Source organism: Isoptericola sp. NPDC056618 (assembly GCF_042792715.1).
Lineage (GTDB): Bacteria > Actinomycetota > Actinomycetes > Actinomycetales > Cellulomonadaceae > Isoptericola > Isoptericola nanjingensis.
Genome location: NZ_JBHTVZ010000005.1, coordinates 141285 through 198955, shown reverse-complemented (window position 1 = coordinate 198955; position 57671 = coordinate 141285). Strand labels below are relative to the sequence as shown.

Genomic DNA, 57671 nt, shown 5'->3' with positions numbered 1-57671 from the left:
CCGGTGCACGACGTTCCCCGAGTCGCGCGAGACCACGGTCTCGGGGCGTGCCTGCAGGACGTACAGCCTCCCGTCCACCCCGTCCTTGCCCCACTCGATGTCCATGGGGCGCCCGTAGTGCTCCTCGATGACGAGCGCGATGCGGCCGAGCTCCGTGACCTCGGCGTCGGTGAGCGAGAAGCGGGCGCGCTCGGCGGGGTCGACGTCGGCGAACACCGTGCTGCCGCCGACGTGCCGGCCGGCGGCGTAGCGCATGGCGACCGCCTTCTCGCCGACGGAGCGCTTGAGGACGGCAGGCCGGCCGGCGCGCAGCGCGGGCTTGTAGACGTAGAACTCGTCCGGGTTGACCGCGCCCTGGACCACGGCCTCCCCGAGCCCGTAGGAGCTGGTGACGAAGACGGCCTGGTCGAACCCGGACTCCGTGTCGACCGTGAACATGACGCCGGAGGCGCCGACGTCGGAGCGCACCATCCGCTGCACCCCGGCCGAGAGCGCGACGTCGTGCTGGTCGAACCCGTGGTGCGCCCGGTAGGCGATCGCGCGGTCGTTGTACAGGGACGCGAAGACGGAGCGCACAGCGTGCAGCACGTTGTCGATGCCCCCGATGTTGAGGAAGGTCTCCTGCTGCCCCGCGAACGACGCGTCGGGCAGGTCCTCGGCGGTGGCGCTGGAGCGCACGGCCCACGTCACCTGCTCCGGCTCGGGGTCCTCGGCCACGAGCGTCGCGAACGCCGCGCGGACGTCCGCCTCGACGTCGGCCGGGAACGGCTGCTCCTCGACCCAGCCGCGCACGGTCGACCCCACCCGCGCGAGGGCGGCGACGTCGTCCGTGTCCAGGCCCTCGACGGCGGCGCGGATCCGGCCCGCGAGGTCGTCGTGCTCGAGGAACCGGCGGTAGGCCTCGGCGGTGGTGGCGAACCCGCGCGGCACGCGGACGTCGGCCGCCCGGAGCCGGGACACCATCTCCCCGAGGGAGGCGTTCTTGCCGCCGACCCGGGCCAGGTCGTCCATGCCGATCTCGTCGAACCAGAGGATGTGGGCCATCGTCGGTCCCTTCGTGGGTGCGGATCGTGGGGTACGGATCGTGGGGTGTCAGCCGCGCAGCTTCATGGTCTGGAGGATGACGGCGGACATCTCCTCGACGCTCTTGGTGGAGGAGTTGAGGAACGGGACGCGCGTGCGCCGGTAGAGGTCCTCGGCCTGGCGCAGCTCGAGCCGGCACTGGGCGAGGCTCGCGTACCGCGAGTTCGGGCGCCGCTCGTGCCGTACCTGGCTCAGGCGCAGGGGCGTCGTGGTGAGGCCGAAGCACCGCGCGGCGTAGGGCGCCACCACGGGCGGCAGGTCGTCGGTCGGGAAGTCGTCCTCGGTCAGGGGGTAGTTCGCGACGAGGAGGCCGTGCTGCAGCGCGAGGTACATGGTGGTGGGGGTCTTGCCGCAGCGCGACGGCGCGATGATGACGACGTCGGCGAGGTCGAGCGCGCGGCGGCTCTGCCCGTCGTCGTGCTCGATGGCGTACTCGACCGCGCGCATGCGGGCGAAGTAGCGCTCCAGGTCGCCGACGCCGTGCGACGGGACGAGGTGCTCGCTGGACGTCGTGCCCAGCGCGCGCTCGAGCTCGACGAGGTGCCCGCCGAGGAGGTCGATGAGGACGCCGCGCGACCGCTCGAGCTCCTCGCGGACGGCCGGCGCCCGCACCGTGGTGAAGACGATCGGGCCGAGGCCGTCCGCCGCGGACCGGTCGATCTGGCCGACGAGGGCGCGCGCGGCGCGGTCGGTGTCGACGAACGGCACGGTGTGGCGCCGGAACGCGACGCCCGGGAAGTTCACGAGGAGCGCGCCGCCCAGCGTCTCGGCGGTGATGCCGGTGCCGTCGGAGACGAAGTACACGGCGCGCTCGCCCGTCGCCGGCGTGCCGGCCTTCTCGCCGGCCGTCGCCCGGTGTGCTGTCATCCGCCGTCACCTCCGGGTCCAGGATCGCCTCGCCCGGGCGTCGTGGCCCGCCGAGCGCGACGTGCGTCGTCCTGCCGCACCCTACGCCACCCATGTGAATCACGGTTAACTTTCGACGAGGCGAGCGTCGTCCGCGGCCGTGGGTTACCCCGGGCGCACCGGCCCCGTCGACTCCCGCACCACCAGGCGCGGGCTGATCGCCACGCGGTGCACGGGGCGCTCGGGGTCGGCGAGGCGCTTGAGCAGCAGGTCGACGGCGGCGTGGCCGACGGCGGCGCGCGGCGGCCGCACGGCGGTGAGGGCGGGGCTGAAGAGCCCGGCGACCTCGTCGTCGTACGACAGCACCGAGAGATCGCCCGGCACGCCGAGACCCCGGTCCATCGCCTCCTGCACGACGGCGGACGCCTCGGGGTCGGAGTGCACCAGCAGCGCCGTCGTGCCGGAGGCGACCGCGGTGTCGACGACCTCCGTCACGGCCCCCGGGAACTCGGGGTTGCGGCGGTCGGGCGCGAGCCGCTCGAAGTGCTCCTCGGTCGACAGCCCGAGCCCGGCGCAGGCGGCGCGCCAGCCCGCGGCGATCTTGCGCGACGTCGGCGACTCGCGCGACAGCACGAGTCCCACCCTGCGGTGGCCGAGGTCGGCGAGGTGGTGCACGGCCATGAGCGCGCCGAGCGCGTGGTCCGAGACCACGGACTCGAGCGCCTCGCGGTGGGGAGCGAGCGCGGCCTCGCGCTCGACGAGCACGTGGGGCAGGCCGGAGTCCCGCAGCCACCGGGCGACGTCGGCCCCCCGCGTGCCGTCGGTGCGCGGGGCGAGGATCAGCCCGCTGACCCCGTCGGCCTCGGCCAGTCGCTGCAGGGCGGGCCGTTCGTCCGGCGTCTCGTACGAGGAGCCGCGGAGCACGACGCGCAGCCCGTGCTCCCGTGCCTCGGCCTCCATCCCGCGCACCACCCCGGGCCAGTAGTAGTCCAGGGAGGGGACGAGCACCCCGACGGTCTGCGAGGTCGGCGACGGGGCGGGCGCGGCGCTGGCCGCCGGCGCGGCGGCGGGCACGGCGCCCCCGTGCACGCGCACGAGGCGGCCCTCCCGCTCGAGCTGCGTGATGTCGCGCCGCACGGTCACGGCCGTCACGCCGAGGGCCCGCGACACGTCGGCGACCCGCACGACGCCGTCGCGGTCGAGGGCGGCGAGCAGGGCGGTCCGGCGCTCGGCCGGGAGCGGGGCACGCAGCTGCGGATCGGTGGTCACTCTTCCTCCTCGCTGCGGCGGGCGACGGCCCGCCGCCCGGTCATCCTGATCCCTCCGCGTCGACCTCTCGCGCGATGACGACCTCCAGGTCGTCGCGGCCGGTGACGTCGAGGTCCAGGCGTGTGAGGCGGTCGCCCCACACCTCGCTCAGCACCGGGTCGTCGAGGGGGCGGTCCACGAGCGCGGCGGGGACGTCCGGCGGCCACGCGAGGTGCAGGAGAGGGGCGCCGTCGAGCGGGACGACGACGGCGCGCCCCGGCGTCAGCGAGACGTCGCCGGCGAGGAGGAAGCGGACCGTCGTCGCCTCGGGATCGTCGTGCCCGTCCCCGTGCCCGTCGCCGTGCCCGTCGTCGCGCCGGTCGTCGAGGTCCCAGGCGTCCGACACCACGACGCGGGCGTCGGGGCCGCGCTCGAGGCGTGCCGAGCGCCGCCAGGACCGCAGCCCCGCGACGGGGTACGCGGCGGCGAGGTCCAGCGTCACGCCGGACGGCGCCCCCGTGCCGCGGCCGCAGAGGGCGGGGCGGACGTCGCGCGCCCGCGCGTCGGCGCCCACCGCCTGCGGGGTCCCGGCGACCTCGGGCACGGAGTGCCACGACGACTGCATGGTCCAGATCCGGTACCGGTCGGGGCCGAACGTCCGCGCGGTGTACGTCGGACGCCCCGCGTCGACCACCACGGGCACGCCGTCGGACGCGACGACGACGGACCCGACGTCGTTGTGGTTGTGCGCCTCCGCGTTGTGGCCGCCCTTGACGGCGAGCGCGAGCCCGGCCGCGTCGCCCGTGCACTCGCGGGCCAGGAGCACCTCGGTGGAGCCGAGCCAGGTCTCGGCGGGGAGCGGCGGGAGCGCGTCGGGCGCCGCCTGCCAGTCGCGGTCGGTGAGGGCGCGCAGCAGCCGCCCGAGCCCCTGCTGCTCCTCGGCGCCCGCCCCGGGCACCCGGTGCGCGAGCGCGTGGGCCGCCGCGTCGGGGTCGCCCGTGCGGAGCGCCGCGCGGTGCAGGGCGCGCCAGGGCGGCGTCAGGTGCGGCCGGGCCTGGCCGTCGGCCAGGTTGAGGTACCACGCCCCGCCCAGGTGCATCCGGTGCGGGAAGGCGACGGTCCCGCGCAGCGCGGTGGGCGACCGCCCGGGGTCGAGGGCGTCGACGGCGCCGCCGGTGGCGTGCGCCAGCACGTCGAGAGCCTCGAGCGCGCGGCAGGCGCCGTTCCACCAGTAGGCGTACCCCTCGTCGATCGCGCCGTCGTCGGGCAGGCATGCGACGTAGCGGTCCAGGCCCTGCAGCACCAGCTCCACGACGCGGGCGCGCTGGGCGGCCTCGTGCTCGCCGTCGAGCAGGCGCAGGGCGGCGACCAGCACGTTCCCGTGGATCCACGGGTTCCAGTTGTGCACGTCGCCGTCCAGCCCCAGCCAGTGCCAGTCGCGGCGGCGCAGGAACGGCTCGACGACGCGGACGCGCGCCTCGTGGCGCACCCGCGCACGCAGGCCCGGGTAGCGCGCGTCGAGCCCCGCCCCGAGCAGGTGGTCCACCCACGCGAGCTGACCGACCACCTCGCCGGCCCCGAGGTCGAGGTACGGGTCCGTGACCGTGGGCAGCACCGACCCGTGGCGGAGCAGGGAGTCGTCGTGGGCCGGCCAGCACCAGGAGCTCTGCTCGCACAGCTGCCAGACGCCGTCCGCCACCTCGTCGAGCCACCGGTCGGCTCCCGACGTGCCGAGCGAGACCGCCGCGGCGACGGCCGCGCGGGACAGGCGCCGCTCGCGGCCGTAGACGAGCTGCTCGTGCGCGTCACGGTCGCCGTCGCGGTGCAGGCGGGCCGCGGTGCTCGCGAGCGGGAGGGGCCACGGCGCGCCGAGCTCGGCCTCGGCGCGGTCGACGACGGCGGTCGCGGTGGCGGCGTCGAGCGCCCCGCGGGCGGGGTCCCACCGCCCTCGCTCGGTCGCGGGCGGGACGGGGAGCGCCGCGTCGGGCGGGAGCAGCAGGGCGTCCAGGGCCGCCGCGCGCTCGACACCGGGCGGTGGCAGGGGGAGGGTCGCGGCGAGCGGCCCGGCGAAGGTGTCCTGCGGGGTGTCCACGACGACCTCGTCTCGGATCGGTGACCAGCAAACGACCTAAAACGATCATGAGGGTACAGCAACATGCTGGACATGGCGATAACCTGAACGCTTCACTCTGTTCCTGTTCGATCGCGGATGATCGGGCGTGATCGCCACGGCGGTCGGAACCCTCGACGAGGAAGGGCGCGATGGATCTCGCAGGTGCGACCCGAGAGGCCGACGGCGCGCGACCGTCCGGCCGGCACGCCGTGAGCGAGCTCTCCGGCTGGGACCGCGGCCGCTGGGCGGCGCTCGCGGACACGATGCTCGCCGCGGTGCGGCCGTACACCTCGCCGGACGGCGCGCTGGTGACGCTCCCCGGTGCCGAGGGCGGCTACGGCCGCGCCGTGGACGGTCTCGAGGGCTACGCGCGCACGTTCCTGCTCGCCGGGTTCCGGCTGGCGGGGGAGCGCGGCGTCGACCCGCACGGGTACGCCGAGCGGTACGCCGCGGGCCTGGCCGCCGGGACCGACCCCCGCCACCCCGAGCGCTGGGTGCGGCTGTCCCAGCACGGGCAGGCCAAGGTGGAGGCGGCGTCGATCGCGCTGGTCCTGGACCTGACGCGGCCGTGGATCTGGGACCGGCTCGACCCGGCCGTGCAGGAGCGCGTGGTCGACTACCTCGCGGAGGCCGTCGGAGACGACACCTACCCGCGGATCAACTGGGTCTGGTTCCGGCTGGTCGTGCAGACGTTCCTGCGCTCGGTCGGCGGGCCGCACTCCCTGGACGAGATGGCCGCGGACCTCGCGACGCACGACTCCTTCGAGCGCGCGGACGGCTGGATGTCCGACGGCGCCGAGCGCGCCTTCGACCACTACGCCGGCTGGGCGCTGCACCTGTACCCGACCCTGTGGGCGCGGATGGCGGGCGCGGCGGACCTCGCGGCCCCGCGCCGCGAGCGCGACGTCGCGTTGCTCGACCGCTACCTGCAGGACGCGGTGGCGCTGGTCGGCGGCGACGGGTCGCCGCTGGTGCAGGGCCGCTCCCTCACCTACCGGTTCGCGGCGGCCGCGCCGTTCTGGGTGGGCGCGATGGCGGAGGTGCCGTCGCTGCCCCCGGGCCTGCTGCGGCGCGCGGCGTCCGCCGTGGTGGGGCATTTCGTCGAGCGGGGCGCCCCCGACGACGACGGCCTGCTCACGCTCGGCTGGCACCACGCCTGGCCGCGCCTGGCGCAGTCGTACTCGGGCCCCGGCTCGCCCTACTGGGCGAGCAAGGGGCTGCTCGGCCTCGCGCTGCCCGCCGACCACCCGGCCTGGACCGCGCCGGAGGAGCCGCTGCCGGTCGAGCACGGCGACGTGCTGCGCGTCGTCCGCGCGCCCGGCTGGGTGATCAGCGGCACCCGGGCCGACGGCGTCGTCCGGGTGGTCAACCACGGCACGGACCACGCCCGCGAGGGCGACCGCACCGGCGACTCGCCCCTGTACGCGCGGCTCGGCTACTCCACCGCCACCTGCCCGTGGCTCGACGACGACAGCTGGCTCTCGCCCGTCGACCAGTCCGTCAGCCTCGTCGACGCGACCGGGCGGGCCACGCACCGCACCGGGATGACCACCCTCGAGGTGGGCGTCGTCGAGCCTTCCGCCGGAGAGGCGGAGGCGGCGGTGGCGGCGTCGCGCGTCGCGGCGCACTGGGTGCTCCCCGCGGCGGACCAGCAGGGCCACGGCTCCGGCGCGACCGGAGACGCCGCCGACGCGGGCGTCCTGACCGTCGTGTCCGTCGTCCGCGGGCCGTGGGAGGTGCGCTGCGTCCGGGCGGACGCGTTCGCCGCCGGTGCGGACGACGGTGCCGCCACGGCCGTCCGGCTGCGCGTCTCGGGCTGGCCGACCGTCGCCGGCGACGGCCTGAGCTCCGTCGTCGCCTCGCTGCTCGGCGACGGGACCGGCGGCGCCACCGTGCGCGACGACGTCAGCCCGCTCGGCGAGGGCGCGCGCGTGCCCTGGGTCGACCTGGCCGCGGCCCCCGGTGCCTGGACCGCCTGCCTCGTCACCCTGCACCGCGGCGACGGCTCCCGCGACACCCCGACCCACGGCGGCGCCGTGACGGTCGACGACGCGACCGCCGTCGTCGTCTGGCCCGACGGCGCGCGCACCACCGTGCGTCTGCCCTGACGGCCGCCCCGCCCGGGTCCTGGGCGCGGTCCTGCCGTCCGACGTCCGCCGAGGAGGGCGGCCCGGCGGCTCTCGTGGGCCGCGGCGGTGGCGTGCGACCTGTCTCGAGCCCCCGAAACGAGCAGAAGCGAAAGAGTGCAGCGATCAAATGTTGACGTAAACATTGGGACGTGCCAGCCTGCGTGGCGGGCGACCGACGGCCGTCGCCCGCCACGCACGTCTCGCTTCGACGACGAAGGAGAACGACATGCCTCACCCCCGCGACGACCGCGGTGCCGCGCCGCCTCTGGGCCGCCGGGCGGCCGCCGGCGGCGTCTGTCTCACCCTCGCGCTGGTCGGCCTGCAGGCCACGGCCGGCGTCGCGGCCGACGACCGCTCAGGCGGCTCCGCCGGGTATACGAGCTATCCCGCCGTCCTCGACCCGGGGACCGGCGCCGACGACTACTTCTCGCCGCCCTGGCTGGACGACGGCGGCGAGCACGTCCAGGCGCACGGAGGCCAGGTGGTGCAGAGCGAGGAGGACGGCCGCACCGTGTACTACTGGTACGGCGAGGACCGCAGCAACGGCTACTACGGAAGCCCCGGCGTGCACGCGTACAAGTCGTACGACACCAAGAACTGGACGGACGAGGGCGTCGTCCTGCGGTCCGTGTCCGACCCGTCGGACCTGGAGTCGGAGTACTTCGACGCGCTCTACGACACCGTGGACGACGCCGGGAAGCCGCGCGCCGAGCGGATCGCGCAGCTCGACTACCACCTCGACACGAACGAGGCGGCCGACCGCACGACGATCTTCGAACGGCCCAAGGTGCTGTACAACGCCGCGACCGACCAGTGGGTGCTGTGGTGGCACTCGGACGGCCAGACGACGTCGGGCGGCAGCATGTACGCGCGCTCCATGGCGGGCGTGGCGGTGTCGGACAGCCCGACCGGCCCGTTCCGCATGACGGGCGTGTACCGGATGCCGAACCGGACGAGCTACCAGGACTGCATCTCCGCCGCGGTGCCGGGCCAGGCGCGCGACATGACCGTGTTCCAGGACGACGACGGCACGGCGTACATCGTCTACTCCTCGGAGGAGAACCGGTCGCTCTACGTGGCCGAGCTGGACGAGACGTACACGAACGTCACGCACACCACGGGGACGGACATGGCCGACGCCGGGCAGTACTCGGAGGACGGCCGGTACCCGTACATCTTCGCGGACGGCACCGCCGAGGCGCCGGTGCGCGGGGAGGACTTCCAGATCGTCAAGGAGTGCGGGATGCTCGAGGCGCCCGCGCTGTTCGAGCACGGCGGCCGGTACTACGCCGTCGCGTCCGGCGCGACGGGATGGGACCCCAACCCGCAGACGTACTACACGGCCGACAGCATCCTCGGGCCGTGGATCCGGGGCGTCGAGCCCGACGACCAGTACGAGGACGTCCCGTACAGCACGATTCCGGAGGGCGGCGACGGGCTGCTGTCCGTCGGCGACGCGCGCCGGTCCACGTTCGGCTCGCAGTCCACGAACGTGCTCGACCTGGGCGGCGGCCGGTTCGTCTACCTGGGCGACCGCTGGAACGCCGGCGCCGCCGACTCGACGTACGTGTGGCTGCCGATCACCATCGGCGAGAACGGGCGCGCCGAGATGCGCAACCCCGCCGTGGAGGACCCGGGGCGCTGGGGCGACGGCTGGGACGAGAGCTACTGGGACTCGCGCGGCCTGGGCGACGGCGTCTGGTCGGTGGTCGACGACGGCCTGCCCGAGCAGGTCGGGCCGGGCGAGGACTTCGGTGACGACCTGCCCGCGACCGTGCCCGTCGAGGTGGACGGCGTCACCGCCGACGTGGCCGTGACGTGGGACGCGACGTCGTTCGCCACGCGCGGCCAGCACACGATCACGGGCACCCTCGCCGCCGACGACCGGTTCTCCGCGGGCCGCACGTTCGGCCGCACGATCGAGGTGTCCGAAGAGGGCGTCGTCGAGCTGTGCGGGGCCGACGGGACGACCGTCTCGGCGACCTTCCACCAGACGGACTGGGAGACGATGCCGGCCGAGAGCGCCTGCGACGGCAAGGCGTCCACGTCGTGGTCCACGTGGGCGAGCGGCTCGACGCAGGACGAGGTGACCTTCACCGTGGAGCCGGCCGCGGCGCACGTCGTCGACCAGGTCGCGTTCACGAACATCGAGGGCACGATCGCGCGGTTCGGCGTCGAGTACCGGGACGCCGACGGCGCCTGGCACGCGACGACGGCGCAGGACGTGGCCCCGGGCGCGAACGGCACCCGGACGGCCGTCGCCCTCGACCCGGTCTGGGCCTCGGCGGTGCGGATCACCTTCGCGACCCCGGGCTCGTACCTCAAGATCCCGGAGCTCACGGTGGACGCGCCGCCGACGGCGGTCGAGCCGGCCGTGGCCGCGCGCTGCGTGGGCCAGGGGCGCGTCCAGCTCGTGACGACCGTCCGCAACGCGACGGACCACGCCGGCGACGTCGAGGTCCGGACGGCGGTCGGGGACCGCACCGTGCGGGGAGTGGCGCCGGGCGCCAGCGCGTCCGCGGTGGTGAGCACGCGGGAGCGGACGCTCGACGCCGGCACCGTGACCGTCGCGATGGGCGACGGGCCGGCGGTCGCCGTCGGGTACGCGGCCCGCACCTGCGGCTGACGTGAGGCCGGGCCGGCACCGTCGCAACGGTGCCGGCCCGGCACGGCGGAGCGGCCCGGGGCGCCCGGGCACCGTGATCACTTCGTGATCACCGAACCGTCGACATCTATTTATCCAAGGGTTAGTTTTACCAACGTTGTAATCGAAGGGCCGGTCGACGACGACCGGCCCACCGCAGAGAGGCGGAGACGATGAACGCAAGGACGCGATGGAGCAGGGGCGTCGTCGGGGTGGCGCTCGCCGCGCTGGGCATGTCGGCGCTGGCGGCGTGCGGCTCGGGCGAGGACTCGGGCGGCGGCGGGGTCACGACGCTGACGATGACGGTGTGGGGCGGCGACGTCGACAAGACGTCGTACCAGGAGCGCGTCGACATGCTCGAGAAGGCGCACCCCGACATCAAGGTCAAGCTCCAGCTCATCCCGAGCGACCAGTACGAGCAGAAGGTGCAGACGATGATCGCGGGCGGCAACGGCCCGGACATCATGCAGGTCGCCGAGGGCGTCAACGTCTACTCGTCCAAGAACCAGATCCTGCCGCTGGACGAGTACGTGTCAAAGTCCGGCATGGACCTCGACGAGCGCTTCGGGCCCACCGGCTCCCTGTACTCCTACCAGGACAAGGTCTACGCGATCCCGGACCGCTCCGGCGCGATGATCGTCTACTACAACAAGGACCTCTTCGACGCCGCCGGCGTGGACTACCCCACGGCGGACTGGACGCAGGAGGACGCCCAGACGGCGATGGAGAAGCTCACAGTGCCGGGCAAGCAGTGGGGCTACGGCGGCGCCGGCTGGTGGGCGCAGTGGTGGAGCTTCGCCTACCAGAACGGCGGCCAGATCATCGACGACTCGGGCGCCCCGACGGTGAACACCCCCGAGGTCGTCGACGCGCTGCAGTGGGCGAACGACCTCACCTTCAAGGAGCACGTCGTCCCGACCGCGGCCGAGTACGCCGACATGGGACCCGACATGGGGGGCGACCCGGCGTTCGCCGCGCAGAAGGTCGCGATGAACACGACCGGGTTCTGGGCCATCGGCGGCCTCCTCGAGTCGGACTTCGACTGGGACATCGCCCCGATGTGGCAGGGCGACGAGCAGGCCGTGTCGGCCTTCGGCTCCGGCCTGGCGATCTCGCGCGACTCCGAGCACGCGGACAAGGCGTTCGAGGCGATCGACTACCTCACCGACGCCGAGGCGCAGCAGGTCATCATCGACAACGCGCAGGACGTGCCCGCCAACGTCCAGGTGCAGCAGTCGGACGCGTTCCTCGAGCCGGAGTGGGCCACCAAGGACATCAACATGGGCGCCTTCGCGGAGTCGTCCGACTTCGTCTTCACCTCGCCCCTGATCCCCGAGTGGAACGAGATGCAGGCGACGTTCGACGACAACCTGGGCACGTTCTGGAACGAGGGCGGCGACGCGAAGACGCAGCTCGACGCGATCCAGACGAAGCTCGAGTCGATCGTCGGCCAGGGCTGACGATGGCCGCCGACCTCGGCGCCGTCCTCGGTGCGGCGCGGGCCCAGGGCCCGCGCCGCACGGGGGGCCGGCGCGCCGCACGCCTGCCCCGCCCGAAGCTGTCCCGGCGGGGCCGGACGGAGGCCCGGTTCTTCTGGCTGTTCATCTCGCCCTGGCTCGTCGGCTTCGTCGGGTTCCTGCTGGGCCCGATGATCGCGTCCGTGTACATCTCGCTCACCGAGTGGGACTCGTTCACGCCGCCCGTGTTCGTCGGGCTGGACAACTACGTCCAGGCCCTCACCGGCGACCCGGTGTTCTGGAAGGCCCTGTGGAACACCTTCTTCTACGCCGCGGTCTCGGTCCCGCTCGGCCTGGCGGTCGGCCTCTGGCTGGCCAACCTGCTCAACAAGAAGGTCCGCGGCCGCAAGTTCTTCCGCACGATGATCTACCTGCCCACGCTGGTGCCGCTCGTAGCCACCGCGATGGTGTTCAAGATGGTGCTCGCGCCGTCCGGCCCGCTCAACGACCTGCTCGGGGTGTTCGGTGTCCAAGGGCCCGACTGGCTGCTCGACCCGCTGTGGGTCAAGCCCGCGCTCGTCGTGCTGTCCGCGTGGGGCGCCGGGAGCGCCACGGTGCTGCTGCTCAGCGCCATGAACGGCATCCCGCGGGAGTTCTACGAGGCCGCCGAGATCGACGGGGCGGGGCCGTTCCGGCAGTTCTGGTCGATCACGTTCCCGCAGATCACGCCGATCATCTTCTTCAACCTCATCATGGGGCTGATCGGCGCGTTCCAGATCTTCTCCCAGGTGTACATCCTCACCCAGGGCGGTCCTGACAACGCCAGCCAGATGGTGGTGCCGCTGCTGTTCGACGAGGCCTTCGGCTTCTACCACTTCGGCTACGCGTCGGCCGTCGCCTGGCTGCTGTTCGTCGTCATCATCGGCTTCACCGCGCTCGCGTTCCGCACGTCGCGGCGCTGGGTGTTCTACGAGACGGAGGTGCGGTGATGGCCGCAGCGACCCAGGCCCCACCCGCCGCCGTGGCCGAGCCGGACCTCGCGCCCGGCCGCGGCGCCACGGCCCGCACGCTCAAGGCGTTCAAGGCGACGCCCGTCACCTACGCGGTGCTGCTGATCGTCTCGGCGGTCTTCTTCGTGCCGCTGATCCTCATGGTCTCCATCGCGCTGGCGAGCGACCAGACCAGCGCGCAGAACGCGTTCACCGTGATCCCCACGGAGTTCCTCTGGTCGAACTTCAGCGACGTCTTCACCGCGACGGGACTGCCCGTGGGCCGGTTCGTCCTGAACTCGGTGATCATCGCGACCCTGTCCGCCGTCGGTCAGGTGCTCTCGTCGTCGCTGGTCGGCTACGCGTTCGCCCGCCTGCGCGCGCCCGGCAAGAACGTCATGTTCGTCGTCGTGCTCGCCACCATGATGATCCCGGCGCAGATCACGATGATCCCGCAGTTCCTGCTGTTCAAGGAGCTGGGCTGGGTGAACACCTACCTGCCGCTCATCGTGCCGAGCTTCTTCTCCAACGCGTTCAACGTGTTCCTCGTGCGGCAGTTCGTCTCCCGCATCCCGAGCGAGATGGACGAGGCCGCGCAGGTGGACGGGCTCGGCTACTTCGGCATCTACCGGCGCATCGTGCTGCCCATGATGTGGCCGATCCTCACGGCCATCGCGATCTTCACGCTGACGCACGCGTGGGGGGACTTCATGGGGCCGCTCATCTACCTCAACTCCGAGGAGACGATGCCGCTGGCGCTCGGCCTGCAGTACATGACCTCCACGAGCAACGCCATGCAGCTGCCGCCGTGGAACCTCGTCATGGTCGGCTCCATCATGCTGACGCTGCCGATGATCGTCGTGTACTACCTCGGCCAGAAGTACCTGTACGAGATGAACGTCTCCGTCGGAAGCGCGGGTGTGAAGTGACGGTCGTGACGAGCAGCAGCGTGGTCCTGGGCCCCTCGGGCCTGGTGGTGGACGGCGAGGAGAAGGCGCTGCTGTGCGCGTCCCTCTTCTCCTTCCGCCTGCCGCGCGAGGAGTGGGCGGCGCGGCTCGCCCAGGTACGGGCGACGGGGTACGACGCCGTCGACGTCTACCTGCCCTGGAACTTCCACGAGCTCGAGCCGGGCCGCTGGGACTTCACCGGGCGGCGCGATGTCGGGACGTTCCTCGACCTCGCCCACGAGGCGGGGCTGCTGGTGGTCGCCCGCCCCGGGCCGTACATCTGCTCGGAGTGGGACGGCGGCGCGCTGCCCGCCTGGCTCACGCTCGAGCCGGGGCTGCGGCTGCGCCAGGCCGAGCCGCGCTACCTGGCGCACGTGCGGGAGTGGTTCGACCAGGTGCTGCCGATCCTGGCCGCTCGCCAGCACGGCCGCGGCGGCAGCGTCGTGGCCGTGCAGCTGGAGAACGAGCTCGACTTCTTCGACTGCGACGACCGGGCGGGGTACGTCGGGGCGCTCGCAGCCATGGCGCGCGAGCACGGCATCACCGTGCCGCTCGTCGCGTGCGCCGGCCAGGGCGACCTGCTCGGCGCGACGGGCGGGGTCGACGGCGTGGCGCCGGCGTTCAACTTCTACCCGGACGACCGGTCGCCGCACGTCGAGCCGGAGGTGCGCCGCTACGCGGACCTCGTCGCCGTCCGGGGGCTGCCCCTCCTGGTGACCGAGACGAACCGGCGGCACGTCACCCTGCGCCGGCTGCTGGTCAGCGGCGCGACGCTGCTCGCGCCGTACCTGCAGGCGTCCGGCTTCGACCTCGGGTACACGCCGTCGGTCGGGAACTGGGGCGACCCGGGCAGCTTCATGACGCACGACTACGACTTCGGCGGGTTCCTCTCGCCGGTCGGCGCCCCGCGCCCGGAGACGACCCAGGCGCGCGTGCTGGCCGCCGTCGTGCGGACCCTGGGGCCGGCCCTGGCGCGCGGCGTGCCCCGGGCGGCGCCCGGCGCGTACGCGACGTCGGCGCCGACGAGCGCGTCGCCGTCCTGCCTCGGGCTCGACGGCGGCGGCTCGCTGCTCGGCGTGCCGAACCTCGGGGAGTCGTGGGCCGAGGCGCTGCTGCCGATCGACGCCGAAGGCTCGGCGACCGTGGAGGTGGCGCTGCCGCCCGAGTCGTGCCTGCTGGTGCTGCGGGACCTGCCCCTCGACCGGTTCGGGGCGCCGGGGACGCTGCGCCTGGCGACCGCCGACCTCGTCGCGGCGGGACCCTCCGGGCTCGAGCTCGCCGGCGAGGGCCCGGCGGTCGTCGTCCTCGAGGCGCGCGACGGACGCACGACGCTCGTGGAGCTGGCCGCGCCGGCCCCCGGTGCGCCGGTCCGCGCGGCCGCGCGTGCCGGTGACGACCGGTGGGACGTCGTCCTGCACCACCCGCAGCACGTGCCGGGGCCGGGGGAGAGCCCCGCCCCGCCCGTGCCCGCGTGGGACGCGGACGCCGACCCCGCGCAGGACGCGACGGTCCCCGTCACCGACGTGGCGCGGGCCGTGCGGCTCGACCTGCCCGTCCGCGACGGCCGACCCGAGGCGTACGACCTCCCGCCGGCGTCGGAGGAGGCCGGCGTCCACCGCGGCCGCACCCACTACGCGGCCGACGTCACCGGCGCCGTCGAGCTCCTGCTGGAGGGCGCGGGCGACATGGTCGACCTCGCCCTCGACGGCGTGGCCCGCCCGACCCTCGCGCGCTTCGGCGCGACGACGGTGGTGGCGACCGGCGGCGCGAGCCGGTTGACCGCGACCGTCGAGACCTGGGGTCACGCCAACTTCGACGACGCCCGTCTGCCCGGCCTGCGCGCCGGGTCGCTGCGCGGCGTCGGGCGCGTCTGGTCCGTGGCGGCCCGCGACGACGTGTCCGCGCTCTGGAGCGTCGAGGACAGGGAGCAGTGGGCGGGCGACCCGGCGCCGGTGCGCACGCTCGGCGGCTGGAGCAGCACGCGGGTCGGGCGGCCGGTCACGTACCGGCGGTCGCTGCCCGTGGACGGGGTCCGGCACCACGCCCTGCGCCTCGACGGCGTGCCCGGGGCGGTCGACGTGCGGGTGGACGGCGCGCGGCGCACGGTGGCGGCCGAGGACCCGTGGCTCCACCTGGCGCCCGGGGAGGGGGCGGACGTCGCCGTCACGCTGCCGCACACGCCGGGCGCGCTGGGCGGGGCGGAGCTGCTGCGCCTCGACCCCGTGCGCGGCTGGCAGGTCGAGGCGCAGCCGGACACGGCGCTCGTGGGGCTGGCCGCGCGGCCCGCCCCGGGCGCGGACGTGGGGCTGCCGCTGGGCCTCGAGCCCGGCGACGAGGCGTGGCTCGACGTCGCGCTGCCGCCCGGCGGCTGGTCGCTGTGGTTCGCCGGCACCCAGGTGCGCGTGAGTGCCTTCGCGCACGGCGAGCTGCTCGGCCGGGTCTGGCTCGACGACCCCGCCGCGCCGCGGTTCTCCGGGGGCCGGCCGACCCGCCTCTGGCTTCCCGCGGCCTGGAACGAGGGCGGGCTACGCTTGCTCGTGCGCGCGACCGCCGGGCCGAACCGACCGCAGCTGGCGCGTCTTCGCACCGTCGCCACCCAGGAGTGACCATGGCAGTCGAGAGGCGGACGTCGCGCGACATCCGCAGCGAGTCCCGGCTGGACGTGATGCACGCCCTGCTGACGGCCGAGGAGGCCACCCGCAACGAGCTGGCCCGCACGACCGGGCTCAGCCCGGCCACCGTGGCCACCGTCGTCGGCGACCTGCTCTCCGAGGGCATCGTCACCGAGTCGCGGCTCAGCGCCGGCCGGGTCGGGCGGCCCACCGCCAGCCTGCGCATCAACGCCGACCGCGGCCGCGTGGTGGGCATCGACGTCGCGGAGACGTACGTGCGCGCGATCGTGTTCGACGCCGCCCTCGACGAGGTGGCGGCGGCCGAGACCCCGCGCGACGAGCACGAGAGCTCGCCCGAGTACGTCGTCGAGGGCATCGGCCGGACCTTCGACGCGGCCCTCGCGAAGGCCGGTGTGGGCGCCGCCGAGGTCCTCGGCGTCGGGGTGGCCCTCCCCGGCATCGTGCAGCGCGCGACGGGGGTCGCCGTCGTCGTCCCGCACTGGAGCTGGCACTCGGTCGAGCTGGACAGCCTGCGCGACCGGATCGGCGTGCCGCTGGTGCTCGACAACCCGCTCAAGGCGATCGCGACCGCGGAGCTGTGGTTCGGCACCGGGCGCGGGGCCGACTCGATGGTGACGGTGAACCTCGGCACCGGGGTCGGGGCGGGGATCGTCCTGGAGGGCCGCATCCTCCGCGGCGCGACCAACGCCGCGGGGGAGTGGGGGCACTCCCTGCTCGCGGTCGACGGCCGCCGCTGCCGGTGCGGGCGGCGCGGCTGCGTCGAGGCGTACGTCGGCGCGCCCGGCATCCAGCAGACGCTCCGCGAGATCGCGCCGGAGCACCCGCTGTGCGACCTGGACCTGCAGCGGGAGTTCATCCAGGCGCTCGCGAGGGCCAGCGCGGCGGACACGCCCGACCCGGCGGTCGAGGAGACGCTCGCGACGACGGCCCGCTACCTCGGGTCCGCGCTCGCCGACCTCGTGGCGGTGGTGAACCCGGAGCGGGTCACCCTCACGGGCTGGACGACGTGGGCGATCGGCGACCGTCTGCTGCCGCTCGCCCGCGCGCGCATGGTCGAGGAGGCGCCGGGGGAGTCCGCCGCCGGGCTGAGCCTGGAGATCTCGACGGTGCGCGGGAACTCCGTCGCCACGGGGGTCGCGATGATCGCGCTGGAGCGCTTCCTCGGCGACGTCGGCCTGGTCACGACCCGGGCCGCGATCGCGCTCTGACCGACCCGGCGCGACGGCCTAGCGCGGTGCCGGCCCGCTGCTCTCGCGCACGACCAGCCGGACGGGCACGGTCTCGTGCGTGCCGCTCAGGTCGACGTCGTCGCGCACCTGGCGCAGCAGCAGGTCGACCAGGCTGCTGCCGATGCGCGCGAAGTCCTGCTCCACGGTGGTCAGCGGCGGCCACAGGTGCTCGGCGAGGGTGATGCCGTCGAAGCCGACGACGGAGACGTCGTCCGGCACCCGGCGCCCGGCCTCGTGCAGGGCGTGCAGCACGCCGGCCGCGGTCTCGTCGTTGGCGCAGAAGACGGCGGTGACGTCGGGGTCGGCGGCGAGCTCGCGGCCGACGGCGTACCCGGTCCGCGCGGTCCAGTCGCCGTGCAGGGGCTCGGGCACGGCCCGGCCGCCGGCCTCGAGCGTGGCGCGCCAGGCGTCGATGCGGCTGCGGGCGGGCAGCGAGTCGTCCGGGCCCGCGACGTGGTGCACGGTGCGGTGCCCCAGGTCCAGCAGGTGCTGCACGGCGAGGCGCGCGCCCTCCGTCTGGTCGGCGCGCACGGCGGGGTGCGTGCCGACGAAGCGCGAGTCGGAGACGACGACGGGCAGCTGCGCGGGCAGGGCGAGCGTGTCCGGGGTGGCGGACTCGGCGCGCACGATGACGAGCCCGTCGATCGCCTGGTGGGAGAGGCGGGTGACGGCCGCGGAGACGTCGTCGGGGGACGGGCTCTCGACGTCGACGATGGTGACGGTGTAGCCCTCGGCGCGGGCGGCCTCGACGACGGCCTCGACGGTGCGCGACTCGCCCGTGCGGGCCAGCTGGTGGGCGATGACCCCGAGCGTGCGGAAGCTGCCGTACCGCAGCGCGCGGGCGGCGGTGTTGGGCGCGTAGCCCAGCTCGGCCATGGCGGCGAGCACGCGGTCGCGCGTCGCGGGCTTGACGTTGTCGAGCCCCATCGAGACGCGGGAGACGGTCTGCGAGGAGACGCCCGCGAGCGCCGCGACCTCGGCCATCGAGGGCGCCGTCCGGGGGCGTGCCCGCCCTCGGGTCTGCACGCCGGGCGCGCCGTTCGTCTCCACCATCGCCGCCTCTCGTGTCGCGTCTCGTGGTGCATCGCGTGACTCTGCCGGCGTCCGGGGCTTGACATCCCTGGCGCCTCGCGACACTCTAGTCCGGCCACGATGTTTACGTAAACATTTGGCCCGTCCTCCTGGGAGTTGCTTCGTGACCGCAGACGCTCCGGCATCCTCGCCGCCCGCCCCGACCGCCGTGCCCGCCGTGCGCCGCAGCCGTCGGCGCTGGAAGGGATGGATGTTCGTCGGCCCGTTCATGCTGGTGTTCGCGCTGGTGTTCCTCGCCCCGATCGCCTACTCGCTCTACCTGTCGGTGTTCCGCACGCAGATGGTGGGCGGCACCACGTTCGTCGGGCTCGAGAACTACGCGCAGGCGCTGGCCGACCCGCAGTTCTGGGAGGGTCTCGGCCGCGTCAGCCTGTTCCTGCTGGTGCAGGTGCCGATCATGCTCGGCATCGCGCTGCTGGTCGCCCTCGCGATCGACAGCGGCCGCCTGTACGGCAAGAGCTTCTTCCGGATCTCGATCTTCATGCCCTACGCGGTGCCGGCGGTCGTCGCGGCCCTCATGTGGGGCTTCATGTACGGCACGCGCTTCGGCCTGGTGGGCAACATCAACGACGCCATCGGCGTCAGCCTGCCGAACCCCCTGTCGCCGGACCTCGTCCTGGCGTCGATCGGCAACATCGTGACCTGGGAGTTCGTCGGCTACAACATGCTGATCTTCTACTCCGCGCTGCGCGTCGTGCCGCACTCGCTGTACGAGGCGGCGGAGATCGACGGCGCCGGTCAGTGGCGCGTCATCAGCGCTATCAAGCTGCCCGCGATCCGCGGCGCGCTGGTCATCGCCACGATCTTCTCGATCATCGGCAGCTTCCAGCTCTTCAACGAGCCCAGCATCCTGCAGTCGCTCGCCCCGAACGCCATCACGACGTCGTACACGCCCAACCTGTACGCCTACTCGCTGTCGTTCTCCGGCCAGCAGTACAACTACTCCGCGACCGTGGCCATCATCATGGGCCTGATCACCATGGTGATCGCCTACGTGGTGCAGCTGCGCGGCATGCGCAAGGAGGCGTGACCCGTGTCGACGCTGACCGCCCCCGCCCGTCCCGCCCCGAGGCTGCGCACCCCGCGCCACCACTCGGTGGCCCGGCCGCGCCGCAGCCCGCTGCTCACGGTGCTCACCGCCGTCGTGCTCGTGTACTCGCTGGTGCCGCTGGCCTGGCTGCTCATCAACGCGACCAAGACGCAGGAGGACCTGTTCTCCTCGTTCGGCCTCTGGTTCGGCGACTCGTTCTCGCTGTGGGACAACATCGTCACCACGCTGACCTACGACGACGGCGTCTTCGTGCGGTGGTTCGGCAACACCGTGCTGTACGTGGTCGTGGGCGCGGGCGGCGCGACGTTCCTCGCCATCCTGGGCGGGTACGCCCTCGCGAAGTTCGACTTCCCGGGCAAGCGCGGGGTGTTCGCGCTCGTCATCGGCGCGGTGGCCGTGCCGGGCACGGCGCTCGCCGTCCCGACCTTCCTCATGTTCAGCCAGCTGGGCCTGACGAACACGCCGTGGGCCGTGATCATCCCGTCGCTGATCTCGCCGTTCGGCCTGTACCTCATGTGGACCTTCGCGGCCGAGGCAATCCCCGGCGAGCTCCTCGAGGCGGCCCGGATCGACGGGGCGGGGGAGTTCCGCACCTTCTTCCGCGTGAGCCTGCCGCTGCTCGCGCCCGGGATCGTCACCGTGCTGCTGTTCACGATGGTCGCCACCTGGAACAACTACTTCCTGCCGCTGATCATGCTGCGCGACTCGTCCTGGTACCCCCTGACGCTGGGACTCAACGCCTGGAACGCGCAGGCCGCCACCGCCGGCGGCGAGGCCATCTTCAACCTCGTCATCACCGGCGCGCTGCTCACGATCCTGCCGCTGGTCGCCGCCTTCCTGCTGCTGCAGCGCTACTGGCAGTCCGGCCTGGCCGCCGGGTCCGTCAAGGAATGACCCCGTATCTCTCCCGCGTATCCGTCTGACGATGAAGTGAGGACCCCATGAACGCACGATCCCGCCACCTGGCGCGCGGTACCGCCCTCGCCGGCGTGCTCGCCCTCGGCCTGGCCGCCTGCGGCTCCGGCGACGACGGCGGCTCCGGCGGCGGCGACGCCGCGCCCGTCGACACGGCCGCCGTCCTCGAGAAGGGCGGCGAGATCACCGTGTGGGCGTGGGAGCCCACGCTGGAGCAGGTCGTGACGGACTTCGAGAAGAAGTACCCGAACGTCACGGTGAACCTCGAGAACGTCGGGACGGGCAACGACCAGTACACGGCCCTGCAGAACGCGATCTCGGCGGGCGACGGGGTGCCCGACGTCGCGCAGGTCGAGTACTACGCCGTGCCGCAGTTCGCCATCTCCGAGGCGCTGACGAACCTCGGCCCGCTCGGCGCCGACGACCTGGACGGCACCTTCAGCACCGGCCCGTGGAACTCCGTGCACAGCGGCGACGGCGTCTACGGCCTGCCCATGGACTCCGGCCCCATGGCCCTCTTCTACAACGAGGACGTCTTCGAGAAGTACGGCGTCGACGTGCCGACCACGTGGGACGAGTACCTCGAGGCCGCCCGGACCATCCACGAGAAGGACCCGAAGGCCTACATCGCCAACGACATCGGCGACGCCGGCTTCACCACCAGCATGATCTGGCAGGCGGGCGGGCACCCGTACCAGGTGGACGGCACCGACGTGACGATCGACTTCGCCGGCGACGAGGGCACGCAGAAGTTCACCGAGGTCTGGCAGCAGCTGATCGACGAGGACCTGCTGGCCCCCGTCGGCTCGTGGAGCGACGAGTGGTACCAGGGCCTCGGCAACGGCACCATCGCGACGCTGACCATCGGCGCGTGGATGCCCGCCAACCTCGAGTCCGGCGTCCCGCAGGGCGAGGGCAAGTGGCGCGTCGCCGAGATGCCGCAGTGGGAGGCCGGGCAGCACGCCACCTCCGAGAACGGCGGCTCGTCGCTGACCGTGCCCGCCGCCAGCACGAACGCGGAGCTCGCCTACGCCTTCGTCGACTACGCCACGAACGGTGACGGCGTGCAGGCCCGCCTCGACGGCGGCGCGTTCCCGGCCACCACGGCCGACCTCGAGTCGGACGAGTTCCGCAGCGCCGAGTCCGAGTACTTCGGCGGCCAGAAGATCAACGAGGTGCTCGCCGACTCCGCGGCCAACGTCGTCGAGGGCTGGCAGTACCTGCCGTTCCAGGTCTACGCGAACTCGATCTTCAACGACACGGTGGGCCAGGCGTACGTCTCCGGCACCACGCTGACGGACGGCCTCGCGACGTGGCAGGAGCAGTCCGCCACGTACGGCAACGGCCAGGGCTTCACCGTCAACAAGTAGTCCCGACGTCCGTCCCTGGGGTGGGTCTTCCGGGCCCCGGAAGACCCACCCCGGGGACGCTCGTGCCCGACCTCCGCCCCCCACCGACCCGGAGAGGTTTCCGCCCCATGCCCACGTTCGAGATCGGCGAGCAGGACTTCCTGCTCGACGGCCGCCCCTACCAGGTGATCAGCGGGGCGCTGCACTACTTCCGCGTGCACCCCGACCAGTGGGCGGACCGGATCCGCAAGGCGCGGCTGATGGGGCTGAACACGATCGAGACGTACGTGCCGTGGAACTTCCACGCGCCCGAGCCCGACGTGTTCGACCTCGCCGGACGGCGTGACCTCGGCCGCTTCCTGGACCTGGTCGCGGCGGAGGGGCTGCACGCGATCGTCCGTCCCGGGCCGTACATCTGCGCGGAGTGGGACGGGGGCGGGCTGCCGGCCTGGCTCTTCGCCGGCGGGAGCGCGGGGGTCCGGCGGTACGACCCCGCGTTCCTCGCGGCCATCGGCACCTACTACGCGCACCTGCTGCCGCTGGTGGCCGAGCGGCAGGTGACGCGCGGCGGCCCCGTGCTCCTGGTGCAGGTGGAGAACGAGTACGGCGCCTACCCGGGCGTGCCCGCCGACGAGCGCACCCGCTACCTGCGGGCGCTCGTCGACCTCACGCGGGAGCAGGGCATCGAGGTGCCCCTGTTCACGTGCGACCAGGCCGACGACGAGCACCTGTCGCTCGGCGGCCTGCCCGAGCTGCACAAGACCGCGAACTTCGGCTCGCGGTCGCTGGAGCGGCTCGCCGTGCTGCGGCGGCACCAGGCGACCGGGCCGCTGATGTGCACGGAGTTCTGGGACGGCTGGTTCGACTCCTGGGGGCTCGAGCACCACGTCACCGCGCCGGAGACCACGGCGGCGGACCTGGACGACCTGCTCGGTGCGGGCGCGTCGGTCAACCTCTACATGTTCCACGGCGGCACCAACCTCGGGCTGACCAACGGGGCCAACGACAAGGGCACGTACCTGCCCATCACCACGTCGTACGACTACGACGCCCCGCTGTCCGAGCACGGCGGCCCCACCGCGAAGTTCCACGCCCTGCGCGCGGTGATCGCCAAGCACGCGCCGGTGCCCGACGAGGTGCCCCTCGAGCCGGCCCCGGCCCCGGAGCTCGACGTCGTCCTCGACCGGCGGGTGGCGCTCGATGCCGTCCTGGACCTGGTGTCAGGGCGGAGGTCGCGGACGTCGGCCCCGCAGCCCCCGACGATGGACGACCTGCGCCAGTGGTCCGGCTTCGCGCTGTACGGCACGCGGGTCACGGCCGACGACGCCGTCCTGGTGGTCGATGAGGTGCGCGACCGCGCCGTCGTCGCGCTCGACGGCGACCCGGTGGGCGTGCTCGACCGCACCACCCACGCCTGGTCGCTGCCGCTGCCGCGGCGGGCCGGCACCCTGACGCTGCTCGTCGAGGACCGGGGGCGCGTCAACTACGGCCCCCGGATCGGCGAGCCCAAGGGGATCGTCGGGACGGTGCGCACCGCCACCCGCGAGCTCACCGACTGGGAGGCCGTGCCCCTGCGGCTCGAGGACGCCCCGGCGCTCCTGGACGACGCCGTGTGGGCGGCCGCGGACGACGCCGGCCGGCTCGACGGGCAGGTCGGCGGGCCCGTCGCCGGGCCCTCGTTCCACCGCGGCACGTTCGCCTCCGTGGCGGGCGTCGACCACTTCCTGCGCCTGGACGGCTGGACCCGCGGCCTCGTGTGGGTCAACGGCGAGCTGCTCGGCCGGTACTCGAGCCAGGGGCCCACGGGCACGCTCTACGTGCCCGGCCCGTTCCTGCGGGCCGAGGGCAACGAGCTGGTGCTGCTCGAGCTGCACGGCGCCGCCGCGCCCCGCGCGCGGTTCGTCGCGGCCCCCGACCTCGGCCCGACGGAGGCCTGATGGGGGCGCAGCCCGTGGACGATGCCGGGTGGCACGTCGCGTGGTCGCCGGCCGAGGGCGCCCGGCGTGCCCGGGACGTCTTCGCCCGGGTGTTCGGCGGCGACGCCGCCGGAGGCCCGGTCCTCGGCGTGTGGTCCGCGCCGGGCCGCGTGAACCTCATCGGGGAGCACACCGACTACAACGCCGGGCTGTGCCTGCCCACCGCGCTGCCGCACCGCACGTACGTCGCGCTGCGGCCGCGCGCCGACGACGTCGTCCGCCTCGCGTCGGCGCAGGCCGACGGCCTGTGGGAGGCGGACCTCGCCGACGTCGGCGCGGACGGGGGTGCGGCCGGCGGTGTCTCCGGCTGGGGCGCCTACCTGGCCGGGGTGGCGTGGGCGCTGCGCGAGGCGGGGCATGCGGTCGGCGGCTTCGACGCCGCCGTCGACTCCTGCGTGCCGTTCGGCGCCTCGTTGTCCAGCTCCGCGGCGCTGGAGAGCGCCGTCGCCGTGGCGCTGGACGACGTGCACGGGCTCGGCCTGGGCGGCTCCGTCGCAGGCCGGTCCCGCCTGGTCGAGGCGTCCGTGCGCGCCGAGAACGACGTGGCCGGCGCGGCGACGGGCGGGCTCGACCAGTCCGCCTCCCTGCTGTGCCGCGCGGGTGAGGCGCTGCTGCTCGACTTCCGCCCTGGGCTGCCGCCCGAGGAGCACGCCGTCCCGCTGCCGTGGGACCTGGCGTCGGCCGGGCTGGCGCTGCTCGCCGTCGACACCCGGGCGCCGCACCGGCTCGTCGACGGGCAGTACGCCGCCCGGCGCGCGTCGTGCGAGCGGGCGGCCGCGCTGCTCGGCCGCGACAGCCTGCGCGACGTCGGCCCCGTGGCCCTGGACGAGGCCCTCGCCGCGCTGGCCCCGCACGACCCCGACGGCGTCTGCGCCGCCGGGTGCGGCACGTCGTCACGGAGACGGCGCGCACGGCGGACGTCGCCGAGCTGGTGCGCGCGGGAGCGTACGAGCAGGTCGGGCCGCTGATGACGGCCTCCCACGTGTCGCTGCGCGACGACTTCGAGGTCACCGCGCCCGAGCTGGACCTGGCCGTCGACGCCAGCGTCGCCGCCGGCGCCCTCGGCGCCCGCATGACGGGCGGCGGCTTCGGCGGCTCCACGCTCGCGCTGGTGCGGGAGGACGACGTCGACGACGTCGTCGCGCACGTCCGCACCGCGTTCGCCGACGCCGGCCTCGCCGCGCCCGCGTTCCTCCTCGCCCCGCCGTCCGCACCGGCCGGCCGCACCGACTGACCGCACCGACTGACCGCACCACCGACCCGCACGACCCGTCGCACGACCCCACCCATCGCACCGACGCGAGAGAGAGGTTCACCGATGAGCCCGACGAGAAGGAACACCCGACGACGGCTCGCCGCCGGGGCGGCGGGCGCGCTGCTGGCCGCGGGCCTGGTCCCGGCCGCGGCGTCCGCACAACCCGCCACGGGGGCCGTCCGCGCGGCCGTCGCCGACGCCCCCGGGGTGACGGTCCGCCCCGACCCGTCGTACGCGGGGGAACCGTTCGAGGGCTGGGGGACCAGCCTCGTGTGGTTCGCCAACGCCACGGGCGGCTACCCGGACGAGATCCGCGACCGGCTCGCCGACATGGTGTTCGGCGACGAGGGGCTGAACCTCAACATCGCGCGCTACAACGTCGGCGGTGGCAACGCCCCCGACGTGCCCGACTACCTGCGCGCGGGCGGCGCCGTCGACGGCTGGTGGAAGGCGCCCGAGGGCACCACGCGCGAGGACGTGGACTGGTGGGACCCGGCGGACCCGGACCACTGGGACGCGGACGCCGACGCCACCCAGCGCTGGTGGGTGGACCGGATCAAGGACGGCGTCACGCACTGGGAGGCCTTCAGCAACTCCCCGCCGTGGTTCATGACCGAGTCCGGGTACGTGTCGGGGAACTTCGACGCGAACGCCGACCAGCTCAAGGCCGAGAGCGTCGACGACTTCGCGCGGTACCTGGTGGGCGCCGTCGAGCGCCTCGAGGACGCGCACGGCATCGACGTCGACACGATCGACCCGTTCAACGAGCCGAACACGAACTACTGGGGCACCCAGCTCGGCGCGGACGGCAACCCGACCGGCGGCCGCCAGGAGGGCGCGCACATCGGTCCGGAGCTGCAGCAGCAGGTCGTCCCGGCGCTCGCGGACGCCCTCGACGGCTCCGGCACCGGCGCCGTGATCTCGGCGATGGACGAGACCAACCCCGGCCGCTTCGCCACCAACTGGAACTCCTACCCGGACGCCGTGCGCGACCAGGTGTCCCAGCTCAACGTGCACACGTACGGCACGGGCCAGCGCACCACGGTCCGCGACATCGCCAAGAGCGAGGACAAGCCCCTGTGGATGAGCGAGGTCGGCGGCTCCTGGTCGAGCACCGGGCAGGACTTCGAGTCCATGGAGTCCGGCCTGGGCAGCGCGCACCAGATCGTGGACGACCTGCGCGAGCTGGAGCCGTCCGCGTGGGTGTTCTGGCAGCCCGTGGAGGACTACGACAACATGGCGCCCGGCGGCGAGAGCCCCGAGGGCGGCAACTGGGGCGAGATCCAGCTCTCGTTCTCCTGCGCGGGGGACGACACGCTCGAGACCTGCCCGATCTACACCAACACCAAGTACTGGGTCACCCAGAACTTCACGCACTACATCGCGCCCGGGGACCGGTTGGTCGGGGTGGACGACACGGACAGCACGGCCGCGGTCTCGGCGGCGGGCGACGCCGCGACCGTCGTGCACGTCAACGACACGACGGCGGCGCGCGACGTCACGCTCGACCTGTCGGGCTTCGCGACCACGGCGGGCGCGACGGTGACGCCGGTGACCACCAGCACCGACGGGTACCTCGTCGAGGGCGAGCCGGTGGCCGTGCAGGACTCTGCGGCCACGGTCACCGTTCCCGCGGAGTCGGTGACGACGTTCGTCGTGGAGGGCGTCTCGGGTGTCGCGGACGACGCGCCGCTGGCGCGGGACGGCCACGTCGTCCGGCTCGACGGCGCGCAGTCGGGCCGCTCGCTCGCCCCGGCGGGCGACGCGCTGCAGGTCGCGACCGACGACCCGGCCGCGGCCGGACAGCTCTGGACGCTCGAGGACCTCGGCGCCCCTGAGGGCTCGGGCTCGCACCGCACGCGGTACGCCGTGACGAACGTGGCCACGGGGCAGCAGCTCGCGGTGAGCGAGGACACCTCCGCGGTGCTCGCGGACGCCCCGGCCGACGCCGTCGACACCCCGGCGGCGGCGCGCTGGATCCTGTCCACCACCGGCGACAGCACGTACACGCTGGTCAACGCGTCGTCGCGCACCCTGCTCGAGGTGGGCGGCGAGGCCACGGCCGACGGCTCGCCCGTCGGGACCTACCGGGCGACGTCCGGCGCCAACCAGCGCTGGGCCGTGGTCGACGAGACCGTCCTCGGCACCGAGCCGGTGGACGTGTTCACCACGCCGGGCGTCGCGCCGGTGCTGCCGGACGTCGTCACGCCCGTGTACCCGGGCGGCGCGCGCGGCGAGCTGCCCGTGACGTGGGACCTGCCCGGCGACGACGCGTGGGCGCGGGCCGGCACGGTCTCGGTCGGCGGCACCGTGCAGGTGCCGGCCGGCGGGACCGTCGAGGCGACCGCGACCGTGCTGGTCGACACGCTCGAGCGGACCAAGCCGGCCCGCGCCGAGGCCTACGCGGGCGAGGCGGCGGCCGAGGTCGGGCTGCCCGCTACGGTGACCGCGCTCGCCGCCGGGGGCGGCGCGGTGCAGCGCCCGGTGACCTGGGACGACGTGCCCTCGGGCGCGTTCGACGAGCTCGGGGTGGTCGAGCTGACCGGCGCCGCCGACGACGGCGCGGGCGGCACGCTGCCCGCCACGGTGCGGGTGCTGGTCACCCCGGCGGGCGAGGCGAACGCCGCGCTGGCCGACGGCACCACGGCGGCCGCCACGTCCACCGAGCCCGGGTACCCGGCGTCGCGCGTCATCAACGGCGACACGTCCGACAAGGGCTGGTCCAACTGGCGCTCCGATGCCAAGAACCCTGAGGACACGCTCACCGTGATGCTGCCCGGCGCGCGCGACGTGACCGGCGTCGTGACGCGGTTCTACCGGGACGGCTCGCACCGGAGCTGGGCCACCGACGTCGCCGTCGAGGCGCGCGTCGAGGGTGCCTGGCAGCCCGTCGGCGAGGCGTCGACCGACGACGGGACGCTCGTGGCCGAGGTCCCCGCGGACGTGCGCGCGGACGCGGTGCGCGTGGTGATGACGGCGCACCCGGACACGCACCTGGTCGTCAGCGAGGTCGAGGTGCTGGCGAAGGTGCCCGGCGACGCCGCGCCCGCGTGGGACGCGAGGGCGACCTACGACGACGGCGACGTCGTCTTCCACGAGGGCGGGCAGTTCGCCGCCACCTGGTGGACGCGCGGCCAGGAGCCGGCGGCGTCCGCGACCGGGTCGTGGCAGGAGCTCGTCCGCGCCGGCGACGGCACGGCGGTGTGGACGGAGTCGCGGATCTTCGACGACGGCGACGTCGTGGAGCACGACGGCGTGCGGTACGAGGCGCGGTGGTGGACCCGCGACCAGGAGCCCGGCGCGTCGAGGCACGGGCCGTGGGAGGTCGTCGCGGCCGGTCGGTGAGCACCGCCCGTACCCGTCGTCGCGCGTCCACGACGCACGGCGCGTACGGTCTGACCAGGCGGGAGCTGTGAGGGGAGAGCCGGTGTCCGACGACACTTTCCGTGCGCTGGTGCTCGAGGACGACCCTGATTCGGCGGAGTTCGTCCGCATCGCGCTCGCGCGGTACGGGAGCATGCACGTCGACATCGCCACCGACGCCGAGGAGGCGCTGGCCGCGCTGAGGCGCTCGACCTACGACGTCCTCGTGAGCGACATCCAGCTCCCGGGACGCTCCGGGCTGGACATCCTGCCCGAGGTCCGGGCGATCGACCCCACCCTGCCGATCATGATCGTCACCGCGTTCCCGACCGTGACGCACGCCGTCGCCGCCCTGCGGGAGGCGGCCGACGACTTCCTGGTCAAGCCGGTCGCGGCGTCCACGGTGGTGGAACGGGCCACCGAGCTCGCGCAGCGCGCCCGCCGGGTGCGGGAGTCGTCGCGGCAACGGGTCCTGGCGGTCGGCGCCCACCCCGACGACGTCGAGATCGGGGTGGGCGCCACCCTGGCGGCCCACGGGGCGGCGGGGGACGAGCTGGTGATCCTCACGCTCTCGGGCGGCTCGGTGGGCGGTCTGGCCGCGGAACGGCACGAGGAGGCGCTCGCGGCGGCGGACGTCGTCGGCGCGCGTCTGGTGCACCTCGACTTCCCGGACACCCACATCGACCCGGCCGCTGGCGTGATCGGGGCGATCGAGGACGTCGTCGCCGAGGTCGACCCGCACCGCGTGTACACGCACAGCGCGAACGACCGGCACCAGGACCACAGGGCGGTGAACGGGGCGGTGCAGATCGCGGCACGCCAGGTGCCCAGCCTGTGGTGCTTCCAGAGCCCGTCCTCGACCGTGGCCTTCGCCCCGAACCGGTTCGTGGACGTCGACGGCTTCGTCGAGGCGAAGCTGCGGATGCTCGCGGCCTACGTGTCGCAGGCCCACCGCGAGTACATGCAGCCGGACGTGGTGCGAGCGACGGCGCGGTACTGGGCGCGCTTCAGCCCGGCGCGCGAGGTCGAGCCCCTGGAGACGGTCCGGGCCAGCGAGACGCTCGCCCGGTCGTCGGCCGTGCGTGCGACGCCCGCCGTGGACGGGCAGGACTCGGGCGCCCCGGTCGACCTGTCCTCGCTGCTGACCCCGCGGGCCCCCGCCGCGCACCAGAACGTCCGGCGGGGCGGTGCGGGGGCGGGCCCCTGATGACCCGAGACCTGGTCCACCGTCTCGGTCGGACGTCTGACCGGGTCTGGGGTGCGTGGTTCGCCGACGACGCCGTGGGGCTGCGGCAGCTTCCGCTCTCCGTCTCGTTCCTCGTGGTGCTGGTGATCCTGCGCATCAGCGGGGTCGACGGGGACCCGGTGTGGCTCACGCTCGCCGTGGCCCTGGTCGTCGCGGTGCAGCTGGCGGGCAGCCTCGGGCGCTGGGACCGGTGGTCGCCGGGCTGGCGGTGCGTGCTCCCCCTGACGCAGATGGTGGCGATCGGTGCGCTGGAGGTCGGCTCCGGCCTGGTCCTGGCGAGCTTCGACGCGCTGCTGTTCCTCCCGGTCGTGAGCCTGGCGCTGCAGCGGGAGGCCTGGGGGCCGGTGCTGGCGATGGGCGGCTCGGTGCTGGTCCTGTTCGGCCCGATCCTGCTGCCGGTCACGGCCGTCGAGCGGGTCCATCCCGCGATGCACGCGCTGGTGGTGCTGCTGGTGCTCGGCCTGGTGGCGGTCGGGACGCACGGCTTCGTGGGGGTGGCGCGCGGCCAGGCCCAGGAGCTGGGTCGTGCGCGCGACGAGCTCGCTACCGCGGCGCGGCACCTGCGCGAGTCCCGGGACGCCCTGCGGGGCATCATGGCCGCCGCGACGGAGCAGGGCTTCGTGGCGACCGACGTCTCGGGCAGGATCGTCTGGGTCAGCCCGGGCACCCTGCGGGTGCTCGCGCGCGCCGAGGAGGACCTGATCGGCCTCGACGTGTCGCAGCTCGTGGAACCGGCGGCCCTCGCCGCGCGGCTGGCCGAGGCGGACGACGACCCCGGCACGGGACGAGCCCCGGACAGGGTCGCGGCGAACCGGGTCGTGCTGGGCGCCGCGGTCACAGGAGCCACCCACGTCGCCGAGTGGCCCGTGATGCTCCCCGACGGGGAGCGCCGGTACCTCGAGCTCACCGTGACCGAGCGATCCGCACGCTCCGGGGCCGTGTCGGACCTCCCCGCGGGCTTCCTCGTCGTCGCCACCGACGTCACCGCCCGCCACGAGGAGGAGCGCATCCAGGACGAGTTCGTCGGGCTCGTGAGCCACGAGCTGCGGACCCCGCTCGGGTCGATCCTGGGGTACGTGGACCTGCTGCGGCTCGAGGAGGACCGGCTGGACGACGAGCAGCGGCAGTACCTGGGGGTCGTCGAGCGCAACGCACGACGGCTGAGCGCCCTCATCGACGACCTGCTGACCAGCGCCCAGATCGTCGCGGGTCGTCAGGTGCTCGAGGGGCACGACCTGGACGTCGCCCAGGTCGTCCGTGACGCCGTCGAGAACGAGCGCCCGGCGGCCGAGGCCGCCGGGATCGAGGTGGTGGTCGAGGGAGACGCCGTGGTCCCGCTCGTCTCCGACCCCCATCGTCTGGGCCACGTGGTCGAGAACCTGCTCAGCAACGCGGTGAAGTACAGCGACCGGGGCTCCCGGGTCAAGGTCTCCGTGACGAGCGGGGCGACGCCCACCGGGTCGCATCTGGCGCGCCTGCTCGTGGCGGACGCGGGGATCGGCATCCCGGCCGACGAGATCGACCGCGTCACCCAGAGGTTCTACCGCACCCGCAACACCCGACGGCGACGCGTGCGCGGCGCCGGCCTCGGGCTCGCGCTCGTCGACCGCGTCGTCCACGACCACGGCGGCGTGATGTCGATCCGCAGCGTGCCGGGTCAGGGGACCGAGGTGGACGTCACCCTCCCGGACCTGCCGACGCGCTAGGCCCGGCGCCGCCCCAGACCCGGGCCAACGTCGCCCAGTGCGCCGGGGACAGGTGCGAGAGCGGCGTGACGTTCGCGTCCCGGACCCCGTGGGTGGTCGCGGCCCGGAGCGTCGCGGCCATGCGCTCCGGCGAGATCGCCTGGGGCGGGTCGGCGTCCGCCGACGCCGCCCACAGACCGACGGAGACCGTGAAGCGGGACATGTCGAAGCCCGCCGACTGCAGCGACGCCGTGACCCGCTCGACGTCCGCGGGAGTGCGTGCCCTGGCCCCGACGTACGCCCAGACGATCAGGCGGTCGGCGGACCGCAGGAGGATCTCGTAGTCGTGCCCGCTCGCGGGCGCACCGGCGGCAGGGTCGTCCCAGCCGACACGGACGTCCATCGCGAGCTCGATCTGCTCGCCCTGGCCGTCGCGCACGCCGTCGAGACCGGCGCGCATCCGGGCCAGCAGCCCGGCCAGCACCTCCGACCGCCAGGTGCCGAGCTCGGGGTCGTCCTCGTCGATCTCGCCGTCGGCGTCCCGCGGCCAGTCGTCGGCGCCCGTCATCTCGCGGTAGAGGGCGAGGTCGTCGTCGCCGAAGCTGTAGAAGTTGAGGAAGAGCTCGGTGACGGCGATCCGGCTGGGGTTGTAGCGCTCACCGAGAGCGGTGACGTACTCGACGAGCCGGTCGCCCACCTCGCCCGTGGCGAGCTCGGAGGCCGACGCGCGGTAGGGGGAGCGGGTGCCCTTGGCCGAGACCCCGGCGATCGACGGGTCGGACTTGATCCACTCGGGGACGTAGGCGTCGACGATGAGCCCGATCTCGCGCGGCGTGCCGTCGGCGGTCCGCTGCAGCGCGCGGGCAGCGCGCGACAGGTGGTCGCTGCCGGGCTCGGCCGCGACCTCCGGGTGGGCGGGCCAGTCGAACGCCGTGAACTCGACCCGTCCCGCGTTGAGGTCGACGCCGTTGGCACCCGCGGCGTCGAGGTGCCGGTCGATCGCGGCCCAGTCCGTGTCGGGGTCGGTCACGATGCCGAAGTCGACGCTGACGGAGCGCTCCTGCTCGGGGGCGACGGTGGGCCGCATGGTCGGCGGCACGTCCTCCCACGGTCGCGCGAGGAGCACGGCGGCTCCGACGGCGACGCCGAGCGTGGCGGCGACGGTCAGGAGCCAGGGCCATCGTCGTCGACGAGCCCGCGCACCGACACCGTCCCGCTCCGGTCCAGCTTGTTCCATCGGTTCTCCGCGTTCCCGAGCTCCAGTCGCGCGGCGTCGAGCACGACGAAGGTCATCATCAGCGAGTAGACGGGCCACAACGGGAGGGTCCACAGCTGCCGGAGGTCCCCGGGTGCCCGGTCCAGGAGGACCGCGAGCAGCAGCAGTGCGAGCGACAGCGGGAGGCCGAGCAGGAGCACCCATCCCCACCAGGACGACGGCACCCACGAGGGCCCGTCGACGAGCACGAGGACCGCGAGCGCGATCATGGCCAGCACCTGCACGAACGGTGCGACGACCTGGGCCGCGGTGTTGTACAGCAGGTACACGCCGAACGCGCCGTAGCGCGGGTTGCCGACCATCGAGCGGTGCATGGAGGTCACCTGGAGCAGGCCGCGGGCCCACCGCACGCGCTGGCGCCACAGGCCGCGCAGGGTCGACGGGGACTCGGCGTAGACGAGGGCGTCGGGCGCGAACGTCACCCGATAGCCCGCCCGCGCGACGCGCCATGTCAGCTCGAGGTCCTCGCCGAGGGTGTCGGTGTGCAGCGCGCCGACGCGGTCGAGCACGTCCCGCCGGAACGCGCCGATGTTCCCCGACACGATCGGCAGGCACCCCAGGACGTCGAGCGCACGGCGCATGAGCCCCGTCCCCACGTGGCTGATGAGGGACAGCAGCCGGGTGAGGACGCGGTCGAGGTTGACGGGCCGGTCGTTCCCGCACACGGCGCCGACCCGATCGTCGCGGAACCCGCGCAGCAGCCGCGTCACCGTGTCCGGCCGGAACAGGCCGTCCGCGTCGACGAGGACCAGGACGTCGCCCCGCGCCGCCGCGATCCCTGTGTTGAGCGCCGCTCCCTTGCCGGCGTTGTCCTGGCGCAGGGCTCGCACCTGGGGGTGCTCCGCCGCGAGCCGTTCCATGCGCGCGAACGTGTCGTCGGACGAGCCGTCGTCGACGCACACGATCTCGAGCGAGGGGTGCTCGCTGCGCAGCACGGAGCGCACGCAGTTCTCGATCACCACGGATTCCTCGTACGCCGGCACGACGACGCTCACCATGGGCGTCTCGGGGAACATCGGGCCGCAACCGGCCGGGCCGGGGTCGTCGCGCCGGCGCCGGGCCTCGAACACGAGAGCGGCGGGCACGAACGCGAGGCGGACCAGCCCGACCACCAGCAGCGAGAGCGCGAGCACCAGGACGAGCGCGGCGAGGACGGACGTCACGGCGCCACCCGATCGCTCGTCGAGGGCCACTCGTCGAGGACCGCGTCGAGCACCTCCGGTGCGGCCGCCGAGACGGCGCCGAACCGGGCGTTGACCTCGAGGACCACGGGCGTGCCGTCCGCGAGGAGCCGGACGTCCATGTCGAGCGGGCCGACGAGGTCGAGCGCCTCCGCGGTGCGGGCGGCGAGCTTCGCGACGTCGTCCGCCGTCCCGGTGGGCAGCCGTTCCACCGCGGTGGCGTTGCCCACGCGACCCTCCTTGCGGCCCGTCTTCTCGAGCACGACGACGACGCAGCGTCCGTCGGCGGGCGAGCGGTACACCTGGGGGCTGTACTCGGCCCCAGGGGCGAAGGCCTGCACCACCCAGGACGCGTCCGTGCTCGCCCAGACCGGGTCGTCCGGGTCCTCCACCACGTGCACGCCCCGCCCGCCGCGGGCGACGCGCGGCTTGACGACGACCGGTCCGTCGGCCCAGGCCAAGGCCTCGGCCGCCGAGCCCAGCGCGTCGGCGGGCAGGTGCCGGGGGACGGAGACCCCGTGCCGTTCGAGCGACCACATCGTGAGGAGCTTGTCCGCGGCGACGGCAGTGGGACCCGGCGCCGAGAGCACGACCGTCGTCCCGAGCCCGGCCGCCGCCGCGAGCACCGCGAGCCGCGGCAGCTCGTCGGAGACGGTGGGCACGACAAGACGGGGACGGTGACGGCGCAGCAGGTCGAGAGTCGCCGCGTCGTAGGCGGGGTCGGCTGCCGCGGGCACGGCTTCGACCACGTCGTAGCCGGTGCCCGCGGTCGGCGCCAGGTCGACCCCCACCACCCGTCGGAGGTCCGCGTCGGCGCGGCGTGCGAGCTGAGGGCCGAGCGCCCTGCCCGCGGGCCCCGCCGCTCCGGTCACCAGGATCGTGTGCAGCCGTGGCGCGTCACCCATGCTCGGATCGTAGGGGCCCGTCTGCGTCGATGCAGCCGGGAGCGCCCGGCGCGGCCGGGTCGAGCGTCAGAGAGCACGCGCGGCCAGGGTGTCGCAGTCGTCCAGGGTGCCGCCCTCGTAGCCGACGGTGAACCACCGCACCCGCTGCTCGGAGGTGCCGTGGGTGAAGCCCTCCGGGCTCACCTGACCCGTGGCCCGCTGCTGGATGCGGTCGTCGCCGACGGCCGCGGCCGCGTCCAGCGCCTGCCGCAGCTCGGCGGGGGAGACCGGGTCGAGGAACGTCACGCCGGTGTCGGGGTCGACCTCGGTCGCGGCGGAGCCCGCCCACATGCCGGCGAGGCAGTCGGCCATGAGCTCGATGCGCACGGAGTCGGACTCGGGCCCGCTGCCGCGCCGGTCGGCGGCGTCCATCGCGCCGGTGAGCTGCTCGACGTGGTGGCCCACCTCGTGCGCCACGACGTACTCCTCGGCGAGCGGCCCGCCCTCGGCGCCGAACTGGGAGCTCAGCTGGTCGAAGAACGAGACGTCGACGTACACCGTCTGGCCCGGCGGGCAGTAGAACGGTCCCGTCGCGCTGGTCGCGGAGCCGCACCCCGTCGTCGTCGACCCGGAGAAGCTCTCCACCGGCGGCAGCGCGTACTCCACGCCGGCCTGCTGCGGCAGCACGCGCTCCCAGTAGGCGTCGAGCGACTGCACGGTGGCCGACAGCCGGCACTCGCGGTCGGTGTTCGCCTGCTCGGCCGTGCACGCCTCGACGTACTGCTCCTGCCCGTCGCCCGCGGGCGCCCCGGCGTCCTGGACGGCGCCGCCGAGGGCACCGGTGAGCTGGCCCAGGTCGCCGCCGCCGAGGAACACGGCCAGCAGCGCGACGACGATGGCGCCGATGCCGCCGCCGACGACCGCACCGCGGCGCCCGCCCGCGCCCTTGCGGACCCGGCCACCCTCGAACTCGCCGCCCTCGTTGAAGGTCACGGGCCCCACGCTAGGCCGGGGCCCGGGTGATCGCGCGGGAAGCGGCCGCGCGGAAAACGACGGGCCGTGCCGCCGCCCGCTCCGTAGGGTGCGGGCATGATCGCGACGATGACCGGTACGGTGCTCGCCCTCGGTGGCGGCGGATTCTCGATGTCGGACGACGGCTCCTCCGCGATCGACGACCACCTGCTCGACCTCACCGGCAAGGACACCCCGAGGGTGTGCTTCGTGCCGACCGCGAGCGGCGACGACGGCGGGTACGCGCACCGCTTCGAGGAGGCGTTCGCCGGGCGGGCCCGGACGTCGGTGCTGTCGCTCTTCTGCCACGAGCCGTGGGGCTACGCCGACCCGGAGATGCTGCTCGAGCAGGACGTCGTGTACGTGGGCGGCGGCTCGACGGCGAACCTGCTGGTCGTGTGGCGGCGGCACGGCCTGCCCGACCTGCTCGCCCGGGCCGCGGCGCAGGGGACGGTCCTCGCGGGCATCAGCGCGGGCATGAACTGCTGGTTCGAGTCCTCGTCGACCGACTCGTTCGGCCCGCTCGCCCCGCTGGACGACGGCCTGGGGCTCGTGCCGGGCAGCGCGTGCCCGCACTACCTGGGCGAGGCGGACCGTCGGGAGGCGTACCTCGGCTGGGTGGCCTCCGGGGCGCTCGCGGAGGGGTACGCGGTGGACGAGTACGCCGCCCTGCGGTTCGTCGACGGCGCGCCCGTCGAGGCCGTGAGCGAGCGGCCCGACCGCCCCGTCCTGCGCGTCGAGCGCGACGGTGACGGCGCGCGCGAGGTCCCGTTCGACGTGCGGCGCCTCCCGGGGGCGTGACGGGACGCCGGAGCCCCGCTCCTCAGTACTCCGTCGGCGTCTCGACCGACTGCCAGTGCCACGGCTCCGGGAGGCGCCCGTCGGGCTCGGCCCAGCCGGGGTGGGTCCAGCCGTGCTCCTCGGCGTGCTCCTTGAGCCAGGCGTAGCGCGCGCCGTCGAACCCCTCGGGGCCCATGGAGATGTCGACGGCGGTGCCCAGGCCGTGGTTGGAGCAGCCGGGCGGCGCGGCGAGCGGGTTCGGGTCGTCCGGGTCGTACACCTCGACCTGCTGGTCGTAGCTGCGGTAGGCGGAGTTCACCGTCAGGTGCTGGCCGAACTCGGCGCGGTAGGCGGCGTCGAGCTCCACCAGCCCGTCCAGGACGTCCGCGCGCACGGAGTACTGCGGCGCCCACGGGATCGGCGCGAGCTTCTTCGCCGAGATCTTCCCGGCCTCCGGGAACCACACCTGGTCCGGCTCGGGGCAGACGACGGCGTCCTGCGCGGTCATGAGGTCCGTGGTCGCGTCGGCCAGGTCGGTGCGCAGCGCGGCGAGGTCCGCCGCGGCGGACTCGAGCTCCGTGAACGACGCCGTGGCGAGCCGGTCGTCCTGGGTCTCGGCGGTCAGCTCGTCCGCGGTGCCGAGCGCGTCGCGGGACGAGGCACGCACTCTCTCGCCGGCGTCCTGCCCGCTCTCGGCGAGCTCGTCGGTCGCGGCCAGCACGCGGTCGGCGCGACGCGCCACCGGGGCGAGCGCGTCGCGCGCGTCGGCGGCCTGCGTGCGGGCGAAGGCGAGGCGCGAGGCCTCCACCGCCTCGACGTCGCCGTCGAGGCGCGTCGCGAGCGCGGGCGCGTCGCCGGGCATCCGGTCCAGGACCGGTGTCGCGTCGAGCAGGGCGCGGGCCTCGTCGATCGTCGCGGCGAGGTCGTCGCGGACGCCGGCGTCGGCCACCCGGTCGGCGGAACCGTCGAGGGCGTCCTGCGCGACGACGACGCGCGCGGAGAGCTCCTGGGTCTCGGAACGCAGCACCCAGGCCAGGGCGCCGCCGCCCGCGGCGAGCGCGACGACCAGCACCACGGGGACCGCGACGCGCGCGACCCGTCGTCGGGCACCGGTCGCGGCGCGCACGTGCCGCAGCGAGAGGTCGACCCCGCGCGGCCGGGGGCGGGTCAGGGCGATCAGCGCCGCGCCCACCACGGCCCCGGCGGCGTACCACGCCAGGTCGGTGGGCGTGAACGCCGTGCCGAGCACATACCGCGTGAGCGGGAACCGCGCGACCACCTGGCCGGCGACGTCGGTCAGCCAGGCCGCCTCGATCCCCGCGCACACGACGAGCCCGACGACGCCGGCCACGACGGGGCGCGTGCGCGGGGCGAGGAACGCGACGAGCAGCACGACGAGCGTCGCGTAGAGGGCGTCCCCGAGCGGCCCGCCGACCGCGTGCGGGAGCAGGGCGCGGCCGGCGAGGCCGGCGAGGACCACGACGACGGCGAGGACGGCCGTCGTCGGGCGAGGGGCGCGGTTCACGCGCGAACCTTACCGAGAGCGGCGGGAGTGTGACTTAAGTCGTCGTGGGCCGGACCCCGGGAGCACTAGACTCAGGGGGCCTCCCACCCCCTGTCGAAGGACACCCCTGCCTTGATCACCGCCCACGGCGTCGAGCTGCGCTTCGGCGCCCGCACCCTCCTGCACGAGGCGACGTTCCGCATCGCCCCGGGCGACCGCATCGGCCTCGTCGGCCGCAACGGTGCGGGCAAGACGACGCTCACCAAGACGCTCGCGGGCGAGACGCTCCCCGCGGCCGGGCAGATCACGCGGGGCACCGACATCGGCTACCTGCCGCAGGACCCGCGCACGGGCGACCTCGACGTCGTCGCGATGGACCGGGTGCTCAGCGCGCGCGGGCTGGACCACATCGTCACGCAGATGCGCGAGACCGAGGGCCTCATGGCCTCGGCCGACGCCGACACGCAGGCCGCGGCGCTCGAGCGCTACCCGAAGCTCGAGGCGCGGTTCCTCGCCGCCGGCGGGTACGCGGCGGAGTCCGAGGCGCACCGGATCACCAGCAACCTGGGCCTCGACGACCGCGTCCTGGCCCAGCCGCTGAACACGCTGTCCGGCGGTCAGCGCCGCCGCATCGAGCTGGCGCGGATCCTGTTCTCGGGCGTCGACACGCTGCTCCTCGACGAGCCGACCAACCACCTCGACGCCGACTCGATCGCCTGGCTGCGCGACTACCTCAAGGCGTACAGCGGCGGGTTCATCGTGATCAGCCACGACAACGACCTCCTGCGCGCCACGGTGAACAAGGTGTTCCACCTGGACGCCAACCGCGGCGAGCTGGACCAGTACAACCTCGGCTGGGACGCCTACCTCGCGCAGCGCGAGACCGACGAGCGCCGCCGCCGGCGCGAGCGCGCCAACGCCGAGAAGAAGGCCGGCGCCCTGGTCGCCCAGGCCGAGAAGATGCGCGCCAAGGCGACCAAGGCCACCGCCGCGCAGAACATGATCAAGCGCGCGGAGCGCATGCTCTCCGGCGTCGAGGGCGAGCGGCGCGCCGACAGGGTCGCGCACCTGCGGTTCCCGAAGCCCGCGCCGTGCGGCCGCACCCCGCTCACCGCCGAGGAGCTGTCCAAGAGCTACGGCTCGCAGGAGGTCTTCGCCGGCGTGGACCTCGCGATCGACCGCGGGTCGCGCGTCGTCATCCTCGGGCTCAACGGCGCCGGGAAGACGACGCTGCTGCGCATCCTCGGCGGCGTGGAGGAGCCGGACACCGGCCGCGTCGTGCCGGGGCACGGCCTGAAGATCGGCTACTACGCCCAGGAGCACGACACCCTCGACCTGGACGCCACGGTCGTGGAGAACCTGCGGCATTCCGCCCCCGACCTCACGGACACGCAGGTGCGCTCGGTCCTCGGCTCGTTCCTGTTCAGCGGCGACGACGCGGAGAAGCCGGCGAACGTCTTGTCCGGCGGCGAGAAGACCCGCCTCGCCCTCGCCACGCTCGTCGTCTCGAGCGCGAACGTGCTGCTGCTCGACGAGCCCACCAACAACCTCGACCCGGCGTCGCGCGCCGAGATCCTCGGGGCGCTCGACACCTACGAGGGCGCCGTCGTGATGGTCACCCACGACGACGGCGCCGTGGAGGCGCTCAACCCGGAGCGGGTGCTGCTGCTGCCCGACGGCGACGAGGACCTGTGGTCCGCGGACTACGCCGAGCTGGTGTCGCTGGCCTGACGCCCGTCGGCGGGCGTGTCGGCGTCGGCCCGCGGCCTCTCGGCGGCGTCCAGCAGCGCGTCCTCGTAGTCCTCGTCGACCTTCCGCCGGCGGGGGCGCTGGGGGCGCACGGCGGCGCCCGGCCCCCCGGTCCCGTCCAGGGGGTCCGGGCCGTCGCCGGCGGCGAGGAGGTCGCCCGCCGTCACGTGCACCGGCCGGGTCTCGCGGCGCCACAGCACGACGTAGCCGCCCAGCGCGCCGAGCGCGAAGATGCACCACTGCACCGTGTAGCTGAGGTGCGACCCCGGGTCGGTGTCCGGTTCGGGGAGGGCCCCCGGCGTCGTCGCGGCGGCCGGGTCCTCGGAGCGCAGCTGTCCGTACCCGCCCACGGTGGCGCCGTCGGCCCACGCGGCGCCGTCCGGGCCCGCGGCGAGCACCTGATCGGTGTGGATCGCCTGCACCTGCCCCGCCGGGGTGCCCCGGTCGGAGGCGGGCTCGTCGGGCCGCATCGTCATCGTCACCTCGACCTCGCCGGCCGGCGGGTCGGGCACGGAGGACGGCGCGCTCGCGTCCTCGCCCAGCGGCACGAACCCCCGGTCGACGACGAGGACGACCGGCTGCCCGTCCGCCCCGGTGGTCTCGAGCGGCACCAGCACGTGGAAGCCGGGCTGGCCGCCGACGGGGCGGTTGCGCAGCAGCACCGTGTCCTCGGGCCGGTAGGTGCCGGTCGCGACGGCGGGGCGCCACTCGTCGTCCGGGTCGAGGACGGCGCCGGGCTCGGGCAGCACGTCGGCGAGGGGGACGGGCGCCGCCGCGTAGTTGGACTGCACCAGGTCGATCTGCGCCTCGCGCCAGGTGTACCGGTGCCACTGCCACACGGCCGCCAGGACGCACACGGCGGCCAGGAGCACGGCGCCCAGGCCGAGCGTGATCCACTGCCGGCGGGTGCGCGGGGGCGTCGGCGCGTCGGGGGAGCGGCGCTCGTCCGGCGCCAGGGGGGTGCCCGTCGGGTGCGTGTCGGTCGAGGAACGGTCGGTCGTCACGCGCGATCGAGCTCCGCGACGGGGACGGTCTGCTTCCAGAACGAGCGCGCACCGAGGAACTGCTCGAGGTGCTCGCGGTGGTCGTCGCACGCGAGCCACACCTTGCGGCGCTCCGGGGTGTGCAGCCGCGGGTTGTTCCACAGCAGACCCCACGCGGCCTCGGCGCGGCAGCCCTTGGCGGAGCAGACCAGCTCGCCCGCCACCGGGTCGGCGTTCGTCCCGAGCACGTCCATCAGCGGGTCCCTCCGGGGTTCTCGTTCTCGTTCTTGGCCTCGTTCTCGTCCGCCGGGTCGTCCTGGTGCTCGACGACGCGGTGCGGGCCGTCGAACGTCTCCGGCCCGGACGCCTCCTGGCGGTGCGGGCCGGCGTCGTCCTGGGCGGACGCGGTCAGCTCGGTGGGCGCGACGTCGACCATCGGCGAGGTGTCGTAGGAGACGCGGTCGCGGCCGGCGTTGGCGAAGAGCACCGCCGAGTAGGGCAGGACGACCGCGGCGGCCACCAGCACCAGCCGGATCCAGAGGACGTCCACGAGCACCGCGCCGAGGAAGCACACGATCCGGATCCCCATCTGGACGAGGTAGCGCCGCGTGCGGCGCGCCTGGTCCTCCTCCAGCGGCTCGGGGGCGCTGGTGATCGAGGGGACCTCGGCGCCCTGGTCAGCACCGTGGCGGCGGCCTCCGGAGGGGCGCGGACCGGGAGAGGTCGCGCGGGCGTTGCTCACCCGGCCAGTCTAGGACGGCGCGCGGAGGCCCATGGACCCCTCCGCCGATCGCCTCGCCTTGTAGGGATCCGACAAAGCGTCGCGAGGACGTGTGACGCGCCGCGACCCTGCGTGGCCGCTCGCTCGGGGTAGCGTCACCAGGGCGTCGGCCGTGCCCGACCGCCCGCCGCACCGCCCCGACCACGAGCACGACAGCCGAGGAGAACCCGTGACCGACGCCCCCGCCCCCCAGCCCGCCGCGCCCGCCGGACGGGTCGTCGTCGTGACCGGTGCGGCGCGCGGCATCGGCCGCACGATCGCCGAGCGTTTCGTCGCCGCGGGCGACACGGTCGCCACGCTCTACCGCGGCGGCGACCTGCCGGACGGGGTGCACGGCTATGTCGCGGACGTGACCGACAGCGCCGCCGTCGACGCCGCGTTCTCGGCCGTCGAGTCCGACCTGGGCCCGGTCGAGGTGCTCGTCGCGAACGCCGGCGTCACGCGCGACCAGCTCCTCATGCGCATGAGCGACGAGGAGTTCGAGACCGTGCTCGACGTCAACCTCACCGGCACCTTCCGCTGCGTGCGTCGCGCCTCCAAGGGGATGATCCGCGCGCGCAAGGGCCGCATCGTGCTCGTCGGCTCGGTCGTGGGCCTCTACGGCGGCCCCGGCCAGGTGAACTACTCGTCGTCCAAGGCCGCGCTCGTCGGCATGGCCCGGTCGATCACCCGGGAGCTCGGCGGTCGTGGCATCACCGCGAACGTCGTCGCGCCGGGCTTCGTCGAGACCGACATGACCGCGGCGCTGCCCGAGGCCACCCAGAAGCAGTACAAGGCGTCCATCCCCGCGGGCCGCTTCGCCTCGACCGACGAGGTCGCCGGCGTCGTGGAGTTCCTCGCCTCCGACGCCGCGGCGTACGTCTCCGGCGCGGTCGTCCCGGTCGACGGCGGCCTCGGCATGGGTCACTGACCAGCCCTGGCCCTGCCCCCTCGCTTCCTCACCCCCGCACAACCGGAAGGTCATCATGGCTCTGCTCGACGGCAAGAAGCTCCTCGTCACCGGCGTCCTCACGGACAGCTCCATCGCGTTCCACGCGGCCCGCCTCGCCCAGGAGGAGGGCGCCGAGGTGGTGCTCACCTCCTTCGGCCGCCAGATGAAGCTCACGCAGGCGTTCGCGAAGCGGCTGCCGGTCACGGCGCCCGTGGTGGAGCTGGACGTCACCAGCGAGGAGGATCTCGCGGCCCTCCCCGAGCGCGTCAAGGAGCACGTGGACGGCCTCGACGGCGTCGTGCACTCCATCGGCTTCGCCCCGCAGACCGTGATGGGCGGCAACTTCCTCTCGGCCGAGTGGGGCGACGTCGCGACGGCCCTGCAGGTCTCGACGTACTCGTACAAGTCGCTCATCGAGGCGGCCCGCCCGCTGATGTCCGGTGGCGCCTACGTGGGGCTCACGTTCGACGCCTCCTTCGCCTGGCCGGTCTACGACTGGATGGGCGTCGCCAAGGCGGGCCTGGAGTCCGCCAACCGGTACCTGGCCCGCGACCTCGGGCCCCACGGCATCCGGTGTAACCTCGTCTCCGCCGGGCCCATCCGCACCACGGCCGCGAAGTCCATCCCGGGTTTCGCGACCATGGAGGACGCCTGGCCGCAGCGGGCCCCGCTGGGTTGGGACCAGACGACGGCGGAGCCGGCTGCGCGCGCCGTCGTGGCACTTCTCTCGGACTGGTTCCCCGCCACGACCGGGGAGATCGTCCACGTCGACGGCGGTGTGCACGCGATGGGTCAGTGACGGGTCGGGGGCCCGGCACGGGCCCCTGGGACGACCTGTGAGACGGAGCGCATGAGAGCGGTAACGCAGGCCGAGGGCGACGCGCCGACCTGGCGCCTCGTGCTGTTGCGGCACGCCAAGGCCGAGCCCGGCAAGGGCGTGATCCCCGACGACCGCCGCCCGCTGGCGCTGAACGGTCGCAAGCAGGCGAGCCGCGTCGGCATGGCGCTCACCGCGGCGGGCCTGCGGCCGCAGCTCGCGCTGGTGTCCTCCGCGCTGCGCACCCGGCAGACCTGGGACCTGGCCTCCTCGCACCTCGACGGCTCCGCCGACACCGCGCTCGACGTGCGCGACGAGCTCTACGAGGCGAGCGTGCGCGACGTCCTCGGCCTCCTGCGGGTGGTCGAGGCGTCGGCGCGCACCGTGCTCGTCGTCGGGCACGAGCCGACGATGGCGGCGACGGCGGCGTACCTCGCGGGCGACGGCTCGGACGCCGCGGCCGTCGCGCAGGTACGCGTGGGCGTGCCGACCGCCACCTACGCGGTGCTGGAGTCCGCGGAGCCGTGGGCCGAGTGGGGCCGCGACGGCGCCCGCCTCGTGCACGTCGGCCGCCCCTCCTGAACCGTCAGGTCGTGCCGCGACCCTCGTCGGGCAGCCCGCCGAGCACCTCGTCGACGGTCGTGACCTCGACCAGCGGCGCGTAGAGCCGCATCGCGTCGAGCGCCCGCGCGTGGTCGGCGTCGCTCGCCCCGGCGCACGCGTCGGCCACCACCCGCACCCGCCGCCCGGCGTCCGCGGCGGGCAGCACCGTGGACAGCACGCAGCAGTCGGTCGAGACGCCGGCCACCACCAGCTCGTCCGCGTGCCCGGTGGCCGCGTCGAGCTCCGGCCCCCACTTGCCGAACGTCGTGGCGGTGACGACCGGCGCGCCGGCGGGGTCCAGGCCGTCCGCGAAGCCGTACAGCGGGTCGTCGGGCGGCACGAGGGCGAACGGCCACTGCGCGAAGTACTCCCGCCACGCGCCCTGCGGCGCGCGGGGCGCCACGTACCGGGTCCACACCGTCCGGCCGGCGAAGGCCGGCAGCAGCCGTCGCAGATTCGCGGCCGCGGCGTCGAAGCCCGGCGCGGCCCACGGGCTGCCCGGCCGGGCGAAGACCACCTGCATGTCGACCACGACGAGCGCGGCGCTCACGCCGACCCCTGCGCCGACTCCTGCCGCCGCACCGCGCGCGCCGAGAGGACGAACGTGCCCAGCAGCCCGAGCGCGAGGGCCACGAGCACGCCGAGGTTCGCACCCGCCCACTGGCCGTCGCGGCCGCCGAGGCCGAGCGGCCCCAGCAGGTAGCCCTGCCACGACAGCCACCCGGCGTACGTGTTGGTGACGAGGCCCCAGCCGATGACGGTGCCCGCCACGACGAGCAGCACCGCCGTCCACCGCACGCTGCCGTACCGCCCCCGCCGGTCCGCGAGCTCGTCGTCGGCGTAGTCCTTGCGGCGCAGCGCGATGTCGGCGAGCAGCACGCCGCACCAGGCGGCGATCGGCACACCGAGCGTGATGAGGAAGCCCTGGAACGGGCCGAAGAAGTCGTCGGCGACGAAGACGACGTAGGTGGCGCCGAGCACCATGAGGACGCCGTCGATCGCGGCCGCCACCCAGCGCGGGGCGGGCAGCCCCAGCGACAGCAGGGCGAGGCCCGAGGAGTAGATGTCGAGCGCCGCGCCGCCGATCAGCCCGGCCAGGGCCACGACCATGAAGGGGATGAGGAACCACTCCGGCAGCAGCACGGCCAGGGCGCCGATCGGGTCGGCGCCGATCGCGTCGGCGAGGGCGGGGTCGGAGCCTGCGAGCAGCATCCCGGCGACGAGCAGCAGCACCGGTGGGAGGGAGGCGCCGAACGTCGTCCAGCCGACGACGCCCGGCCCGGACGCCGTGCGCGGCAGGTAGCGCGAGTAGTCGGCCGCCATGTTCACCCAGCCGAGGCCGAAGCCGGTCATCATGAAGACGAGCCCGCCGATGACCTGCGGCGCCTGCCCGGGCGGGATGGCCGCGACGGTCGCCCAGTCCACGTGGCCCGCGACGAGCACGACGTAGACCACCGTGAGCACGGCCGTCAGCACGGTGATGACCTGCTGCAGCTTCATCACGAGCTGGAACCCGAAGATCCCCGCGGCCACCACGACCAGGGCCACGACGGCGAGCGTCACGACCTGCGTCACGGTGCCACCGCCCCAGCCGAGCGTGCCGAGCACGGTCGAGGTGGCGAGCGTCGCGAGGGCGACCAGCACCGTCTCCCAGCCCACGGTGAGGATCCAGGACAGCAGCGACGGCAGCCGGTTGCCGTCCACGCCGAACGCCGCCCGGCTCAGCACCATCGTGGGCGCCGACCCGCGCCGGCCGGCGAGGGAGATGAACCCGCAGGCCAGGAACGACGCCACGATGCCGACCGAACCCACGACCACGGCCTGCCAGAAGGACACGCCGAACGCCAGCAGGTACGCGCCGTAGCCCAGGCCCAGCACGGACACGTTGGCCGCGAACCACGGCCAGAACAGGTCCCGCGGCCTCCCGTGCCGCTCGGACTCGTCGATGGTGTTGAGCGCGTTGGTCTCGACCGTCGTCGCCATGGTCCGATCCTGGCCCCTGCCAGGGGTTTCGCGCTACGGCTGCGCGCTCGGGCCGGTGCGGTCAGGACCGTCGGCTCAGGGGCGGATGCTGCCGGGCCCGCGGCCCGCCGCGGCGTCGACGGCGTCGATGACGCCGAGCACGTCGTCGAGCCGGGGGCCGTCCACGCTGAACGGCGCCTGCGCGCGCACGAGCGGCTTGGCCGCGAAGGCGATGCCGATGCCCGCGGCGTCGATCATGTCGAGGTCGTTGGCGCCGTCCCCGACGGCGACCGTGTCGACCATCTCGAGCCCGCACTCGGCGGCCCAGCGGCGCAGCGTGGCGGCCTTGTCGGCACGGTCGACGACCGGTCCGACGGTGCGGCCGGTGAGCACGCCGTCGGCCACCTCGAGGCGGTTGGCGCGCCAGCGGCCGATGCCGAGCGCGTCGGCGATCGGGCCGAGGATCTCGGCGAAGCCGCCGGACACGAGCCCGAACTCCCAGCCGCGGCGGTGCACCTCGCTCACGAGGTCGGCGGCGCCGGGGGTCAGCACGACGGCCTCGCGCACCGCGGTGAGGGCCTCGACGGGCACCCCGCGCAGCGTGGCGACGCGCTCGCGCAGGGAGCCGGCGAAGTCGAGCTCGCCGCGCATCGCGCGCTCCGTCACCTCGGCGACCTGGGCGCGGGTGCCGGCGTGGTCGGCGAGCAGCTCGATCACCTCGGCGGTGATGAACGTGGAGTCGACGTCGGTGACGACGAGCCGGCGGCGCGGCGCCTCGGCGCCGCCGTCCGCGGAACTGGCGGGGGCGGTGGCGGTACGGGGAGCGGGGTCAAGCAACGACGGTGCCCTTCGGGACGACGGTGATCCCCGACTCCGAGACGGTGAAGCCGCGGGCCCGGTCCTCGTCGTGGTCGACGCCGACGCGGGCCCGTTCGCTCACCACCACGTTCTTGTCGAGGATGGCGCGGTGGACCTGGGCGTGCCGCTCCACCTGGACGTTGTCCATCACGACGGCGTCCGTGACGGTGGCCCACGAGTGCAGGTGCGCGCCCGGGGACAGGATGGACCCTGCCACGGTCGCGCCGGAGATGAGGACACCAGGCGAGACGATCGAGTCGGCGGCGTGGCCCAGGCGCCCCGGCCCGGCGTGCACGAACTTGGCGGGCGGCAGTCCGGTGTACCCGGTGAGCAGCGGCCAGTCCTCGTTGTACAGGTTGAACACGGGCTGCACCGCGATGAGGTCCGTGTTGGCCTCGAAGTAGGCGTCGATGGTGCCGACGTCGCGCCAGTAGTCGCGGTCGCGGTCGGTGGAGCCGGGGATCTCGTTGCGGATGAAGTCGTACACGCCGGCGGTGCCCTCGGCGACGAACGCGGGGATGATGTCGCCGCCCATGTCGTGCCGGGAGTCCGGGTCGGCCGAGTCCTTCGTGACGGCCTCGACGAGCGCGTCGGCGTCGAACACGTAGTTGCCCATCGACGCGAGCACCTCGGTGGGGGAGTCGGGCAGCCCCACCGGGCTCTCCGGCTTCTCCAGGAACTCGCTGATCCGCGTCGGGTCCTCGCGGTCCACCTCGATGACGCCGAACTGGTCGGCCATCGCGATCGGCTGCCGGATGGCGGCCACCGTGGCGCGGGCGCCCGAGGAGACGTGCGCCTCCACCATCTGCGAGAAGTCCATGCGGTACACGTGGTCCGCGCCGACCACGACGACGATGTCGGGCCGCTCGTCGTCGATGATGTTGAGGCACTGGTAGATGGCGTCCGCCGACCCGAGGTACCAGTGCTTGCCGACCCGCTGCTGCGCGGGCACCGACGACACGTAGTTGCCGAGCAGCGACGACATGCGCCACGTCTTCGAGATGTGCCGGTCCAGCGAGTGCGACTTGTACTGGGTCAGCACGATGACGTGCAGGTAGTGCGAGTTGATGATGTTGGACAGCGCGAAGTCGACGAGCCGGTAGATGCCCCCGAAGGGGACCGCCGGCTTGGCACGGTGCGCGGTGAGCGGCATGAGGCGTTTGCCCTCGCCGCCGGCGAGGACGATCGCGAGCACGCGGGGCTGGGTCGACGCCATGCCACGACCCTAGGGCGTCGCAGGCCGCCGCGCCCGCGACCCGCCGACCCCGCTAGGTTGGCCGCGTGAGCACGCCAGCCAGCAGCCCAGCAAGCACCCTCTCCAGCAGTCCCGCACGCGGCCCGTTCCGGGTCGACCTGCTGACCCGCGAGTACCCGCCGCACGTCTACGGCGGCGCCGGGGTGCACGTGGCGGAGCTGTCGGCGGTGCTGCGCCGGCACGCCGACGTGCGGGTGCGCTGCTTCGACGGGCCGCGCGCCGGCGACGACGCCGAGGCGGGCGTCACCGGGTACGGCGTGCCGGCCGAGCTCGCCGCCGCCAACCCCGCCCTCGGCACGTTCGGCGTGGACCTGGCGATGGCGCAGGACGTCGGGGGAGCCGACGTCCTGCACTCGCACACCTGGTACGCCAACCTCGCCGGGCACGTCGGCGGCCTGCTGCACGGGGTGCCGCACGTCGTGACGGCGCACTCGCTCGAGCCGCTGCGGCCCTGGAAGGCGGAGCAGCTCGGCGGCGGGTACGCCCTGTCGTCGTGGGCGGAGCGCACCGCCTACCTGGGCGCCGCGGGCGTGATCGCGGTGTCCGCCGGGATGGGCGCCGACATCCTCCGGGTCTACCCGGAGCTCGATCCCGAGCGCGTGCACGTCGTGCACAACGGCATCGACCTCGCGGGCTGGCGGCGCCCGGCGGACGGCGACCCGACGGCCGAGCGGGTCGTCCGCGAGCTCGGCATCGACCCCGAGCGCCCGGCCGTCGTGTTCGTCGGCCGCATCACGCGGCAGAAGGGCCTGCCGTACCTGCTGCGCGCCGCGGCGCGGCTGCCGCGGGAGGTGCAGGTCGTGCTGTGCGCGGGCGCCCCCGACACCGAGGAGCTCATGGCGGAGGTGCGCGGGCTCGTCGCCGACCTGCGCCGCGCCCGCGGCGGCACGGGCGCGGCGCAGGTCGCCGGCCCCGGCGGCTCCGGTGCCGAGGCCGGGGTGGTGTGGATCGAGCAGATGCTGCCCCGCCCCGACCTGGTCGCCGTGCTCGCGGCGAGCACCGTCTTCGTCTGCCCGTCGGTGTACGAGCCGCTCGGGATCGTCAACCTCGAGGCGATGGCCGTCGGCCTGCCCGTGGTCGGCACCGCGACCGGCGGCATCCCCGAGGTGGTGGACGACGGCGTCACGGGAGCGCTCGTGCCGATCGAGCAGGCCGACGACGGCACGGGCACGCCGCTGGACCCGGAGCGGTTCGTGGCGGACCTGGCGGCCGCGCTCGAGCGGGTGCTCGCCGACCCCGCGCGTGCGACGGCGATGGGGGAGGCCGGCCGGCGCCGCGCCGAGGAGCTGTTCTCCTGGGAGGCCGTGGCCGAGCGCACCCTCGACGTCTACCGGTCGGTCCTCGCGGGCTGACCGGGCGCCACGCGCGCCGTCGGACCGTCAGCGGACCGCGGCGTAGGTGGCGGCGCTGAGGGCGTGCCGGGCGGTGCGCTCCACCTCGCGCAGGGCGGTGGACCGCTGGTCCGACTGCCAGAGGTTCACGGCGCCGCCGTCGTCGACGGTCGCGAGGTCGACGATCGCGAGCAGCCGGGTGGCGAGCTGCAGCACCCGGGCCCGGCGGCCGTCCAGCGCGGGCACGGGCCAGCCGTCCGTGCTGCCGCCGCGCAGCCGCTCGATGGCGTCCGCGGCGTCGTCGCGCCACCGGGCGACGTCGAGGGCGTCGAGGGCGTCGGTCGCGGTGACGAGGCTGGTGCGCAGCTCCTGCTCGGCGTCGGCGAGCGAACCGAGGGTCCCGGCGACGTGGGTCGACCAGGCGGGCACGGGCCGCACCTGCCAGACCACGAGGTGGCCCGGCTCCAGCGCGCTGCCGAACGCCGTGACGGCCGGGACCGCGGCCCACGACCCGGCCGGGGTGGTGATCATCACGCACTCGCCGGCGTCGGTGGCCTCGGCGCTGACCGCGGCGGGCGTGCCGCCGAGGTCGCCGGGCGCGGGCAGCAGGGCACAGACCTCGCGGGGCCCGGCGAGCCAGGCGGTCACCAGGGCGCGCAGGTCGGCGTCGTCCTCCCGCCCCGGCATCCCCACGACGCCGTGCGGCTCGTCGTCGCCCTGCACGCTGCGCACGACGACGCCGGGGGCGGCGCCGGTGGTGGCGAGCCAGAGCGCCAGAACGACGCTGCGGGGCAGCGCGGTCGGGTCGGTCTCCACGGCCCTCACAGTAGACGTCCCGGCGCCGTCGTCGCAGGCCGGGTCGCGGGCCGGTCGCGGCGCGCGGCTCGGGTAGGGTCGGGCCTCATGAGCGCGGTTCTCGACCTGCAGGGCGTCACCGTTCGACGCGGTACCACCACCATCCTCGACGCCGTGGACTGGCAGGTGAACGAGGGCGAGCGCTGGGTCGTCCTCGGCCCGAACGGTGCCGGCAAGACGACCATGCTGCAGATCCTCGCCGCGCGCTCGCACCCCACGGCCGGCACGGCCGAGCTCCTGGGCGAGCGGCTGGGCCGCGTCGACGTCTTCGAGCTGCGCCCGCGGATCGGCTTCGCGTCCGCGGCCCTCGCCGATCGCATCCCGGGCAGCGAGACCGTGCGCGACGTCGTGCTCACGGCGGCGTACGGCGTGACCGGCCGCTGGCAGGAGACGTACGAGGAGTTCGACGAGCAGCGGGCCAAGGACCTGCTCGCGGCGTTCGACGTCGCCGACCTGTCGGACCGCTACTACGGGACCCTCTCGGAGGGCGAGCGCAAGCGCGTGCAGATCGCCCGTGCCCTCATGACCGACCCGGAGATCCTGCTGCTCGACGAGCCCGCGGCGGGCCTGGACCTCGCGGGCCGCGAGGAGCTCGTCGGGGCGCTCGCCGAGCTCGCGGCCGACCCGGCGTCGCCGGTCCTGGTGCTCGTGACGCACCACGTCGAGGAGATCCCGCCGGGGTTCACGCACCTCATGCTCATGAAGCGCGGAGGCATCCAGGCCGCGGGTCCGATCCAGGAGGTGCTCACCGCGGACAACCTCTCGCAGGCGTTCGGGACGCCCCTCATGGTCGCCCACGGCGGGGGCCGTTGGCTGGCCCGCGCGGCGCGACCCGCCGGTCGCTGAAACGGCTTCCCGCGTCGTCTCAGGCTTGGTAAAGTCTGTGCAAAACCTGGTGGCGGGGGCGTCTCTTCCCTGAGGGCTCGTCCGGCACCACATGCCCCCGTGGGGGGACGACGAGGGGAGAGGTCCATGGACTCCTGGCTGTGGTGGGTCGGAGGCGCGCTGCTGCTCGCCGCGATCGAGATGCTCTCGCTGGACCTCGTGCTGATCATGCTCGCCGGCGGCGCACTCGGCGGGGCCGTCACGGCCGCCGCGGGCGGCGAGCTCTGGCTGCAGATCGTCGTCGCGTGCGTCGTGTCCGTGCTCCTGCTCTTCACGCTCCGCCCGTGGCTGCTGCGCCACCTGCGCCAGCGCGTCCCGCTCGTCGAGACCAACGCCGCGGGCCAGGTCGGCCGCACCGCCCTCGTCCTCGCGGAGGTCACCGAGACGGGCGGCCGCGTCAAGCTGCAGGGTGAGGTCTGGAGCGCCCGCCTCGAGGACGACGGCATCCCGAACTCCACCGGGCGCGTGCCCGTGGGCGCCGAGGTGCGCGTCGTGCGGATCGACGGCGCCACCGCCGTCGTCGCGCCGGTGGCCACGACGCACGAGCAACGCTCCGCCTGACGTCCCCCGGGTGCCGGCGGTCCGTCCGCCCGGCCCGGGGTCTGCACGACCCGCCGGGGGGACCGGCGGAACCGTCCGATGTCGACGACGTCGACAGGGTCGTCGACAGTGTCGACAGAAGGGACCGACGTGTCCGATACCGAACCCGGCACCATCGTGCTCTACGTGGTGCTCATCATCCTGGCGATCGTGCTGATCGTCGCGCTGGTCAAGGCCGTGCGCATCGTGCCGCAGGCGACGGCGCTGATCGTCGAGCGGCTCGGTCGCTACAACAAGACGTTCGAGCCCGGGCTGCACCTGCTGGTGCCGTTCGTCGACCGCATCCGCGCCGGCGTCGACCTGCGCGAGCAGGTCGTGTCCTTCCCGCCGCAGCCGGTGATCACGAGCGACAACCTCGTGGTGAGCATCGACACGGTCATCTACTTCCAGGTGACGGAGCCGAAGTCGGCGGTCTACGAGATCGCGAACTACATCACCGGTATCGAGCAGCTCACCGTCACCACGCTGCGCAACGTCGTCGGGTCCATGGACCTCGAGCAGACGCTCACCAGCCGCGACCAGATCAACGGCCAGCTGCGCGGCGTGCTCGACGAGGCCACCGGCCGCTGGGGCGTCCGCGTCAACCGCGTCGAGCTGAAGTCGATCGAGCCGCCCGCCTCCGTGCAGGGCGCGATGGAGCAGCAGATGCGCGCCGAGCGCGACCGCCGCGCCACGATCCTCACGGCCGAGGGTGTCAAGCAGTCGCAGATCCTCACGGCCGAGGGCGAGAAGCAGTCCCAGATCCTCCGGGCCGAGGGCGACGCCCAGGCGAAGATCCTCCAGGCCGAGGGTGAGGCGCGCGCCATCCTCCAGGTGTTCGGCGCCATCCACGAGGGCGACGCCGACCCCAAGCTGCTGGCCTACCAGTACCTGCAGATGCTGCCGGAGATCGCCAACGGCAACGCGTCCAAGCTGTGGGTGGTGCCCACGGAGTTCACCGCGGCGCTCGGCTCGATCGCCAAGGGCTTCGGCGGCGTGCCCGGCACCCCCGGCATCCCCACCCCGCCCGCCGACGACGAGGGCGCCGCCGAGCCGCGGCCGCGGCCGTCGTCGCTTCCCGCGCAGGCCCTGGAGGACCCGGGCGAGGCGCTCGCGGAGGCGCGGCGCCAGGCGGAGGCCGCCACGGCGGACGCCACCAGCGCGGGCACCCGGTCGGGTGCGCCGTTCGACCCGTCCGCCGAGCGCGGCCAGCGGCCGTCGGACGGCCCGACGGCGCCGCCGTCGCCCGGGGCGCAGCCGCGCTCGCTCGGTGGCGAGCCGGAGGACCCGCAGCAGTAGGACGCCGCGAGGCGCCACCGCGCGGCACGGATCGGACGGGAGGGTCGTCACCCCAGGGTGGCGGCCCTCCCGTCGTGCGTGCTCGGAGCCGCACGGAACGGGGCGGAAGGGGTCGAGGGAGCGGGAGGCGCCGTCGACGGGCCTCCGGACGCCGTGCCGACGTCGTGCCCAACGTTGCGGAGTGAGTGCTCACTCATTTAGTGTGGCGCCCATGAGCCCCACGCCCACGCCGACCGGTCGTGCCGCCCCCATGGCGCCGGACGACCGCCGCTCGGCGATCGTCGACGCCGTGCTCCCGCTCGTCGGCGAGCTCGGCCTCGACGTCACGTCGCGCGAGCTCGCGGACGCCGCCGGCGTCGCCGAGGGCACGCTGTTCCGCGCCTTCGGGGACAAGTACACGCTCATCGGCGCGGTCGCGGTCGAGGGGCTGCACCGTGCGTCCGGGCCGGTCGAGACGCGCGCGGAGCTGGCGGCGATCGACCGCGAGGCGCCGCTCGAGGAGCGGCTCGAGCGAGTCATCGAGCTCGGCCGCCGGCGGATGAGCGACGTCATGCGCTGGATGGGCGTGCTGCGCGCGCTGCACCACCGCACCGGGGCGCGCGACCAGGTCGAGCCCGGGCACGTGCAGGACTTCCGCGCGCAGCTGATGGAGCAGCGGGAGCAGCAGCGCGAGGCCACGGTCGCCGGCCTGATCGGGGTGCTGCAGCCCGACGAGCACCGCCTCCGGGTGCCGATCGAGGTCGCGGTGGCCTTGGTCGAGGCGAGCATCGCCGGCACGCACGCCCGCGTCGACCACCTGCTGCCGGCACCCTCGCCCCGGGTGGTCGCCGATGCGCTCGTCAACGGCATCGCGGAGGATCGAGCAGAAAAACACGTGCCCGAGGCCACCGCGACGCAGAACACTGCGCACCGGAAGCACACCGCGTCCGAGAATCCCCCCGGGACGGCGACGCCCCGTACCTCCCACCCCCTGGAGCCCTGATGCTCGTCTCCCTGGCGCGGACCTATCTGCGCCCCTACGCCGGCGCCGTCGGCCTGCTGCTGGTGCTCCAGCTGCTCGCGACGCTCGCCTCCCTCTACCTGCCGTCCCTCAACGCGAACATCGTCGACAACGGCGTGACGACCGGGGACACGGCCTACATCATGCGGGTGGGCGGGTGGATGCTCGTCGTGAGCCTCGTCCAGGTCGCCTGCGCGATCGGCGCGGTGTTCCTGGGCGCCCGGGCCGCGACGGCGCTGGGCCGTGACGTGCGCCGCGACCTGTTCGACTCGGTGCAGGGCTTCTCCGCCCGCGAGCTCGGCCAGTTCGGCGCCCCGTCGCTCATCACCCGTACCACCAACGACGTGCAGCAGGTGATGATGGTCGTGCTGATGACCTTCACCATCATGGTGATGGCGCCGATCATGCTGGTCGGCGGCGTCATCATGGCGCTGCAGGAGGACGTCGAGCTCTCCGCGCTGCTGCTCGTCGTGGTGCCCGTGCTGGGCATCGCGATGGGCCTGCTGATGTGGCGGATGGTGCCCTACTTCAAGGCGATGCAGAAGCGGATCGACGCCATCAACGGCGTGCTGCGCGAGCAGATCACCGGCCTGCGGGTGGTGCGGGCGTTCGTCCGCGAGGACCGCGAGCTGGAGCGGTTCGGAGCCACCAACGAGGCGCTGTACGACACGTCGCTGAACGCCGGCAAGCTCATGGCGCTGGCGTTCCCGATGGTCATGCTCATCATGAACGCGTCGAGCGTCGCCGTGCTCTGGTTCGGCGCGCAGCGCATCGACAACGGCCAGATGCAGGTGGGCGCGCTCATGGCGTTCCTCAGCTACATCATGTACATCCTCATGGCCGTCATGATGTCGACGATGATGGTGATGATGGTGCCGCGCGCCTCGGTCGCCGCGGGCCGCATCTCCGAGGTCCTCGACACCGAGACCTCGGTCACCGAGCCGTCCGCGCCGGTCTCCCTCACGTCCTTGGCCGACGGCGAGGGGCCGCGCGGCGAGCTGACGTTCGAGGGCGTCGAGTTCCGCTACCCGGGCGCCGACGAGCCCGTGCTGCACGACCTGACGTTCAGCGCGTCGCCCGGCCGGGTGACCGCGATCATCGGCTCCACCGGCGCGGGCAAGACGACGCTGCTCAACCTCGTGCCGCGGCTCTTCGACGTCACCGACGGGCGCGTGCTCCTGGACGGCGTGGACGTGCGCGACCTGGCGACGGGCGACCTCGGGTCGCAGCTCGGCCTGGTGCCGCAGAAGGCGTTCCTGTTCAGCGGCACGGTGGCGGACAACCTGCGCTACGGCAAGGCCGACGCGACCGAGGACGAGATGTGGGCCGCGCTGGAGATCGCGCAGGCGCGCGACTTCGTCGAGGCGCTCCCCGAGGGGCTCGAGGCGCCGGTCGCCCAGGGCGGGACGACGTTCTCCGGCGGGCAGCGCCAGCGGCTCGCGATCGCGCGCGCCGTCGTCCGGCGCCCGCGCGTGTACCTGTTCGACGACTCGTTCTCGGCCCTCGACTACAGCACGGACGCGCGGCTGCGCGCCGCCCTGCGGCCGCGCACGCAGGACGCGACCGTCCTCGTCGTCGCGCAGCGCGTGGCGACGATCCGCGACGCCGACCAGATCCTCGTGCTCGACCACGGGCGCATCGTCGGGCGCGGCACGCACGCCGCGCTGCTGGCGGACAACGAGACCTACCAGGAGATCGTCACCTCCCAGATGTCCCTCGAGGAGGCGGCATGAGCACCGAACGCAAGGCACCGGCCCGTCCGGCCGGCGGCCCCCGTGGCGGCGGCCACGGCCCCATGGGTGGCATGGGTGGCGCCCCGGGCGCCAAGGCGATGGACTTCCGCGGGTCGCTCCGGCGGTTCGCGGGGGTGATGCGTCCCGAGCGGGCTCGCGTCGTCCTGCTCACCCTGTGCGGGATCGTCTCGGTGGCGCTCACCGTGGCGGGGCCGAAGATCCTGGGCGACGCGACCAACGTCATCTTCGCCGGGGTGGTCGGCAAGGCCCTCACCGCGGCCGGCGTCCCGGCCGGGACCACCGGGGACGAGGCCGCCGCCATGCTGCGCGCCTCCGGGGACAGCGCACAGGCCGGCCTGATCTCCTCGCTGCCCGACGTCGTCGCGGGCCAGGGCGTCGACTTCACCCGGCTCGGTGAGATCCTGATGTGGGTGATCGCCATCTACCTGGGGGCGTTCCTCTTCGGGTGGCTGCAGGCGCGGATCATGACGATCGCGGTGCAGAACACGATGCGCCGCCTGCGCGACGACGTCGAGGCCAAGCTGCACCGCATCCCGCTGAGCTACGTCGACAAGCAGGCCAAGGGCGAGATCCTCTCGCGCGTGACCAACGACATCGACAACGTCGCGCAGACGACGACCCAGACGCTCGCGCAGCTCGTGACCTCCGTCCTCACGGTGATCGGCGTGCTCGGGATGATGTTCTGGATCTCGTGGGTGCTGGCGCTGGTCGCGCTGGTGACCGTGCCGCTGTCGGTGATCCTCACCATGCAGATCGCCAAGCGGTCGCAGCCGCAGTTCGTGGCGCAGTGGGCGGCCACGGGCCGGCTCAACGCGCACGTCGAGGAGATGTTCACCGGGCACTCGCTGGTCAAGGTCTACGGGCGCCAGGAGGCGGCGGCCTCGACGTTCGCCGCGGAGAACGAGGCGCTCTACGACGCCTCCCGGAAGTCGCAGTTCATCTCCGGCACGATGCAGCCGTCGATGGGCTTCCTCGCCAACCTCAACTACGTGATCGTGGCCGTGATCGGCGGGCTGCGCGTGGCCTCGGGGCAGCTGTCCCTGGGAGACGTCCAGGCGTTCATCCAGTACTCGCGGCAGTTCACGCAGCCGCTCACGCAGATCGCGTCGATGATGAACCTGCTCCAGTCGGGCGTCGCGTCGGCCGAGCGGGTCTTCGAGCTGCTCGACGCCCCCGAGCAGGAGCCGGACCCGGCCGACCCGCGCCGGCTGGACCACGTGCGGGGCCGGGTCGCGTTCGAGGACGTCTCGTTCTCCTACGACCCCGAGACGCCGCTCATCGAGCACCTCGACCTCGTGGCGGAGCCCGGGCAGACGATCGCGATCGTCGGCCCCACGGGCGCCGGCAAGACGACGCTGGTCAACCTGCTCATGCGGTTCTACGAGGTCGACTCCGGCCGGATCACGCTCGACGGCGTGGACAGCCGGGACCTGACGCGCGACGACCTGCGCTCGCGGATCGGCATGGTGCTGCAGGACACATGGCTGTTCAAGGGCACCATCGAGGAGAACCTGCGGTACGGGGTGCGCGACGGCGCCACGGTCGGCGAGGCGGAGTTCCTCGCCGCGACCGAGGCCACGCACGTGGACCCGTTCGTGCGCACGCTGCCCGACGGGTACGCGACGCTGCTCGACGACGAGGCGACCTCGCTCTCGGCGGGCGAGAAGCAGCTGCTGACCATCGCCCGGGCGTTCCTCGCCGACCCGGAGATCCTCGTGCTCGACGAGGCGACGAGCTCGGTCGACACCCGCACCGAGGTGCTCGTGCAGCAGGCGATGAACGCGCTCCGGGCGAACCGCACGTCGTTCGTCATCGCGCACCGCCTGTCGACCATCCGCGACGCCGACACCATCGTCGTCATGGAGCACGGGCAGATCGTGGAGCAGGGCGACCACGACACGCTGCTCGCCGCCGGCGGAGCCTACGCGCGGCTCTACGAGTCGCAGTTCAGCGCCCCCGTGATGGACGAGGAGGACGTGGTCGCCGGTCCCGCCGGCGTCTGACCTGCAGCATCGAGCGTGCTGACTTGATCCTCGAACGGCCCGTGTGAGGATCAAGTCAGCACGCGCGACGCGCGCCGGGGGCCGGGGCGGGGGGGGCAGCCCACAGACGGGGGCGGCGGGGCGGGGGGCCCGCCCGCGAC

At 74.0% G+C, this 57671-nt stretch carries 44 protein-coding genes and 1 pseudogene (1 of these 45 only partly in view); 27 read left to right on the top strand and 18 right to left on the bottom strand.

What is annotated here, in order from left to right; genetic code table 11:
- The 4 genes from ppsA to ACFQ8T_RS09500 form a co-directional block, all read right to left on the bottom strand.
- Nucleotides 1-1044, bottom strand: the start of a protein-coding gene (ppsA, locus tag ACFQ8T_RS09515; protein WP_430546294.1) for a phosphoenolpyruvate synthase. The gene continues 1350 nt to the left of window position 1, outside the view; the window shows 1044 of its 2394 coding nt (coding positions 1-1044); it begins with the start codon at nt 1042-1044; its stop codon lies beyond the left edge, outside the window.
- 48 nt (nt 1045-1092) lie between these two features.
- Complete coding sequence (locus ACFQ8T_RS09510) at nt 1093-1950, bottom strand: pyruvate, water dikinase regulatory protein (RefSeq protein WP_430546293.1); 858 nt, start codon at nt 1948-1950, stop codon at nt 1093-1095.
- Between the two features lie 144 nt (nt 1951-2094).
- Nucleotides 2095-3198 (bottom strand): substrate-binding domain-containing protein, encoded by a 1104-nt coding sequence (locus ACFQ8T_RS09505; RefSeq protein ID WP_430546292.1) that lies wholly within the window; start codon nt 3196-3198, stop codon nt 2095-2097.
- Nucleotides 3199-3238: 40 nt separating this feature from the next.
- The gene (locus ACFQ8T_RS09500; protein ID WP_430546291.1) at nt 3239-5269 is read right to left on the bottom strand and encodes a heparinase II/III family protein; all 2031 of its coding nucleotides are present in this window, start codon (nt 5267-5269) and stop codon (nt 3239-3241) included.
- Nucleotides 5270-5439: 170 nt separating this feature from the next.
- Here ACFQ8T_RS09500 and ACFQ8T_RS09495 point away from each other — a divergent pair, with 170 nt between their 5' ends.
- The 7 genes from ACFQ8T_RS09495 to ACFQ8T_RS09465 all read left to right on the top strand — a co-directional run bounded on the left by ACFQ8T_RS09495 (nt 5440) and on the right by ACFQ8T_RS09465 (nt 17297).
- Complete coding sequence (locus ACFQ8T_RS09495; protein ID WP_430546290.1) at nt 5440-7398, top strand: DUF2264 domain-containing protein; 1959 nt, start codon at nt 5440-5442, stop codon at nt 7396-7398.
- 247 nt (nt 7399-7645) lie between these two features.
- Nucleotides 7646-10045, top strand: coding sequence for a family 43 glycosylhydrolase (locus ACFQ8T_RS09490; protein ID WP_430546289.1), 2400 nt, complete (start codon nt 7646-7648; stop codon nt 10043-10045).
- A gap of 191 nt (nt 10046-10236) precedes the next feature.
- Nucleotides 10237-11523, top strand: coding sequence for an ABC transporter substrate-binding protein (locus ACFQ8T_RS09485; RefSeq protein WP_430546288.1), 1287 nt, complete (start codon nt 10237-10239; stop codon nt 11521-11523).
- Between the two features lie 2 nt (nt 11524-11525).
- The gene (locus tag ACFQ8T_RS09480; RefSeq protein ID WP_430546287.1) at nt 11526-12509 is read left to right on the top strand and encodes a carbohydrate ABC transporter permease; all 984 of its coding nucleotides are present in this window, start codon (nt 11526-11528) and stop codon (nt 12507-12509) included.
- Nucleotides 12509-13438 carry a carbohydrate ABC transporter permease gene (locus ACFQ8T_RS09475; protein WP_430546286.1) on the top strand — a complete coding sequence of 310 codons (930 nt, stop codon included), beginning with the start codon at nt 12509-12511 and terminating at the stop codon, nt 13436-13438. Before ACFQ8T_RS09480 ends, ACFQ8T_RS09475 begins: the two co-directional genes overlap by 1 nt.
- A gap of 5 nt (nt 13439-13443) precedes the next feature.
- On the top strand, nt 13444-16062 hold the full coding sequence (locus tag ACFQ8T_RS09470; RefSeq protein ID WP_430546285.1) for a beta-galactosidase: 2619 nt from the start codon (nt 13444-13446) through the stop codon (nt 16060-16062).
- Nucleotides 16063-16064: 2 nt separating this feature from the next.
- Entirely contained in the window at nt 16065-17297 is a 1233-nt protein-coding gene (locus ACFQ8T_RS09465) for an ROK family protein (RefSeq protein WP_430546284.1), read from the top strand.
- 18 nt (nt 17298-17315) lie between these two features.
- On the opposite strand, the gene ACFQ8T_RS09460 is transcribed toward ACFQ8T_RS09465, so the two are convergent.
- Entirely contained in the window at nt 17316-18371 is a 1056-nt protein-coding gene (locus ACFQ8T_RS09460) for a LacI family DNA-binding transcriptional regulator (protein WP_430546283.1), read from the bottom strand.
- A 229-nt stretch (nt 18372-18600) separates the two neighbouring features.
- Here ACFQ8T_RS09460 and ACFQ8T_RS09455 point away from each other — a divergent pair, with 229 nt between their 5' ends.
- The 8 genes and pseudogenes from ACFQ8T_RS09455 to ACFQ8T_RS09420 all read left to right on the top strand — a co-directional run bounded on the left by ACFQ8T_RS09455 (nt 18601) and on the right by ACFQ8T_RS09420 (nt 31271).
- Entirely contained in the window at nt 18601-19440 is an 840-nt protein-coding gene (locus ACFQ8T_RS09455) for a carbohydrate ABC transporter permease (protein WP_430546346.1), read from the top strand.
- Nucleotides 19441-19443: 3 nt separating this feature from the next.
- Complete coding sequence (locus ACFQ8T_RS09450) at nt 19444-20355, top strand: carbohydrate ABC transporter permease (RefSeq protein ID WP_429763272.1); 912 nt, start codon at nt 19444-19446, stop codon at nt 20353-20355.
- Nucleotides 20356-20402: 47 nt separating this feature from the next.
- Nucleotides 20403-21746, top strand: coding sequence for an ABC transporter substrate-binding protein (locus ACFQ8T_RS09445; RefSeq protein WP_430546282.1), 1344 nt, complete (start codon nt 20403-20405; stop codon nt 21744-21746).
- A gap of 107 nt (nt 21747-21853) precedes the next feature.
- Nucleotides 21854-23662, top strand: a complete 1809-nt coding sequence (locus ACFQ8T_RS09440; protein ID WP_430546281.1) for a beta-galactosidase — start codon at nt 21854-21856, stop codon at nt 23660-23662.
- A pseudogene (gene galK, locus ACFQ8T_RS09435) lies at nt 23662-24935 on the top strand (galactokinase). The gene ACFQ8T_RS09440 and the pseudogene galK overlap by 1 nt, the downstream one beginning before the upstream one ends.
- A gap of 84 nt (nt 24936-25019) precedes the next feature.
- Complete coding sequence (locus ACFQ8T_RS09430; RefSeq protein ID WP_430546280.1) at nt 25020-28301, top strand: RICIN domain-containing protein; 3282 nt, start codon at nt 25020-25022, stop codon at nt 28299-28301.
- An 82-nt stretch (nt 28302-28383) separates the two neighbouring features.
- Nucleotides 28384-29526 (top strand): PIG-L family deacetylase, encoded by a 1143-nt coding sequence (locus tag ACFQ8T_RS09425; protein ID WP_430546279.1) that lies wholly within the window; start codon nt 28384-28386, stop codon nt 29524-29526.
- Nucleotides 29526-31271 carry an ATP-binding protein gene (locus ACFQ8T_RS09420; RefSeq protein ID WP_430546278.1) on the top strand — a complete coding sequence of 582 codons (1746 nt, stop codon included), beginning with the start codon at nt 29526-29528 and terminating at the stop codon, nt 31269-31271. The genes ACFQ8T_RS09425 and ACFQ8T_RS09420 overlap by 1 nt, the downstream gene beginning before the upstream one ends.
- Here ACFQ8T_RS09420 and ACFQ8T_RS09415 read toward each other — a convergent pair.
- The 4 genes from ACFQ8T_RS09415 to ACFQ8T_RS09400 form a co-directional block, all read right to left on the bottom strand.
- Nucleotides 31243-32376 (bottom strand): hypothetical protein, encoded by a 1134-nt coding sequence (locus ACFQ8T_RS09415; protein ID WP_430546277.1) that lies wholly within the window; start codon nt 32374-32376, stop codon nt 31243-31245. The two genes, ACFQ8T_RS09420 and ACFQ8T_RS09415, sit on opposite strands and share 29 nt — an antisense overlap.
- A 38-nt stretch (nt 32377-32414) precedes the next feature.
- Nucleotides 32415-33689 carry a glycosyltransferase gene (locus ACFQ8T_RS09410; protein ID WP_430546276.1) on the bottom strand — a complete coding sequence of 425 codons (1275 nt, stop codon included), beginning with the start codon at nt 33687-33689 and terminating at the stop codon, nt 32415-32417.
- A complete protein-coding gene (locus tag ACFQ8T_RS09405) occupies nt 33686-34612 on the bottom strand; it encodes an ATP-grasp domain-containing protein (RefSeq protein WP_430546275.1) in 927 nt (308 codons plus the stop codon). Before ACFQ8T_RS09405 ends, ACFQ8T_RS09410 begins: the two co-directional genes overlap by 4 nt.
- 66 nt (nt 34613-34678) lie before the next feature.
- Complete coding sequence (locus tag ACFQ8T_RS09400; RefSeq protein ID WP_430546274.1) at nt 34679-35584, bottom strand: neutral zinc metallopeptidase; 906 nt, start codon at nt 35582-35584, stop codon at nt 34679-34681.
- Between the two features lie 96 nt (nt 35585-35680).
- Here ACFQ8T_RS09400 and ACFQ8T_RS09395 point away from each other — a divergent pair, with 96 nt between their 5' ends.
- Nucleotides 35681-36403, top strand: a complete 723-nt coding sequence (locus ACFQ8T_RS09395) for a Type 1 glutamine amidotransferase-like domain-containing protein (RefSeq protein ID WP_430546273.1) — start codon at nt 35681-35683, stop codon at nt 36401-36403.
- 22 nt (nt 36404-36425) lie between these two features.
- Here ACFQ8T_RS09395 and ACFQ8T_RS09390 read toward each other — a convergent pair whose 3' ends face one another.
- Entirely contained in the window at nt 36426-37907 is a 1482-nt protein-coding gene (locus tag ACFQ8T_RS09390; protein WP_430546272.1) for a DUF2809 domain-containing protein, read from the bottom strand.
- Nucleotides 37908-38018: 111 nt separating this feature from the next.
- Between ACFQ8T_RS09390 and ACFQ8T_RS09385 the strand changes: the two genes are divergently transcribed.
- Nucleotides 38019-39617, top strand: a complete 1599-nt coding sequence (locus ACFQ8T_RS09385; RefSeq protein ID WP_429763285.1) for an ABC-F family ATP-binding cassette domain-containing protein — start codon at nt 38019-38021, stop codon at nt 39615-39617.
- Here ACFQ8T_RS09385 and ACFQ8T_RS09380 read toward each other — a convergent pair.
- From ACFQ8T_RS09380 to ACFQ8T_RS09370, 3 genes are read right to left on the bottom strand one after another with little or no spacing between them, the layout of a single operon-like run.
- Complete coding sequence (locus ACFQ8T_RS09380; protein ID WP_430546271.1) at nt 39590-40639, bottom strand: SURF1 family protein; 1050 nt, start codon at nt 40637-40639, stop codon at nt 39590-39592. The genes ACFQ8T_RS09385 and ACFQ8T_RS09380 overlap by 28 nt on opposite strands.
- The gene (locus ACFQ8T_RS09375; RefSeq protein WP_430546270.1) at nt 40636-40872 is read right to left on the bottom strand and encodes a hypothetical protein; all 237 of its coding nucleotides are present in this window, start codon (nt 40870-40872) and stop codon (nt 40636-40638) included. Before ACFQ8T_RS09375 ends, ACFQ8T_RS09380 begins: the two co-directional genes overlap by 4 nt.
- Nucleotides 40872-41360, bottom strand: a complete 489-nt coding sequence (locus ACFQ8T_RS09370; RefSeq protein ID WP_430546269.1) for a DUF3099 domain-containing protein — start codon at nt 41358-41360, stop codon at nt 40872-40874. The genes ACFQ8T_RS09375 and ACFQ8T_RS09370 overlap by 1 nt, the downstream gene beginning before the upstream one ends.
- A 208-nt stretch (nt 41361-41568) precedes the next feature.
- Between ACFQ8T_RS09370 and fabG the strand changes: the two genes are divergently transcribed.
- The 3 genes from fabG to ACFQ8T_RS09355 are packed head-to-tail and all read left to right on the top strand — an operon-like array spanning nt 41569 to nt 43729.
- On the top strand, nt 41569-42309 hold the full coding sequence (gene fabG / locus ACFQ8T_RS09365; protein WP_430546268.1) for a 3-oxoacyl-ACP reductase FabG: 741 nt from the start codon (nt 41569-41571) through the stop codon (nt 42307-42309).
- A gap of 55 nt (nt 42310-42364) precedes the next feature.
- Nucleotides 42365-43129, top strand: coding sequence for an enoyl-ACP reductase FabI (gene fabI / locus ACFQ8T_RS09360; protein WP_430546267.1), 765 nt, complete (start codon nt 42365-42367; stop codon nt 43127-43129).
- 51 nt (nt 43130-43180) lie between these two features.
- Complete coding sequence (locus ACFQ8T_RS09355; RefSeq protein WP_430546266.1) at nt 43181-43729, top strand: SixA phosphatase family protein; 549 nt, start codon at nt 43181-43183, stop codon at nt 43727-43729.
- Nucleotides 43730-43733: 4 nt separating this feature from the next.
- Here the strand turns inward: ACFQ8T_RS09355 and ACFQ8T_RS09350 are convergent, their stop codons facing one another.
- From ACFQ8T_RS09350 to glgC, 4 genes are all read right to left on the bottom strand, one after another.
- On the bottom strand, nt 43734-44300 hold the full coding sequence (locus ACFQ8T_RS09350; protein ID WP_430546265.1) for a cysteine hydrolase family protein: 567 nt from the start codon (nt 44298-44300) through the stop codon (nt 43734-43736).
- Nucleotides 44297-45733 carry a purine-cytosine permease family protein gene (locus ACFQ8T_RS09345; protein WP_430546264.1) on the bottom strand — a complete coding sequence of 479 codons (1437 nt, stop codon included), beginning with the start codon at nt 45731-45733 and terminating at the stop codon, nt 44297-44299. Before ACFQ8T_RS09345 ends, ACFQ8T_RS09350 begins: the two co-directional genes overlap by 4 nt.
- Before the next feature lie 75 nt (nt 45734-45808).
- Nucleotides 45809-46549, bottom strand: coding sequence for a phosphoserine phosphatase SerB (gene serB / locus ACFQ8T_RS09340; protein ID WP_430546263.1), 741 nt, complete (start codon nt 46547-46549; stop codon nt 45809-45811).
- On the bottom strand, nt 46542-47786 hold the full coding sequence (glgC, locus tag ACFQ8T_RS09335) for a glucose-1-phosphate adenylyltransferase (protein WP_430546262.1): 1245 nt from the start codon (nt 47784-47786) through the stop codon (nt 46542-46544). Before glgC ends, serB begins: the two co-directional genes overlap by 8 nt.
- A gap of 137 nt (nt 47787-47923) precedes the next feature.
- Between glgC and glgA the strand changes: the two genes are divergently transcribed.
- Nucleotides 47924-49177 (top strand): glycogen synthase, encoded by a 1254-nt coding sequence (gene glgA, locus ACFQ8T_RS09330; protein WP_430546345.1) that lies wholly within the window; start codon nt 47924-47926, stop codon nt 49175-49177.
- Between the two features lie 27 nt (nt 49178-49204).
- Here the strand turns inward: glgA and ACFQ8T_RS09325 are convergent, their stop codons facing one another.
- Complete coding sequence (locus tag ACFQ8T_RS09325; protein WP_430546261.1) at nt 49205-49972, bottom strand: hypothetical protein; 768 nt, start codon at nt 49970-49972, stop codon at nt 49205-49207.
- Between the two features lie 87 nt (nt 49973-50059).
- Between ACFQ8T_RS09325 and ACFQ8T_RS09320 the strand changes: the two genes are divergently transcribed.
- The 6 genes from ACFQ8T_RS09320 (at nt 50060) to ACFQ8T_RS09295 (ending at nt 57531) form a co-directional block, all read left to right on the top strand.
- Nucleotides 50060-50857, top strand: a complete 798-nt coding sequence (locus ACFQ8T_RS09320; protein WP_430546260.1) for an ABC transporter ATP-binding protein — start codon at nt 50060-50062, stop codon at nt 50855-50857.
- Nucleotides 50858-50983: 126 nt separating this feature from the next.
- Nucleotides 50984-51457 (top strand): NfeD family protein, encoded by a 474-nt coding sequence (locus tag ACFQ8T_RS09315; RefSeq protein ID WP_430546259.1) that lies wholly within the window; start codon nt 50984-50986, stop codon nt 51455-51457.
- A 129-nt stretch (nt 51458-51586) separates the two neighbouring features.
- On the top strand, nt 51587-52774 hold the full coding sequence (locus ACFQ8T_RS09310; RefSeq protein ID WP_430546258.1) for an SPFH domain-containing protein: 1188 nt from the start codon (nt 51587-51589) through the stop codon (nt 52772-52774).
- Between the two features lie 211 nt (nt 52775-52985).
- Nucleotides 52986-53756 carry a TetR/AcrR family transcriptional regulator gene (locus tag ACFQ8T_RS09305; protein WP_430546257.1) on the top strand — a complete coding sequence of 257 codons (771 nt, stop codon included), beginning with the start codon at nt 52986-52988 and terminating at the stop codon, nt 53754-53756.
- Nucleotides 53756-55507, top strand: a complete 1752-nt coding sequence (locus ACFQ8T_RS09300) for an ABC transporter ATP-binding protein (protein WP_430546256.1) — start codon at nt 53756-53758, stop codon at nt 55505-55507. The genes ACFQ8T_RS09305 and ACFQ8T_RS09300 overlap by 1 nt, the downstream gene beginning before the upstream one ends.
- Nucleotides 55504-57531, top strand: coding sequence for an ABC transporter ATP-binding protein (locus ACFQ8T_RS09295; protein ID WP_430546255.1), 2028 nt, complete (start codon nt 55504-55506; stop codon nt 57529-57531). The genes ACFQ8T_RS09300 and ACFQ8T_RS09295 overlap by 4 nt, the downstream gene beginning before the upstream one ends.
- Nucleotides 57532-57671: the final 140 nt, after the last annotated feature.

Excerpts from the sequence above, each read along its gene's own strand:
- ACFQ8T_RS09455 (WP_430546346.1), top strand. The coding sequence starts at position 18,601 with ATGTTCGTCGGCCCGTTCATGCTGGTGTTCGCGCTGGTGTTCCTCGCC.
- ACFQ8T_RS09320 (WP_430546260.1), top strand. The coding sequence starts at position 50,060 with ATGAGCGCGGTTCTCGACCTGCAGGGCGTCACCGTTCGACGCGGTACC.
- ACFQ8T_RS09315 (WP_430546259.1), top strand. The coding sequence starts at position 50,984 with ATGGACTCCTGGCTGTGGTGGGTCGGAGGCGCGCTGCTGCTCGCCGCG.
- ACFQ8T_RS09465 (WP_430546284.1), top strand. The coding sequence starts at position 16,065 with ATGGCAGTCGAGAGGCGGACGTCGCGCGACATCCGCAGCGAGTCCCGG.
- ACFQ8T_RS09355 (WP_430546266.1), top strand. The coding sequence starts at position 43,181 with ATGAGAGCGGTAACGCAGGCCGAGGGCGACGCGCCGACCTGGCGCCTC.
- ACFQ8T_RS09495 (WP_430546290.1), top strand. The coding sequence starts at position 5,440 with ATGGATCTCGCAGGTGCGACCCGAGAGGCCGACGGCGCGCGACCGTCC.
- ACFQ8T_RS09405 (WP_430546275.1), bottom strand. The coding sequence starts at position 34,612 with ATGGGTGACGCGCCACGGCTGCACACGATCCTGGTGACCGGAGCGGCG.
- ACFQ8T_RS09295 (WP_430546255.1), top strand. The coding sequence starts at position 55,504 with ATGAGCACCGAACGCAAGGCACCGGCCCGTCCGGCCGGCGGCCCCCGT.
- ACFQ8T_RS09480 (WP_430546287.1), top strand. The coding sequence starts at position 11,526 with ATGGCCGCCGACCTCGGCGCCGTCCTCGGTGCGGCGCGGGCCCAGGGC.
- fabI (WP_430546267.1), top strand. The coding sequence starts at position 42,365 with ATGGCTCTGCTCGACGGCAAGAAGCTCCTCGTCACCGGCGTCCTCACG.
- glgC (WP_430546262.1), bottom strand. The coding sequence starts at position 47,786 with ATGGCGTCGACCCAGCCCCGCGTGCTCGCGATCGTCCTCGCCGGCGGC.
- ACFQ8T_RS09510 (WP_430546293.1), bottom strand. The coding sequence starts at position 1,950 with ATGACAGCACACCGGGCGACGGCCGGCGAGAAGGCCGGCACGCCGGCG.
- ACFQ8T_RS09395 (WP_430546273.1), top strand. The coding sequence starts at position 35,681 with ATGATCGCGACGATGACCGGTACGGTGCTCGCCCTCGGTGGCGGCGGA.
- ACFQ8T_RS09305 (WP_430546257.1), top strand. The coding sequence starts at position 52,986 with ATGAGCCCCACGCCCACGCCGACCGGTCGTGCCGCCCCCATGGCGCCG.
- ACFQ8T_RS09345 (WP_430546264.1), bottom strand. The coding sequence starts at position 45,733 with ATGGCGACGACGGTCGAGACCAACGCGCTCAACACCATCGACGAGTCC.
- ACFQ8T_RS09475 (WP_430546286.1), top strand. The coding sequence starts at position 12,509 with ATGGCCGCAGCGACCCAGGCCCCACCCGCCGCCGTGGCCGAGCCGGAC.
- ACFQ8T_RS09460 (WP_430546283.1), bottom strand. The coding sequence starts at position 18,371 with ATGGTGGAGACGAACGGCGCGCCCGGCGTGCAGACCCGAGGGCGGGCA.
- ACFQ8T_RS09445 (WP_430546282.1), top strand. The coding sequence starts at position 20,403 with ATGAACGCACGATCCCGCCACCTGGCGCGCGGTACCGCCCTCGCCGGC.
- ACFQ8T_RS09490 (WP_430546289.1), top strand. The coding sequence starts at position 7,646 with ATGCCTCACCCCCGCGACGACCGCGGTGCCGCGCCGCCTCTGGGCCGC.
- ACFQ8T_RS09300 (WP_430546256.1), top strand. The coding sequence starts at position 53,756 with ATGCTCGTCTCCCTGGCGCGGACCTATCTGCGCCCCTACGCCGGCGCC.
- ACFQ8T_RS09430 (WP_430546280.1), top strand. The coding sequence starts at position 25,020 with ATGAGCCCGACGAGAAGGAACACCCGACGACGGCTCGCCGCCGGGGCG.
- ACFQ8T_RS09485 (WP_430546288.1), top strand. The coding sequence starts at position 10,237 with ATGAACGCAAGGACGCGATGGAGCAGGGGCGTCGTCGGGGTGGCGCTC.
- ACFQ8T_RS09375 (WP_430546270.1), bottom strand. The coding sequence starts at position 40,872 with ATGGACGTGCTCGGGACGAACGCCGACCCGGTGGCGGGCGAGCTGGTC.
- ACFQ8T_RS09420 (WP_430546278.1), top strand. The coding sequence starts at position 29,526 with ATGACCCGAGACCTGGTCCACCGTCTCGGTCGGACGTCTGACCGGGTC.
- ACFQ8T_RS09440 (WP_430546281.1), top strand. The coding sequence starts at position 21,854 with ATGCCCACGTTCGAGATCGGCGAGCAGGACTTCCTGCTCGACGGCCGC.